Here is a 57,671-nt window from a genome sequence, read left to right as displayed (position 1 = left end):
AAGAGCAGTTGCTAGGGTAATTCGCGAGTTTTTGCTTTCGCAGGAACCGGCAGCAATTCCCGAGAATGGAAGCTATGCTAAAACTTCGCCTCAGTTGTCTTTACCTGCTGCGAAGTAGTTTGATTGGGCGTTTTTTTGACCGCCGATATTAGCAGAAAAACACAGATGAACGCAGATGAAATTTCGTCTGCGTTCTTTTAATTAGGGCTTGCTGAATAAGCGATCGCAAATCAATAACAAGAGCGATCAATATATTCAACCAACGTTAAATATGAGTTTTTCCTGCTTCAACTTTAGTAAAGCATAAGTGTAGATTATGTTCGACCCAAAAACAGGCATTGTTTTCCCCGAACGGCATAAAAATACACAAAAAACCCGGCGCCACCAGGTAGAAAGGTTCATTACTAAAAAAGTAATCGCAATGGCTGTTTGCGAGGTATTGTCAAGTTTTGCCATGACCAAATTCAGACCGAATCTTCGTTTACCTTGCCCAAATTTGCCCTCAATTGCATTTCTAATCCTCTCATCAGATGCGGCTTGCTTCTTTTTTTCTTTACTCACATTTGCTCTTGGTCTTCCTAGAGGCTGCCCACTAATTCTAATGCCTCTTTCTTTGCACCAAGCTCGGTTTTCTCTTGTACGATAAATACGATCTGCATGAACTGATTCTGGATAGTATCCTGTGAAGCTATGATATGCTTCTACTTGTGCTTTTAAGTCCCCTGATTCGTTGAAATTATCCCAGCTCATCCGGTTTAAGAATACATACCCTTCAAAGCAACTGGCGGATAGTTTGGCTCCAAACTCTACATTTTTTCCGGCTTTTCCTCTGACTATTGGACGGATGTGGGGTTGGCTTAAACTTACTATTCTATCCGATATACTCTGTTTATTGTTGTCAAATAACCATTGCTGTTGGCGATAGACTTCTGTGAGGACTAGCAAAGTTTTATATTGCTTTTTCTTCAAACCTTCTAGGGTCGCACCTGAATCGATTAGCTGTTCAATATGAGCCAAGTTTCTTTTTATATATTGGAGTTGTTTTTTAATTGCCTGTCTTTTTTTGTTGCGGGATGGTCTTCTTTGTTTGGCTATTAATAAGTAATCTTTTCGGGCGAGATTACGGTAGGTTCTGGGTTTTTTCGGGATTTGGTCTTTGAGCGGTTTATAGAGGATATCTATAATTTTTTCGGTGTGAACTCTGGCTCCGTTTAATAGTCCTAAGTCGGTCGGATAACTAATGTCTGCCGGGGCGCAGGTCGCATCTACGATCAACTTTCCGCGATTGGGTGACTCATTTTTGGCGTCCGAATCCTTTTTTTTTTCGATCTTAACTGGGGTGGTGGAGCGCATTTTTTCGACCATTCGTTCGTTCACTTTATTAATTAGGTTGGGACTAATACGCCCGTCGAAAGTGAACTAATAGAGATGGGTCAAATGCGAGTTCATTACTATAAGCTAATTGACCGATAAAGTATTGCAAATAGGGGTTTTCCCGGATTTGTTCGACTGTTTCCCTATCGCTAATTCCCAGTTTTTCTTTGATGATTAATGCCCCCAACGCGATCCGAAAGGATTTGGCGGGTGCACCCACTTCTGTGGGGAAGTTTTTAGCATATTCTGCTTCAAATTCTGACCACGGGATAAGTTCGGCCATTTTTACCCAGCGGTTATCTGGTGACAAGCTTCCTCCGAAGGGCAGTTCAAACTCGGATGGGGGTTTTGGGGCAAGATCAACTTTTCGGTACACGATCGCAGGTGGTTATGCACGGGTTTTGACCTATTTTACCTGTTTTTCACGGCGATGACTCTCGATCGCACGATCACATAACCCAGATCTCGTAAATCTTTTGGCTTTTATTCAGCAAGCCCTAATTAAGCTTGAATCCTTTAGCGGCTAATTGCTGGCGGAGACTCTGAATCATTACGCGATCGAGAGTATTTTCACCACTATTGGTACTAGATTGACGCTGTTGTTCAATATATGCTGTACGCTTTTGAGATAAGTCGCGGATCGTCTTTTTAATCGCTTCTCTTTCGGTTTTCTTTCCAGCTACATATGCTCTTTTTTGTGTTAGCGTCATACCTCGCATGATTTCTGGTAAATTATCATCTGATATTGCCTCTAGTTTAACTGTTCCGTTTTCGAGAGCATCCAGCAAGTCCCAAGAAGCATTATCGTAGTATTCAGAAGCTTTGGACGCACTACGCAAAACCGTATTGCTGCCAGCATTACTATCTTCAACTGCTTGACGTTGTTGTCCTATTCTTCCTTCTCTACCGTAGGGAATGTAGGTTTGATTTAGTTTAGTATTCCAAGTAGAAATTTCGTCGTCGTAAGGGGACTTAATTACCACAATTTGTTGGTTTTGATTAATGTTGAAGCTACTGCCTTTTGCTAAATCTGCTCCTGATGCCCAAAGTCTTCGCTCCTGACTTTCGGCTGAACCACAGTAGATTGTATTAACGAGTGTATCTCCTTTGACAGCGAGATTGACAGATTGATTCCAAACTATTGGGCCTTGATCGAATGGTTCATTACCCGCAATAAAAATCACGCGAAAATCTTCCTGATTTTTACTCCAGTTTAATTCTTGCATTGCTGAACGAATTACCCAGCCAGCATATTCTTGACCGCCGTTGGTTTTGATACTAAATAGCTTTTCGGAAACTAAATCTAATTCAGGAGTAAATCCCGTTAATAATCTGACAAAACCTTCCGACGAATGTAAGCTGTCATTACCATAATGGTACAGAGCAACCTCTAAATCTGGTACTTCGCCATCTTTGGTTACTTTAGTTAAAAAATTAACAATTTGCCAAAGTTGAGTACGAGTCTGGTCAATCAATCCATCCATGCTATTACTAGAATCTAAAAGGATGGCTATCTGAATTTTTGCTTTTGCGAAAGCTGCTGTGGGAGAGCACAAGATACTTAGGGTTAAAGCTGTAGTGAATAAAATTCGAGCTAGTTTTTGCATGGGATTTTCCCTAGGAAATTATTTTTTTCCCAATTATAGTCATTGGTAATTTAGATTTAGTTCCTGATGTCAAGTAACTTGTAACAATATTTTACATTTGGGTTCGATTCATTACAGGACTTACCAACTCCGATCGAAGAAACCGGGTTTTTACCGAATTTGTGGACTGCAACGAAGTATTTTCCTACAAACCCGGTTGCTGGTCATTTATGGGTAACTCAGACCAAAGAAACCGGGTTTTTTACCCAATCTGCGGACTGAATCGAGGTAATTTACGTAAGTTTACAAAATCATGTCACTTTTTCTCACCGACAGGGCGATCTGGGTGGTTGATTCTTTGAGTTAAGGCAGAGTAGAAGGTCTTCCTGCTCTTCAGAATGCAACCGCAGATGTGCGGGATGAGCGAACTAGGAATAGTATTGTACCGCATCTGCGACATAATTATAAGTTAGACCAACTTCAACTACAAACGATTCTACCAATACAAGGAATGAAACAGCTTGTTCTTACGTACTTCATGTGGGCCTATCAGCCTCATTTTCGGATTCAAATGGAAGACCGTGCAAAGCAAGCTTTAGCAGCACTGGGTGCAAACATTGAAGTAAAAGCATTATTGGTCGGTGTTCGCTTGCCAGAAATCGCCAAAGATCACTTCGTATGTATAGAGCCTGAGGATGGAGAATGGAATATTGCTGCATTCAAGGATGTACACAGACGTGCAGGCGAAATATTCACCACTCATCCAGATCAGCATATTATATTTTTGGGTGATGAGCGATCGATGCTGGATAAGCCTGAGAACATACGTGCTAAATCGGTTCAAGAAGCTATCGAAGAAGTCCTGAGCAGAATTGACTCCGATCGCGGGACACGTTCATTTTGTGGTGTACCTGTCCGCCTAGGTAATTTTCACGTAGCTCCGATTCTCCAAGTCGCGCAATTAGATATTGATACCTTCCCTAGACTGGTCAACCCAATTCAGTTTAAGGAACGGAATTCCACTACTGGAATAGTTCAAGCATTAATTAGTCATCTTCTTGCTGAGGCATCCGATAATCTTGACACAAAAGAGCCGGGTCGATTCTTCAACAGTTTCGATAGTGAGTGTTCAGGTCTCCTTCGCAAAGCGGGGCAAACCCTCTGTAACGCAATTCCACTAGCCCTTAAGGATTTCATGCTACGAAGGGTATTTGAGGATCTAAACAAGATATCGGAACTACGTTACGAGGGGGGTGAAACTCTTGGCACAATCATTTTTGCACCCACAAATTTGCCATCTCTAAACTGCGATGTAGCACTACTTCAACCTATTGCTTTAGGTTCCCATAAACTTGTTCGCAAAGTAGTTGAGATTTCTGATAAGCAGCTTGGCTGTATCTGTCAAGGAGGAGAAGGCATAGTGGGCTTTGGCTCACTACAAAACTTCGGAGACACCCCTATTTTCAGAGCTGTGTTTACTGGTCACTACCGATGGGCACTGTATGTAAATGACACTTTACTGATGAATTGTGCTTTCGGGGTTCCATCTGTACCTCAGTCTAGACTGACTTTCGAGACATTTTTCTCGAATATACCAAGGGTACTTCCTGGGCTCACATTAGAGCAAGGTAAGGCATTGTGGGATGCTGTTTCTGCTGCCATGGATCAACGGCACGGAACTATGCTTGTTGTATCTGATGCTGCATCAAGCGAAGCTCAAAGACTAAGGTCTCAAGCCATTGCAATTGAGCCAATCAAGCTAAGCTCGGCATTAGTAGCACGCATTAGTGGAATTGATGGAGCGATTCTAGTCGATCGCGATTGTAATTGCCATGCTATTGGCGTAATTTTAGACGGCATAGCGACGAATACAGGTGATCCTTCAAGAGGAGCGCGATATAACTCTGCTTTACGCTACATAGAATCTTCTCTAGCTCCTGCTGTTTGCCTTGTTGTATCAGAAGATGGCTATGTAAATATGGTTCCGACTTTACGTCATCAAATCAAAAAGCAAGATATCGAATACCATGTAGAGTTATTAAAAACATTAACTTCTGACAACTATCATAGCACTCGCTCATGGCTCGACGAGCACAGGTTTTATTTAACGTCAGAACAATGTGATGTTGTTAATACTGAGCTTACTCGAATTAAAGATGAGCCTCAAGAGGTAGGAGAGATTCGTCTCATCACACCTGTTTTCAATCCAGATCCTGAGATGAACGAATCTTATTATCTTGATGAATTCTCGCAAGAGTAGTCTAACAAACGCTTGCACGCGGAACGGAGGTGTATGCTATCTTGACCGAACCCGATCTTACACGCAAAAACTGCAAAAAACCCGATTTATTTAAGAAACCGGGTTTTTATATAGCCGCTCGCCCTCAACCAAACCTACAATTACTACAAGGTAGAAGTGCCACTTAAATCGCTACTTGTTGGTAGCTGAATGGGACTAGAATTCGCATTGAGTAAGAGATCAGCTTCCTTACCAGAAGGATTAGCAGTAGGAGCGATCGCGCCACTCAAACTCGCGGCTTGCAAAGGCAGAATTGGCTGAGGTTGATATCTGGTTAAAGATGTTAACAAGCTGTTAGAGTCGTAGATGAAGATGTCATCATCGGTTTCGCTAAAGGTCATCATGGTGGGAATTGCACCGCCATTCAACAAGATATCGTCGGGGATAGTATTGGCAGAGTTTACTGTCAAACTACCTGGATTAGTCGCTGCTGTTGACGGTTGTAAGCTGAGATTTGCGGCCGCGGGAGTCGTGTTATTTGGCTGACTAAGAGCAAAAATGGCAAAAAACCCGGTTTTTTTGGTTTGGATGCGTCCACGACAATAGGATTTAAGGGCGATCGACCTTACAGCCTTAACGATGTCGCCACTTTAGGGCTGATGACGGAGTTTTATGGCAATTTGCCTTCAGCCCCAATTAAAGCTGAAGCGCTCAGAAAAGCTCAACTGGCAATGATCCACAAACAAATTTTAGTTAAAAACGGTCAATTGCGGGGAACTCAAGGCGCGATCGACCTTACTCAATCGGCACAAGTAGCAAATTCCGATTTATCTCATCCGAAGTTTTGGGCCGGATTCACAATCATTGGCAGTCCTTGGTAATAGGCGATATCTGTAGAGAAACGGCACAGCGTCTTGTCCGGCGCGATATCTGTAGGAAAACGGCACAGCGCCGTGTCCGGCGCGGAGAGTAACGACGACTACTATCTTTTTATGTCATAAATTTGCTATGAAGAGGACAACTCAACTCTAGTGGAGCAAAACCAGTGGGCAATTTTGATAAAATATTCAATTCAGAAGACAAATCCGAAGCAAGCTTTACTCCAGAAGAATCGCTAGCAGCGGTAGCACTTGTCGCAGCCTCGGCAAATTCCCCTGACACGGATGCTGATATCTTAGAAAGCATACTTTGGGAATCAGAAATATTTGCTGAATACTCGGAAGATGATATGTCAGCAATGTTTCAAAGACTCTCAGGTATTGCTACCCAAGAGGGTTTAGGAGCATTATTTAATGCTGCTTGGGAGTCACTACCAGATGAGTTAGTGTTGGATACTTTTGCCATAACCGCAGCAATGTTTGTCGCAGATGGAAAAATAGCTCAGAAGCACGAGGCTTTTCTCCAGGAATTCCAGCAAGCATTAGGTGTGGAAGACGAGGAAGCTGCGGAAATTATTGAGGATGTAATTGTTGCATACTCTCAAGAAGATGTCGAAGAGTCTGATGTAGAAGGGGAATTGTACGTATCTCCTGAAGGCAATTTTAGCGTCCCGATTCCAGTTGACGAGCAACGAGGGGGTAGAATTGATGAGGAAGAAGGCTCTGTTGCATTTTCTGACGACTTTGGTGTTTTGTTGAAAATTGATTATTTCCCTATTGCGGGTGAAGTGGAAGAAACAATCGAGTCGGTTGGCGAGGAAGCTTATCTCAAGTCTTTTTTAGACAATTTTGTTTCTCAGGCAATTATTGCTAATATTGCCAACTCTAAGTTACTTCACGCGGAATATTTAGAAGATGAAGAAGCTTATTTTGCGGTTGTTGATTTGCCTGCGGGTGCAACTATGAGCGTGCAGAAAAACCAGCGCCCTGCTACTCGGCTGGATGCTTACCGGGGACTTATGGCTTTTATCGCTGACGATTTTTGCTACACGGTAAGCTGTCAGCGAATTTATCAGGAGGGGGATGAATTGGGTTCCCTTGAGTCTGAAGTTGAGGGAATTTTGAACAAGATTTTCGAGTTTATTCAGACTATCGAATTCTCGGCACTCGCATAAACAGGACTTATTTAGGGGCTAAAAACCCGGTTTCTTTCTAGATGTCTTGCTACTCAACCCCATATTTTCATAGAAACTGGGTTTTTTTGCTAACCATCCTCAGAATATTACATCGTGTCCTGTCGATCGACCAAAATCAAACTGGTTTCTAGTGAGGACTTGAGTCCTCATGAAACTGAGGACTCAAGTCCTCACTACTTGCCCGATCGCGGTTATTTTACCGCACTGCTAGATATTAGAGGTTTTTTACAATAAAATAGTGCGATCTAGAACAGGCTTATTTGAGCCTTTCTCGATCGCACTTCCAGATACATTCAGCCAACCGCAGTCGAGAGACAGCAGCAATTAGCCGCCATTTTCGACTAATTAGTAGTCTGAGCTTCCACCAATCTTTGCTTGAGTTCTTCCAGAGCGCTCGCCCAGCGCGGATCTGGCTGCACCGAGCCGGAATCGGCGTTCGGAACCGCTGCTGCTGACTGATTGCGACGAGACTTGTTGTTGTCACCCCGACGGCGATTGCTTTTACTAGGGCCTCCTCCACCTTGGGCAGGGGCAGCATCCCGCTGCTGTGGCACAGGCACAGGCACAGGCTGCGACGCCGACACCAACTGCGGTGACTGCGGCGACGACTGCTGCTGATCTTCTTCGCCTTTCTCAGATTTACCCTTAGAGCGGGGCAGTGCCTTTTCTATTTTCAGCGGGTTTTCTTTGAACATCAAGCCGTTGTATTTCTCAATAACTTGGTCGGCTTGTTCGTCGGTTAGCACCGTCACAAAACCGAATCCTCTGCATTTTCCAGTTTTGCGGTCTGTAATTACCTTTGTGGTAACAGATTCGCCCTCCGGTGCAAAAACTTCTTGCAATTCTTGGCGATCGAGTTCCTTCGGTAGATTGCCAACATAAAGACGAATAGACATGAAAAATTCCTCCAGACTTGGATTTTAATTAATTTGCTCGAACAGAATTCCCTGAAGTCAACTGAATATTGACTTCAGGGAAAAACCACATAACCGGAGAATTTGCACATTCCTCCCACCAACCTTGACTAATCCCCCCACCTTTTAGAACAAAAAGATGATTTACTCTGATAAGGCAGGAAATTAACCGCCGATGCAGAGAGCTTTTAAATCTCAGGTTGTTGTGTAAACTTTTAGTCATCACTCAAATGTTGAGGCTATTGGCTATTCTGTATTACTTGCTTCCGGTTTTGATTCAGAATGTTTATAGCCAGGGCCGTGTAGAAATTTATGTCCAAGGATGTGTCAATTGCCAGCGATCGGAATGCCAGTATTCAGTTTAATACAGTGATGGATAAAATAGCTAACATTTTTTCAGCCAGTAATCTTACCTCGTTCCTAATCTCGCTCCTAATGCTGAGAACTACTCACTTACCCGCTATCCCTTAAATCAGGCCCGGCAGAGTCCGAGCATTCTTTAAAGGTATCACAGCCTTGGTAACAGAGCTAGTTATTTAGGAAGATTTCAGTCTGAATTTAACGGAAACCACATCTGAATCACTTTTGAGAATTCATCCCGCACAGCAAAAATAGCTGTCGAAAAAAAACAGCCGACAAGCGGCTGGCTGTACTTGCTGTGTTGGGATGTTGACAATTTTTACGCAATGCCTTAAGAGGTTTTAGCCAACTGAAGTTATTGCGCTATTGGGTTCAATCCTGTTTGTGTAAACTAACGTAACAGATTGCTGGTAAAAAAGCAACTTTTCTTTACAAATGAACGAGGAACAAGAGTGTAGGGTGTCCACCGCGCACCGAGAACATCGGGTAGACTGCGCCACCAGCACCGAGAACATCGCCCATCCGCTGTTTAACTCAAAACCGATCGAGCCTGCACGTTGTTCGCGACTCGCGCGGCAATCCGATCGCTATTCCTCACCTTGGGCCCTGGATAATGATGTATGCGCCCCACAAAGCAGCAGCAAAAGCCAAAATCGCAGACCAAATCGGATGTCCGCTGTCACTAACTTTCCCTCCTTGACTGCGGAGACTTTCGAGGTCGATCGCCACAGTAGCACCCCGGCGCAGCCAACCAGTCGCCACAACAGATGTTCCGATCAAATCGCTGGGGCGAGTAGTCTCTTTGAACAAAAATGGCCACAAAGAGCCAATGTAGCCAAACCTCGAAACATAATGCAACCTCACCAAACCGGTCGCCGTCTGCAAAATCAAATCTTGTCCCAGCCAATTATCTATACCCGATCGACCCAAAAGTTGGCCTTCCAGCCGCACCGGTTCAGCATCCAGCGGCAAACTCTCCGGATTTGACAAAATTTCCGGCAAACTCGGCGAAGCGGTTTCTCGCGGTGTAATGTCCGGGAAGAAATAATTGATCCGCATCAAAGTACCGATGCTAAATCCGATCGGCAAACAGCCCCAAATAATCGATCGATCGCCCCAAAGCCAATCCAACTGCCAAAAACTCGTCCTCGAAAAAATCCCCCCAATCAGCCAAAGCACCCCGACTATCGCCAAACTCATCGGAATCCCAAAAAACGGCGCACCCTGTAAAAATAATTTTGAGTCTTTAAATTCGACTATTGACTTAAACAGAGACAATTTTCCTTTCCTGGGTTGTTCTGGCACTCCCGCGTTTGCCAAATCTAACTCTGTCTCCAGTTTCCAGAATTGAGCATAAAGGGCCAACAGCTTGAAACGCTCTCCCAGCAAAGGATGCGCGCTGTTAACCGTCAACCAGTTGCGCTCCCGATTGCTGACATCCCACTGCAAAATCTGTTCCAGCGGCGCGTGAAATGCAGCAGAACCAAGGGTTACAGCTTGCCCAACGCCTACAGGTAACAATAGATCGAAACTTTCGAGGAAAAAGCTAGTTTGTTTTTGCTGCTCGATATTATCAGCAATGCCGATCGCAATTTTACCGAGTGCCCGCGTCAAACCGTTAGGATTGCCCGTAATTTCCGCAGCAGTTCGATCGCTAAAATACACTCTGCGGCGCGACACCCACAACATCGGCCAGCGCAACAACTTATAAATCCCGTAACTAATAGCAGAAATTGCAGCGGCCACAAATTTGACAGCAGAGCGCAAAAACTCGATCGTCATTAGATCGCACAACCGCTCTTGCCAGTGCGCCACCTGCCAATAAATCAAGTAAGGAATTTGAATCACCAGCAGCGCCAGGGACATCGGCGCAAAATCCCAGTGAGAGATATGGCCCAACTCCCGCGCGAAAATAGTAGCAATTTCATCATCCGTCAACTGTTCCAACAGCCCCCGACTCACAGCAATCCGAGCAAAACGGGGCAAACAGCCGTAACTGAAAGCTACAGGAACATTCAGCGGCAAGAGTTTCAGCACCGGCACCGGCATATTTTGCTTCGTACAATAACTTCGCAGTACCCGACTAGCTTCTTTGCTGTGCTTCGATAAAACCGACCCGCGCAGGGTTTCGATGCCGCAAAACAGTTTCAGCAGCGCGTCTATCAGCCAGGGAGACGAAGCCAAAAGCAATCCAAAAACCATCTGAACAAAGGGAGTTGGATCGCGGTAAAAAAGCTGAATCGGCGCGAAAATAGGCAGTCTAGTGAATATGTAAAGCTGAACCAACAGAGAATTAGTGTTTGTCAGCAGGAATTGCAGCACAAACCGGGCTAGAAAAAATAGGGCGATCGCACTTGCAACGGCTTGCAGCCGAAACTCCAGCAACTTCAGCGGTTTGAGCGGGCGCGGGCTTTTCGCGCGCCCTGCTTCGCGCCAAGTGAGTTGGTAAGTATCTGGGCTGGCGACTCCGGGAATATCTGTTGGGGAAGCGGAACTATTTTCGCCGCTAATTTCTGCGGTATCCGGTGCAGTTTCTGTCGAGTTTTCTGGTTCAGAAGTCTGGCCTGTGGGGGGTGGAGGTGGCGGGGAAATATGTTGCGATTTGGCGTTTCCAGGCGCGGCAGTCGGCTCTAAAGGTAAAAATCCTGTTTTTTTATCTGCGGTCGGTCGATCGCCCCCTGGCGTTTTTTTCGGCGATTTTGTTCCGGCATCAAAGGCGACAAAGCCTGTTTCGGGGGGAGTTTCTGCGGATTTTGGTTTATTTGCCGGTGGTTTTGGGGGGCGAGGGGGGGTTAATTCTGTTAAAGCGCGATCGGCCCAAGTTTTGACTTGAGAGTTGGGACTTTTGGCGAGGGAAGAGCACAGGGCGATCGCCTTTTTGACATTACCGGTTGCTTTGTACGCAGCCACTAACCCCATCTGCGCGCGGATTCCCGACGGCCCATTAGCTGCGGTTTGGGTAACGGATTCTAAAAGGGCGATCGCGGTGGGGTAATCCTGCTGTTTCAAAGCTGCTAGCCCAGCCTCTAGAGACTGTTTTGCAGATGAATCCGCCGGATTTGGATTAGTGGGATGTGCCATGACTGTGCTTTCGCTAGCGTCCTTTCTAAGATAGCTTTGCTGGTCGATCGATTACGGTTTTAACACAGCTCTATTTCTCTGTCACCAATTGTTGCAGTTCATTCGGCGCTTGAAACCGCTTAATAGTCAAACTTTCGGCAACTCCCAGCGGGCGATCGTTGCGATCGAGCAGGAGTTTAAACCCCTCCCTCAAAGCTAAAGTCCTCGCTATGAGGACTGAAGATTTATGCTAAATCCGGGTTAAATACTTCCTCGATCTCTTAGTCTCTTAGAGAGGAACGAGAGTTTGTGGAGACGAGATTTCAATCACCGAGCCAATCTAATTTTTGCTTATAATTAAATTAACACCTCACCTGCACACTTATGCCAATTGACGACGAAGATTTTGAAAGCGAATCGATCGGGGACGATCGCAAACTCCAACTCTTCACCGACAGACACGAATTTACCCGCCGATTTGCCTTTTATTTAAACGAAGACCCGCCTCCGGAACAAATTTTGTATTTTTTCGGGGCTGGAGGCAACGGCAAGTCCTTGCTGCTCAAACACTTGGAGTTTCACTGCTGTAAAAGATTTGCACCGAATGTGTGGCAACAATGGCGCGAACTCCCAGAATCGCAAGTCGCCGAAGTTGCTAATTCCGTCCGCTATGCAGCAGCTAAAACCTACACTCCCATCCCCGCAGTCAGACACGATTTCGGATTGATACCGATTAAAGAAGATAAACCGCAAGATAGATTTTACGGCTTGCTGATGCTGCGCCGAAATCTGGCAGCAGCCACTAAGAAATATAAATTTAAATTTCCAAATTATGACTTTGCTTGCTTTTGGTATTTGCTGAACAAAGGCGAATCACAGGCAACTCTTAACCAACTTTTCCCCGATGATGTGGCGGAATTGGTGGTACCTATAATTGAAACTTTTGCAGATTTTCCGGTGGTGGCGCAAGCTGTAGCGGTGCTCAAAGGGATAGATAAATTGGGCGGGATTAAGCGGGCGATGAAATTAATTCAAAATCGCTTGGGCGTCAGCGATGAAAAGGCGGAGGAAATTCGCCGTCTAGATATTGATACTGAGTTAACCGACTATTTGCCGAAATTGTTTGCTGGGGATTTGAATGCGACAATGGCTGGCAAAAATAAACCCGATCGCCTCGTGATGCTGTTTGATACTCACGAGAAAATGTGGGATGAAAAACGCAATTCTCAAGGCGCAACTTTTTGGTATCAAGATGAGTGGTTTCGGCGGTTGTTGAGGGCATTGGATTACAAATTGGGGATTGTAGTTGTTGTGGCGGGGCGAGAGTGTCCGGTGACGCAATTGCGGTGGCCGAATGCGTCAAGGTTTCCGATTCCCGCAGATTATATAGATGCACAATTGGTGTGGCATTTGTCGCCGGATGATGCGAGGGATTACTTGCACAAAGTGAAGATTGACAAGGCAGATTTGGCAGATGCTGTAATTAAATATGCCAGCGTCAATCCCGATGATAATTGGGAGAATTTGCAGGTACATCCGTTTTATTTGGGTTTGTGCGCGGATGCGGTGCTGGCAGAAAGAAGGCGGGGAATTGAGTTGCTGTCGTCGGATTTTGCGCGGATTCCGAAGTTGGAAAACAAGACTGCGGAATTAACGGATCGGTTGCTGAGTTATGTCGATCGCGAAGTGCGCTCGGCCGTGCATTCGCTGAGTGCTTGCCACGCTTTTGATGAGGATTTGTACGTGAAATTGGGAGCTGGTTGCCACTTCCAGGCAAGCAGTGCAAATTTTGAGATGTTGACGGGTTTTTCCTTTGTGTGGAAATCGCAGAAGCGGGGGGATAATTGGTATCGGATTCACGATTTATTGCGGCGTTTGGATGCCGACCGGGATAATCCGAAAACTCGCAAAGCTCATGATTTTTTAGAGCAGCATTACCGAGAAGTGGGGAATGCGGCGGAGGCAATTTTTCATGCTAATCGCTTGGATTGGCAGCGGGGTGTAGAAGAATGGAAAGAGGTGTTTGATGAAGCTTTGAGAAAGAGTCGCTATAAGGAATGCGAGGCGCTGCTGGAAGTTAGAGATGAGTTGTGGATTAAAAGTGATTATTGGCTTGGTAGAGTTTCGCGATCGGAGGGAAATTACTATGCTTGGTTGGCTCGATATGTAGAAGCAAGACAGGAATATTTAGAGGCAGTTGCAGCCTTGAATTCTGCTTTACTTATTGCACCGGATGATATCAATGCTCTCAACAACAAAGGGAATGCGCTGCAAAGTCTGGGTGATTTGCAAGCAAAGCTAAGTGAATTTGAGGCGGCAACACAGTCTTACTTTGATGCGATCGCTGCCTATAATGCTGCTTTACTTATTGTACCGGATGATATCGACGTTTTCAAGAACAAAGGGATTGCGCTGAAATGTCTGGGTAATTTACAGGCAAAGCTAAGTGAATTTGAGGCGGCAAAACTTTCTTACTCAGAGGCGATCGCTGCCTATAATGCTGCTTTACTTATTGCACCAGATTATATCAATGCTCTCAACAACAAAGGGAATGCGCTGCGAGGTCTGGGTGATTTGCAAGCACGGCTAAGTGAATTTGAGGCGGCAAAACAGTCTTACTTTGATGCGATCGCTGCCTTGAATTCTGCTTTACTTATTGCACCGGATGCTATCTGTGTTCTCAACAACAAAGGGAATGCGCTGCGAGGTCTGGGTGAATTACAAGCACAGCTAAGTGAATTTGAGGCGGCAAAACAGTCTTACTTTGATGCGATCGCTGCCTGTAATTCTTCTTTACTTATTGCACCGGATGATATCTGTGCTCCCAACAACAAAGGTAAGGCGCTGTTAAGTCTGGGTGAATTGCAAGCAAAGCTAAGTGAATTTGAGGGGGCAAAACAGTCTTACTTTGAGGCAATCGCTGCCTTGAATTCTGTTTTACTTATTGCACCGGATGATATCGGCGTTCTCAACAACAAAGGGAATGCGCTGCGAGGTCTGGGTGAATTGCAAGCACAGCTAAGTGAATTTGAGGCGGCAAAGCAGTCTTACTTTGAGGCGAGGGCTGCCTATAATTCTGTGTTACTTATTGCACCGGATGATATCGCGGCTCTCACCAACAAAGGGAATGCGCTGCGATGTCTGGGTGATTTGCAAGAAAAATTATCTGAGAGACAGGAAGCACTCAAGAATTGGCAAGAGGCGCTGGAAATGTTCGATCGCTCTTTAGCCATTGCTCCTAATCGCGATTCTGTTCGCAGTGGCCGCGATGTGCTGCAAGAATTTCTCAATAATTTGGGTGACGATACTGTCAGCCGTTACCTCGATCGCAAGGAGTAAAGACGCGGCATTAAAAAGGAGGACGTGTCCAGTTAACTTAAACCGAAATGCCGCCAGGGAATGAATTCCACGGGGCTTTTAGCAAAAGTCCTCGGTCGAGGACAGAAGAATTCATTAGTCCTCATAGCGAGGACTTTAGCTTTGAGGCAGGGGTTGAAACCCCTGCCGGACTCAGGGCTTAGCGTTAAAAGCCCGCCCTCGAATTTAGCTATTTAACCTTGCAGCTTACCGCCCAGATTTTCTCGGCGATGTACCATCAGCCGATCGCGAACGACGGATCAGCACGCTCATCACCTGCTTCGGATTCGCTGCACGCTGTGGGGGACTCCAATCGCCCACTTCTGCAAATCCCAGCCGATACAAAGTGAGTATGGTTTCCCTGACACCTTTGGGCGAACCTACAACCGTTAACAGCACCACTTCCTGTTCGCATACTGCTGCTGAGTCGTCATTTGGGCGATCGAATTTGTTGTCGTCAGGCAAGAATTCCTGTGACATAATATGTTCTCCTGGTTTTGGGTTTTCTAGAAAAACCCAAAAACCCAGCCGCCCCGCAGTTCAACACATAGCAGGGCGGCTACAGAGGATGTTAAGATACTCCGTTAGCCTCCAGACTGCTAGTCCCAGTTTGGCGGTTAGCTGTCCATTGCTGTTCGCGCAGCTTTGGGCAGTGCAACTAGATTTTTGGGCGACGCGGGCTGCCTCCTCTACAAGCAAGCAACCTCTCACTTCAAAGCGTAGCCGCAGATGGGGGCCGCCGTCAATCGATTTTGGATTTTAGATTTTGGATTTTGGATTTACTCGTTACCAGCGTCAGCGGCTGGAAACCAGTTAGTTGGGCCGAAATGCTAAATTAAAAGTAATGTTGCTTTAGTACAACCATGTCCAAACGACTCACCATTGCCCAAGCACAGCAGCAGCTTCCAAACCTACCCCAAGAACTTATCAATGAGCCTATCATCATCACTCAAGATGGCGTTCCCGTTATGGCTGCAATGAGCTACACGCATTTGACTGAACTGTTAGAAACCTTAGATATTCTCACCGATACAGAATTCGTTGCCAAATTGCGCCAAAGCATCACCCAAGCACGCCAAGGGGAAACTATTTCCTGGGAAAATGCCAAAGCAAAATTGGGACTATGAATCACGGAGAAAATGCGATCGAATATGAGATCCAGCTTACGCCACTGGCACTGGAAATGTTGGAGGCAGTCAAAGATCGACGAGAACAGGAAAAATTGCGCGATCGCATTGATCAACTAAAATTTGAACCACAAAAGCAAGGCAAAGCCCTTGTAGATAACCTATCAGGATTTCGCAGCATCCGAGCTGTTGGACAGCGCTATCGTATAGTTTATCAAGTCGAACAAGATCGAGTTCTAGTTGTTGTCGTGGGACTAGGGAGACGTAAAGATGGTGACAAAAAAGACATTTACACCATCTTAGAAAAACTGTTAGATCCGTGATTGTAACTTCTTATATCCGGCGTATTTAAGCCGAATAAATATCATTTGTATGGACACAACAGTGTTGTGTCCTTTGCCTGCGGTAATCTCACTCCTCGCTAACAGCCAAACCAGACACCACAGGGGCGATCGCATTTAACTTCAACACAGGATGTTCCCCTTCCACCTGTCGGCAATTCCACTCATTTCTAAACAGCAAAACCGGCCTTCCCCAAGTATCTTTCACCGTCACCGTATTAAACAGCCGCCCAACTTTTTCCAGCGCATCCCAACCGCCGTCAACCCAACGAGCTACACTGTAAGGCAACATATCGATCGTCGTTTCCACATTATATTCCGACTGCATTCTGAACTGCACAACTTCAAATTGCAACTGTCCGACAGCCGCCAAAATTGGCTCGCGTTTCGACTCATCAACCGAGTACATAATTTGCACTGCGCCTTCTTCCTGCAACTCCGAAACGCCTTTGCGGAACTGCTTAAACTTAGAAGGATTGGGATTTCTCAAAAAAGCAAAAAGTTCGGGAGAAAAACAGGGAATTCCTTCATATTCTAGTTTTTGGCCGGTGTAAATAGTATCGCCGATCGCAAATACCCCCGGATTGTTCAAACCGATCACGTCCCCCGGATACGCAACCTCGATCGACTCGCGATCCTGAGCAAATAACTTTTGAGGTCTTGACAAACGCACCGTTTTACCGCTGCGGGCGTGAGTCACGTTCATGTCCTTTTCAAACTTGCCCGTACAAACCCGAATAAACGCCACCCGATCGCGGTGTCTTGGGTCCATATTCGCTTGCAATTTAAACACAAACCCGGTAAAGTCTTCATAAGTTGGCGGCAAGTCTCCGGCGCTGCTCTTGCGGGCGATCGGCTTCATTGCGTAATCTAAAAACGCATCTAAAAACAGTTCCACCCCAAAATTGCTCATAGCGCTGCCAAAGAAAACAGGCGTCATTTTTCCAGCCCGAACTAAATCTAAATCGAGTTCAGTTCCTAACTCATCCAGCAGTTCCAACTCTTCTTTGAGCTGATAGTAAAGGTCTTGTTCTAACAAATCTTCAATCCGCGGGTCGCCCAATTCGATGACGGTATCGACAGCAGCCCGAGAACCGTGTTTACTGCGCTCAAATAAGTGAATTTTGCGCCCTCTGCGATCGAAAACACCTTTAAAGCGATCGCCCGTACCTATGGGCCAATTTACCGGATAAGTCTGCAACCCCAATTCCTTCTCAATTTCGTCCAACAAATCCAAAGGTTCTCTGCTAGGGCGATCGAGCTTATTAAAGAAAGTAAAAATAGGCAAACTTCGCAGCTTACAAACTTCAAATAACTTCCGAGTTTGCGGTTCCAAACCCTTAGCAGCATCCTCCAGCATCACCGCATTGTCAGCCGCCGCCAGAGTTCGATAAGTATCTTCGCTAAAATCTTGGTGTCCCGGAGTATCGAGCAGATTAATGTGATAATTTTGATACTCAAACTGCAAAACAGTAGAAGTAATAGAAATTCCCCGCTGCTGTTCCATCGCCATCCAGTCAGAGGTAGCGTGTCGCTGAGCCCGCCGCGCTTTCACAGAACCTGCTTCGTGAATTGCACCTCCGTAAAGCAGCAGCTTTTCTGTCAAAGTAGTTTTCCCCGCGTCGGGGTGGGAAATAATAGCAAAGTTGCGCCGGCGCTCAACAGCAGTTAGCAGTTCAGTTTCGAGTTCAGTTGTCATTACAAATTAGGTAGGGGAATCATCACCCGATCGTCATTATAGCCTGTGCTACAGTGGCTATTAAAGGTAAAATTATCACTAAAGTCAAGGAAGAAAAGTAATATGTACGACTCCGACAAGCGGAAGCTGCTATCACTGGTGTGCCACGGGGCGATTTTTTTCAGTACCTTAGTGTTCTCGATCGGAGCGCCGATCGCTGTATTGTTAGTATCAGATGACCCCGTTGTCAAAGAAAATGCCACAGAAGCGATCAATTTTCACCTTAATGTATGGCTGTACAGCACCGTGATTGTGGTGTTAACTGTCGTCACTTTTGGTCTTGCTGGCTTTATCCTAGTGCCAATAGGTTATCTTCTGCACTGGGGACTGACAATAATGGCTATCCTCCACGTTTTGCAAAATCCTAACCAAGCTTACCGCTACCCTTTTATTTTCCGAATAGTTTAGACAGCAAATCGCACTTCACTATCGATTTCAACAACCCGATTTCTTCAAGAAGAAACCGGGTTTTTAATTGTTTTATAACAGAAGGAAGAAGGAAGAAGGAAGAAGGAAGAAGGAAGAGGGAATAAAAAGAAACTATGCCCAATTCCCAATTCCCAATTCCCAATTCCCAATGCTATAAAAGCCCAATGTTATAAAAGCCCAATTCCCAATTCCCAATTCCCGATTCCCAATTCCCAACTTTCATCGAATTTCAGCAACTCTCGCAACCTCTGCAGGCGGCATAACTGCCTCTTTAGCATTCAACTTTTGATTCAACTCGCGAATCCGGCGCGACAGCAAGCGAATAATATTCACAGCAATTCCCGGCGTTTCATCAATCGCATCGTAGAGCTGCATTTGAGTCAGCATCAAACACTCGGATTGTTCGAGAGTAGAAATAGAAGCCGATCGAGGTTCTGCATCAAACAGCGACATTTCCCCGAAACAAGCCCCGGCTTTTAACTGTGCCAAATCCCGATCGCCTATATGCACTCGCACCGTTCCCGATACCAAAATATAGAGCGATCGACCTTCTTGTCCTTCAGTAAAAATCCTGTGCTTGGAAGGAAACGAAAGTTCATCCATTACCGATGCTAGACGCACGAGAAAATCATCCCGCAGTTCCTTAAAAATCGGAACCTCCCTGACAAACAATAGGCGTTCGACGCTGGTTAACATAATGCGATGCAGTGATTAATTTAAATTTAAACAAAGGAAGAGGAATTGGGAATTGGGCATTGGGCATTGGGCATTGGGCATTGGGCATTGTTTCTTTTTATTCCCTCTTCCCTCTTCCTTCTTCCTTCTTCCTTCTTCCTTCTTCCTTCTTCCTTCTTTACCTTTTTCCCCCAGCACCCAACTCGGCCATCATCTCTTCAACTTGAGCGGATACCAAATTATCGGGATCGTTTTGCAGCCTCGGCAACAATTCGACCAAAGCCCGCGGCGAGGCTATTTTCAAATAGGCTAACACTGCTTCGCGGACAAAACCCGTCGGGTGTTGCAGACAGACAAGAGTTTGTTGAGCGGTAAGGCTCCAGCGCGCTTCCCTCGCCAAGTGAAAGCAGCACGCCAAAGCCCAATCCGAAAGGAAGTGGCGCAATTCTAGCAAGCGACGCAAGCGATCGCTAGGGGCTAGAGGTTTGTAAACCATCAATTCGGAGAGATTGCTCAATTTTTCTCTTTCCGAGTGCTGATCCAACAAATTGATCAGCGATCGCTTCCTAGCTATATCCACAGTATTGTCGAGAATTTCCAATCCCCTAGCAACCAAAGAAGGTTGGCCGGAAGCGAGGTTGAAAGCAGCGGCCTGTACTGTGTCCAGCGGATAAAGAAACTTCATCAGCAAAAAACACCGCTCCTTAGCATCAGCTTCCAACCCCGCCAGAGCCCGCTGCAACAATTGAGCCGTATCGTTCCCAGGTGCTCCGGTGCTGTTGGCATCCCGATCGGAGAAATTGCCGTAGGTTGTTACCCCAGACAAATCTACCAGGCCTGCATAAATTTGACCGATAAACATTAACTCCTGTTCGATGAGAGTTTCCAAGCCGCTGCGGCCGATGCGGTCTAGAGCGCCTTCTATCCCCGCTTCCGAAGGCATTTTCAACAGAATGCGGAGGATGTTGCGCCTGGTAGTTCCCCAAGCCGTCATCAAATTGCTGACCAAAATGTCGATCGCCTCCGGAGTCCCAATTTGACCCAGAGCCGTCCAAGCTTGCAACCTGACCAAATCCGACTTGTGGATGTCCTCAGCCAAATACACCAGCAAAGGAATCGCGTCGTTGTGAAGTTTGACTATAGCCTGCAAAGCTGCTTCCCGAGTCGATTTGTAACCGAGTCCGCGCAGCAGCGAAGGATAATATTCTTCCGAATGAGTAGACGAAATCACGTCTAACAGAGCGCAGCGCACTCGCAGAGATTCATCTTGCAACAGATTGGGGATGTGCAGGCGCAATCCTTGCAAATAATCAGCTTCTCCCAGAGCCCGCGTCCCCATAACACGTTCCCGCTCTTGTTTGTGCGTCAGCATTTGGCGCAGCGTGTTAGTAGCCTCTGCCTTTTGCTGGCGATCGCCCCTTCTCATAATTAAAGCAGCCGCCGTACCCCGCACCACCGGATCGACGGTCGGCTGCAAGTAAGGCCGCAAGCTGTCAATATTCGGTTCAGCTTCCGTCAGCCAGATGTAGCGCAAAGCCAAGGCCAGCACCTCCGGCGGCAAGGATTGCCGCGATAGTGCGCGGACAGATTCTAAATATGCCGGGTTCGGGTGTTGCAGCATCGTTTCCAAGCTCTGGCGCTGCAAACCTGGGGACAGCGAATCGAGGATGGGAGCCAGAACTTCTCCGACATTTTTGGGGTCAATTTGCGTCAGGAGTTCTATGCAAGAGCGCTTTTCATCTTCGCCCCCCGGCTTTTGTAGAGTTTCCACCACTGCGCGCTTCAGAGCTTTGAGGTCAACGTCTGTGACGCCCAAGCGCCCCCGTTCCGCACTTTTGACCAACAAACCCACGTATTGAGAGCGGATCAGCCATACCACAAACACCCACACTAGCGCCAACACCACGATCGCGCCAATAAATATCAAGCTTTGCTGGTCGTGAAATGCCTTTTCGTCTTGGCGGGGGAGTATCTTGTCTGTCACCCACAGCATAATCAGGATGCCAACTCCTGTAACTCCGCAGGACAAAGGTTCGCCCACACCGTTGACCAGAGTTTGAATGCCCGATCGAATATTGTCGGGAATTGGTTGGAATAAAACCGGGCTAACGGTTTCCAGCAGCGTGTAGTGCAGCAGTTCGTCTAAAAATCTCAGCAATATCAGTCCGATGAACACAGATACTAGCTGGCCCAGGGATGCTCCTATGGTCAGCACCCCGAGTATCGCGATACCCGCCGGCAAAATCACCGCCGTCACAAATACACCGATTCTTTCTACCAAGCGACTGGATGCGAACCACTGAGTCGCCACTTGAAACAGGCCTTGTATGCCTTCGTAAATGCCCAGGAAGCTAGCGATCCAGCTAGCTCCGTCCCCCGGGTTTTGGTATTCTAGCTGGCTGTAGAATTGGAAATCTACCAGGACATAGAGGACTTCTGCGAGGACGAAGAAACTGACTAGAGGTACGGCGTATTTTTGCAGCGGGCCTGTAACTTTGCGAGCGGTAAATTCTTGTTGGTCGTCGTCTTCATCGTCATCTGTCCAGTGAGCTGTTTCTGGAAATGCTTGATAGTATTTTTCCGTGAGGTAGTACAGCAACAGGGAGCCTGCCGCCACCATCAACCCCGATATGAGGGTAACGTTTTTTAGTCCGACTACGTGCAGCAAAACAGGCAGAGAAAATCCGCTGACTACTCCAGCCACTAGATAGCCGCTGCTGACTAGGGGATAGGTGCGCTTGATTTCTCTAATATTAAACAGTTGGTTGGAGGTGATGGAAGTGTTAAGGTCGTTCAGGACATAGCAAGCTTCCACCCACAACCACATCAAAAAAATAGTAATAAAAGCAATGCTTATTCCAGCTATCTTAGTATTTTCGTAGCCGATGCCGAATCGAAACAAAAATAGCGGTACCGACATCATTCCCAGAACCACTACGACGGTGCGCCTTAGCGGCAGGATTTTTTGCAGCCACGAGTAGACAAATCCCAGGCCCGAACCGATAAAGGCGCTGGCTATGTAGATATAAGGCATTTTGTCGGCACCGTACTCGTCTAGGAACAGACCTACCGTGCTCAGTTCCAGCCAGATCAGCCCGACGGAGGTTAGAGTGTAGACGAGGAACATCAGTACGGTTCGCTCTACTTCTTCCGATCGCAGGTTGAGCGAGCGCAGCACTTTTTGTCCTGCTCCCGCCCAAGCGCTGATTTGAAAATTTTCCATGCTTCTCGTGCGTTGATATCCCGATTTGTGGTAGCGTGTCACCGAGTTCCGGCATCCAGCAGAGCGATCGCCAGTCGGTCAATTTTAGATTTTAGATTTTAGATTTTAGATTTACTCCACAGACGAATCTGAAAGAGCGAACTCGGGTCTAAAATTTTTGGCCCTCCACGACAGCAGTCGGACACTTCTAGCCGTTTTTGGGCGGGGTCATTAGTCTGTTGTCACCAGTCTATTACTATTGACTGATGACTAATGACTATCTATTTATACTTTCTTCGGCGACAGCAGCATCATCATACTGCGTCCTTCTTTTTTCGGGGCTTGCTGCACTTCTGCTATTTCCTGCAAATCTGTGGCCATGCGTTTGAGCAAGTCCTCTGCTAGGTTGCTGTGTTGGATTTCCCGACCTCTGAACATAATCGTGGCTTTTACTTTGTCCCCCGATTTGATAAAGCGGTCTGCTAGTTTGAGGCGCACTTGGTAGTCGTGTTCTTCAATTTTGTAGCGCATCTTCACTTCCTTCACGTCGGCAGTGTGCTGCTTCCGCTTTGCTTCTCGCGCTTTCTTTTCCTGCTCGAATTTGTACTTCCCATAGTCCATGACCCGGCATACGGGCGGGTCAGCTTTGTCGCTGACAAGTACGAGATCCAGTTCTTTTTCCTCTGCCAGGCGCAGCGCTTCTGCGGGCGTCAAGATCCCTAGTTGCGCGCCGTCGGTATCGATCACCCGGATTTTGGGGTATCGAATGTTTTCGTTGATCTGGGGTAGGTTGCGATTTTGTCTTCTTTCAATCACAGGCATGAATGGTTTTACAAGCAGTAGTTTAATAGCGAAGCTTCTTGATAGTTACAGGTTTGAACAGTCCATATTTCACTTGGACGATCGAACTGTTTTGTAAGGTTTTACCCTTAGCGGACGTACTACCGCGCCCTGTGTCCCCTCCGCTAAAGCGTTGGGGAATATTTGGACGATCGTAAATGAATTCTTACAATACTTGCTATTCTACTCAGTCTGGCTGAGTTTCTGTCTAGTTTTATTTTAACTTCACACACGATCGGCCGCCCGGTTGCCCGATTGATGACAAAACGGTCAAAAATTCAGGGTAAAAGGTTAATGATGAGGTAAAACGGCTTTTTTACCCCATCTCGCCCGGTCTGGCCAGTCCCCCAAGTCGCCGGATTTCCCTTGTAGAATGAGGTATAAGCAAGTGTAAATTTATGTTGCGATCTGAGGCAAAATTGGCAAATTCTCTGCTGTGGCACCAACGGGTGGGAACTCAACGAGACTGGATGTGGCGGGGCTGGCAAACTCGCTACACTTATTTGCGACCGGCTTTGGGGCGAAATCAAGACGCGATCGAATCTCAAGATTCTGCGGCCGGGGGAATTGCCCCGCGCGCCTCGGGAACGCCGATTATTTTACTGCACGGGTTTGGAGCTTCTATCGGTCACTGGCGACAAAATCTCGCCCAACTCGCCGAAAACCAAACGGTTTACGCCTTGGATTTGTTGGGCTTTGGCGCTTCGCAAAAAGCTCCGATCGACTACTCTGTGTCTTTGTGGGTCGATCAAGTTTATGATTTTTGGCTGACTTTTATCAGAGAGCCGGTTGTCTTGGCAGGAAACTCGATCGGCTCGCTGATTTGTTTGGCCGCAGCGGCGGCTCACCCGGACATGGTGGCCGGCACGGTGATGATTAGCCTCCCAGACCCCTCTGTGCGAGCCGAGGCGGTGCCTGGATGGCTGCTCCCGGCGATCGAAGCTGTGGAAAGTTTGTTTGTTTCTCCGCTCTTGCTCAGGCCTTTGTTTTATTTTGCCCGCAAGCCTTCCTTTGTCCGCCGCTGGGTTGGCTTTGCCTACTCCAACCCCGAAGCTGTTACCGACGAATTAGTGGAAATTCTAGCAGGGCCTGCGGGCGATCGGGGAGCAGCCCGCGCCTTCTGCGCTTTATTTAAAGCTGTAGGCAGTTCACAATTTTGCCCCAGTGTCAAGACTGTAATGCGAAATTTAAGAATCCCGATGCTGTTGATTTGGGGCAAACAAGACCGGATGATTCCCCCTCGGTTTGCCCGACCCCACCAATTTGTCGAATGCAATCCCAATTATGTAGAGCTAGTTGAATTAGATAATGCGGGCCACTGTCCCCAGGATGAATGCCCGGAACAAGTAAATCAAGCAATTTTGAACTGGATGAGCGGGAATTTTGCACCTATGGGCGAGAGCGAATTGCAGCGATGTTGATTAGACAGGGGGCGGTGCGTTCCTAACGGACAAAAATAACTTGCGAGTATCTATCCCGCTCAAAAATAAAGTGGTTAGAACTCGATCGCACTCGGTGGTATGGTATAGCAGATGTTGAAGGAAGAAGGAAGACCGAAGTTGCAATCGGCCTTTTATGTTTGAGCAATTAAGAACGTCCTAACCGTCAGGTGTGGTTGCTATATTACAAAACTTCCCTCACTGGAGAGTCAGTAGATTTGAGATTGACTTTAGGGTCGCTCATGGAGGCTTGAACTAACCTCAACAACCTTTTTGCTTGAGGCAAATCCTTTGGGAAAGCAAGTTTCCGTCTTTTTGTGAAGTCATTTATCTACTTTATTTTAGGGTAGCTTTTTTCATAAATTCAGAGATTGACACAATCGCCAAGATAGTGTATCTTCTCTAACTGGTAGTATATATATAAGCCATGCAGTTAGTCGAAAGGCAGATCGTCAAACCAAAAGACAGGTTTTATCCAGAAGCCGATCTATTGTTTTTGCTGTCCAAAAAACTTTACAACTGCGATAACTATATCTACCGTCAAAACTTTTTCCCCCCTCAACGAACCAAAGCTCTGGCTGTCCATCGTGCACTCAAAAAGAGTGTTAATGACAAAGCATTGCCCGCCAAAGTAATACACAACACTCTCCGGTTACTGCTGACAGCATGGACTAGCTATCATAGTTTCACCTTGGCGGGCCTAGTCGCGATCGCCCAACGAAGTTTCAAGCAGCACCGAAAATCCCTGACTCTAAACATTCAAGAAAAAAAGAGAGAAGGGGCGCTATGTAGTTGTACTTGACTGTCAAAGTCTCAGCAACAAGGCTTGTCCAAAAGGATATGCCATTTGGTCTGGGACTAACTTTGACTGCCCTCAAAAGTCGAATTAATCTTGGAAATCCGGATTGTTCCCGAGATAGGTTGTTAAGTTGTTGGGGTGCTTTATGAAAAGTTAGAATAAAACGCAAATGTAAAGCGGATTATAACCCTTGCTGTAACGAGCTTCGCCAATATTAAAGAGCTATGAAACCCCTCCCTGGAAAATCCGTAAAATTCTACCTTCTAACTTGTACCTTCTAGCTTCAAGAGACTCCTTGTTTCTTCTTCCTAAAATAAATACCTTCCCTTGTACCAGCAATCTTTCAGTCACCTTATAACCGATCGCCCCCAAGTATACGGGAAAGTTCAAAAATGCCAGAATCTGGCATTTCGGAGCCTGTTAACGCATAAAAAAGTCAATTTAGCCAACAACTGACGGCCTATCGCCCCCGGTCTGCTGGCGGCTAAATGCTGAAAGCCGATCGAACAAGCAGCGCCCTACCAGCTTTTGGCAGTAACGCAAACGAGGAAAAAACTGTCGTGAAATTCCACTGGCTACTACCGAGTTTCTTAAGTGTATTTTTGCTCGCCGGGGCCGCCGAAGCAGCTAGACTGCAATCTTGGCGGTTTGAAGCTTCAGAGAACCGGCTCTACATTACAACAGACGGGGGAGTACAACCCAAGGCTCAACTGATTTTCAACCCGACGCGGTTGGTGATTGACTTACCGGGGACGAGTCTGGGCCGTCCCTCGGTCAGCAAACCGCTCTCAGGGGCGATCGAATCGGTGCGGGTAGGGCAGTTTGACAGCGATACGACCAGAATTGTGGTCGAGATCAGAGACGGGTTTACTCTAGACCCGGAGCAAGTAAAATTCCGGGGGATTTCTGCGAGCGAGTGGACAGTGGATTTGCCAACGCCGGTGCGGGGAGGAGATAGAAACCCGATTTCAGAGCCTGGGGGAGAAAGGTTATCGGTTCAACCTTCAGCACCCCAAGCCCAGTCGGCCGAGGCGACTGTAGTTCAGAACGTTCAGGTGACGGCGGACGGTTTTTTAGTCGGCACTGCGGGCGGCAGCCCCCAAATTAATTTTCAACAAAGTCGGGCCGGGGACATCGCCACCCTCGATATTGAAGGAGCTACTTTAGCTCCGGGCCTGAGCAGCCAACAGCCTCAAACGAACGGCAAGCACGGGGTTGACAAGATTGAAGTGCGACAACTGCCAACAGACCCGCCCGTTACCCGCGTGACTTTGCGGATGAAGAGTCCTAATACTCAGTGGCAGGCGTCTGCGAGCAATTTGGGCGGGGTTGTGCTATTGCCTGCAAGTGTAAGACAGCCCTCGGTTTCCCGCAGCCTGACTGTAGCTCCTCCAGCAAGACAAGCTCAAGGAAATTTAGCGAGAGTTCAGTCAATTGATTTAGCTAGTAACGGCACGCAACTGGTGGTGAGAACTGACCGCCAAGTCTCCTATACCAGCGGGTGGGACCAGGGGTCGAGAGCTTACTGGATCAGGATCGCTTCTAGTTCTCTGGCGGGGCAAATTCCTCAGCTCGATGCCAACAGTCCTGTATCGTTTAGTGCCAGCCAAGAAGATACGGAGACTGTGGTGATCTGGGTGCAGCCGCGATCGGGGGTAGAGGTAGGCAGGGTGACGCGGCCGAGTCCGCAGTTGCTGTCTTTGCAGTTGCGATCGAATGCTAGCGCGCAGCAGCCTTTGACTCGCACTCCCAGCCCCCAGCCTTTGCCGAGAAGGACTTTCGGCACCGGCGATTTGCCGCAAGCTTCTAATCGCCGCGCCGTGGTAGCGATCGATCCCGGCCACGGCGGCCGCGATCCCGGGGCAGTGGGGATTCAGGGCATTCAGGAGAAGGAGATTGTTTTGGATATCTCGTTTCAGGTGGCGAGGCTGCTGGAACAGCAGGGGGTGCAGGCGGTGATGACTCGGACTGACGACAGCGAAATCGACCTGGAACCGAGAGTTTCCTTGGCAGAACGGGTGAATGCTAGTTTGTTTGTGAGCATTCACGCTAATGCGATTAATATGAGTCGGCCGGATATTAGCGGGATTGAGACTTATTATTTCGAGAACGGGCAAGATTTGGCCCGGGTGATTCACGGCAGTATTTTGCAGGGGACGGGGGCGACTGACCGCCGGGTGCGGCAGGCGAGATTTTATGTTTTGAGGAAGACTTCTATGCCTTCTGTTTTGCTGGAGGTGGGTTTTGTAACGGGTGCTGAGGATGCTGCTAGGCTTTCTGACCCAGCTTACCGCAGTCAAATGGCGGCTTCGATCGCTCGCGGCATTTTACTTTATCTTCAACAAAGATAATATATTGCCGGAGGGATTCGGGATTGGTAATTGGTAATTGGTAATTTTCCCTAATGACTGATGGCTGATGACTGATGGCTGATGCCTGCTGACTATTGACAACCGACTATTGACAATTAACAAATGACAACAGACTCTGGACAACAAAGAATCGGTATTTTTGACAGTGGCGTGGGCGGTTTGACTGTTTTGACCCAGTTGTACCGACAATTGCCCAACGAATCGATACTTTATTTTGGAGATACGGCGAGGCTGCCTTACGGCACTCGTGCCGCGTCGGAAATTGTGCAGTTTGTCCGCGAAATTATGGCTTGGCTGGTGGAACAGGATGTGAAAATGGTGATTATGGCCTGCAACACCAGTTCTGCTTTGGCGATGGAGATGGTGCAGGCTGAGTTTGATATTCCGGTGCTGGGAGTAATTCTGCCGGGGGCGCAGGCTGCGGTGCAACAAGGAAAGCGGATCGGAGTCATCGCAACTCCTGCTACGGCTGCTAGCAATGCTTATCGAAATGCGATTTTGGAGATGGACGATTCTTGCCTGGTGTGGCAGGTTAGCTGTCCGGCTTTTGTGCCGCTGGTGGAGCAAAACCGGATTTACGACCCTTACACTTGTGAGGTGGCTCGGGAATATTTGGCTCCTTTGATTCAGCAGCGCATCGATACGCTGATTTACGGCTGCACTCATTATCCGCTGTTGGCTCCTGTGCTACGCTCGCTTTTGCCTGCTGGGGTGACGTCGATCGATCCTGCGGTGCGGGTGGTGGCTGCTGCTGCCAGAGAGTTGGAGCTTTTAGGGCTGCGGAATCCTGGTACTGCGCTGCCAACTCGTTTTTGCGTGAGCGGCCCCCCGCAGCAGTTTGCGGAGTTGTCGGTTCAGTGGCTCGGTTGTACTCCGGCTGTTGAGAAAATATCCCTGCCGACAGTTGTACGATCGCCCGTATCGCTGGAATCGGGCGAATAAGCCGGAAAATTTATAGGTTAATCTAACCCCCCAAAACTCAGGTAAAGCTGGTTCTGGGGGGTTTAATTATTGCGATGTAACCTAGCAATTACACATCAATAGGTAATATTATTGAACAAAAGCTTTGATGAACAATGCAAATAATGTCCTATACGTGCTGGATCTCTTCAGCCTTGAACCATGTCACCCTATGTATCGCAAGCAGTTTTACTTGTAGACGGCTATAACATAATTGGACTTTGGCCTCGACTCCGAGAGAAGCGCGATCGCGACGAACTCGAAACAGCTCGCCGCGAGTTAATAGAGGTTTTAGTTAACTACAGCGCTGTTCAAGATTTTGAGGCCAGACTGGTGTTTGATGCCCACTATCGAGATACTCCCAGCGTTAAAGAAATTATTACTAAAAATTTATCGGTGCACTACACTGACTTCGGTCAGACAGCAGATACTTATATTGAAAAATCTTGTGCTAGTTTGCGCTACGAGTTGCGATCGGTCAAAGGCAAAGGCCGCATGATTGTCGCCACCTCAGACCGAGCGCAGCAATTGACCGTAGTAGGCTACGGTGCCGAATGGATGTCTGCCGAACAACTAGCGGCTGATGTAGAATCCACAGCCCGCCGCAGCGAGCGCCAGCACAAATCCCGCAAACACAATTCCAGCCGCTTTCTCGCCAGTTCCCTCGATCCAGAATCCCAGCAGCGCCTCGCCAAGTTGAGAATGGGGCTGCATTAGCTGCCGAAACCCCCTTGCTGTATAACAAAAAAAAAGTTTATCAAAGGCCTTGCCAAATCCAGTAAGTTCAGCTATTGTTAGTAAATGTGGGTAACAAAAACCCCCAATCCTCGGTAGCTCAGTGGCAGAGCGGTCGGCTGTTAACCGATTGGTCGTAGGTTCAAATCCTACCCGGGGAGTTAGTAAAAGTCTGAAGTTGGAAGTTTCCAGCTTCAGATTTTTAGCATTTTCACATCGATATTGTTCATTAATTAATCCGGCGATGGTTACATCCATTGCGAGTGCGATCGATGTTTTGTAGTAAGGAAACGGCATTGCCGTCTCCTCACTCAATATTGCTCAATTACTTAGCGCCTTAAATCGCATCGCTGTGAGTGTGAATTAACTCACCTTCCATAGGTATGGAAATATTCAACTTAGACAACTCCGGGTTTAATATCGCCTTGACAATACCAGAACCAACCATCACCTCCAAACAACCAAGGGCTTGATGAAGAGCTACTCGAGCGTGTTGCACAGAAAAACGCTCCCCAAAAACCTGTACAAGCTGCCGATAAATTTGTTCAATGTACTGAGTGCGGCTCAAAATGTCAATCAGCAAACCATAAAAACCGGTAACAGGCAACCGCTGACCGTTCTTAACATAACACTTGATCTTGTTAATTTCACCAGCATTATAAACAGCTACAAATTCAACATCAGCCTCCACTAGGTCTAACTGAAACACGTTGTACGCCGAAAGTAGCCAAGGAACCTCCTCCTTTGAAAAGCGCTGCATCACCTGTTTCATACAACCCAAATCAAATCCAGCAATCACCGCTTGACCCAAAATATCATTCGTAAATCCACCTTGAGCTAACCACCGGAAAGCTTTTTCCGGGCTTAAATTCAAACCAGCATCCCGCGCAATTTCCCTTGAATGTTCTTGTAAATCAGTGAATTGACCGTTAGCAGCGTACCAATAATCAGCGAAGCGAATATGCTGTTCAACTCGGCTCCGTTGATTTTTGTCATACTGAGTTTTCAGCCAGTTGCCGTCGTGTTTCTCCTGCTCTAAGTCCAAAATTGTGTAAGCCAATTCACGGGCACCCGTGTGAGCTAAAGTCATGCCCGCCGATAAAATCGGGTCAGCAAAACCAGCAGTTTCACCTACCAAAAACCAATTTTCTCCTACTGTTTTATCAGCCAAAAATGACCAATCTTTTGTAGTTTCAATCTTTCCCGTACTGGTAGCATTAGCGATTAACTTGTTGATGCGAGGTTCGCTATTTAGGGCTTCGGTATAGATATCCTCTGGTCGCTTTTTCAGTGACTTATAATGTTCCGCAGGGCAAACGAAGCCGATACTGGTGCGAGTTGGGCCCAAGGGAATGAACCAAAGCCACCCGTGACTCAAACTCATTACCTGTATCCGGGTGCCGCCAACGCCAATTTTATCTGACCATTCAGCGTTTGTCCAATAGTCCCAGATAGCTATATTTTGCAGCCGCGTCGGGCTGTGTGTCTTGACGCCCAAAGCTCGCCGCAGCACCCCAATGTGACCGGATGCGTCGATGTAGTAGCGGGCGGTTATTTGTTCTTGCGATCGCACGTGCAAAGCCGTAATCCGATCGCCCTCTGTATCTACTTTAACAACCGCAGTTTCTTCTCTTACCAAGCATCCCATTTCTTCCGCGTGGCGCAGCAAAATTTCGTCATATTTTGCTCGATCGACCTGGAAAGCAGTTTGCCGTCTCTGTCCCTCAAATTTAGCAGGGCGCTGTTCATCTTTAAACTGTTCAGGCTTAATGAAATTAAAATCCCAAGGCTGTGGATCTGTTCCCCAGCGATAGATTCCACCAATCTTAATCGGGAAGTCGGCGGCTTCTACTTTATCCCAGCATCCCATTTCTTGAAGCACATCGCTAATTTGAGGTAGTTGGCTTTCTCCAACGTGCTCGCGAGGGAATTTTTCTTTTTCTAGTATGAGCACGCTCAGATTGGGATTGTATTTCTTGAGCAGAGTTCCAGCAGTGGTACCAGCGGGGCCGCCGCCCACAATAACAACGTCGTAATGGCTCATATCAAATAGGGATAGTAGATGGTGAATTTGGGCATTGACGAGACAAATGTCTAACAATTCAGCCTCGGAATAAGCGAGGCTGAAGTTGTTTTGCAACAGGTTTTATCCGACTGCCAGTTTCTCATCTTCAGGTATGTGAGAACTGTGGGAAATATCCAAATTCTCTGTCCAAGTGTGAGCAATATCCAAATTCTCTGTCCAAGTGTGAGCAATATCCAGATTCTCTGTCCAAGTGTGAGCAATATCCAGATTCTCTGTCCAAGTGTGGGTCATAGTCGGTGCTAGCTCAGTGATTGCAGTTGAAGAATTGCTGTTAACTTCTGACATGATGAGTCTCCTTGTAAGTAAGTTTTGTCTGAAGAAGATTGCCTAGTTCTAAGAGTTAAAACTTTTACATCTGGTAAGCTACCCAGCTTTTAAAGGTTGCAAAATATCGCTGGTTTTGGCAAAAGGTTGCTCAAAACTATGCGTTTTTGCATAAACCAGAAGCTCAGCCGTCAGTTCTGTGAAAACTTCAAACAACTTCTCAACTATTTTAAAAGCCTCTTGACGAGTCTCTTCTGTCAGTTGTATGTCGCTAATCAATTGACCCGCTTCCGGCGTCCCTGTAGTATGACCTGTTTCCACTGCTAAGTGAAAATAGCCAAAATAAAGCAACTCCTTTTGGGTAATTGTTCGCAGTTCTTGGGCAATTGGTGCGGCAGTTGAAAAGAAGACATTACCAGTTGCTTCTATCACTTCCAAGATTGCTAGCTTCGCGATCGGACTAGCTCCAAAAGCGTATCGAAAAATTTGATGTGTTACCCACCGCGAACCTTTTGTTTCTTCATTCCAGAGAAAATTCAAAGTATCGCTGAACTTCACGGTATTGTTAATACCCAGTGTTTCCAAATCTTCCAAAAACCACAACCAGTGATGATCGTCTTCATAAGTATGATTGTTGACTATTGCCTGAAGTGGATCGTTGGTTGGTTCTTCTCGGAAGACATACTTGTTAAATTCACCAAAGCTCATAACGAAAGGAGCAACGCAGGGAGCGAAAGCTAGGCGCTGTCTTGGGTTTATACTTTTGTCCCGCATAAACTCAAATAGCCCAGATTTAGCAAATTCTTGCTTCTTCTTTTCAATTAAAGTTAATACTTCTTTCATCGTGAGCCACTTGATTCTCATCAATACGGTAGTGACTTAATCACTAGATGTATGTGATATAAATCACATACATCTAGTGTTTTAGATCATGTATCATTTTGTTCTCGATCGCGTAAACCTCCGTTTTCAAGCCCAGAGCGTCCCATTCGTTCTTGGTGACAAGGCTCAAACATCGAGCTAAACCTTGAATCGATCGGGATTTGTCGGTCAGATGCGCGATCGGCAGAACCGACTTGTTACAATATTGTGATGCTCAACTGCGTAAAGTTTCATACCGCACATCTCAGTGGGATCTCCTACCAGATGTGCTGTTGTCAGCCAGTTCACACCCTCTACACCTTTAGGCATCGACTTACCTTGAAAAATACAGAGTAATTACTTAATTTTTAATGTATCTAAAGTTAATAAACTCCTAAAAATATTTAAGTACCGTCCGCCCGCGCCCCGATCGACATCAAGGGCGAGGTTAACCCAACACTTCGTCAGAGAATAAAAGCCATGAATGCACTTCCCGGTTACAAAATCACAGAAGTTGTTCAAGTTGGTGTAAAGTCCATCATTTATCGCGCAGTCAGAGAGTCAGATCGAGCGTCAGTCATCATTAAAACACTCAATACCGAATATCCCACAATAGAAGAAATTACCCGTTTGAGACATGAATACAAAATTAGCTCAAATCTCAAACTCGAAGGGATTGTCAAACCCTATAGCTTAGAAAAATATAAAAACAGTTTCGCTCTGATCTTAGAAGATTGCGGCGGTCAATCTCTCAAAGACCATCAAGCGGGTAAAAGTATTAAAATTCATAAATTTTTGCCGCTGGCTATTCAAGTGACTAAAACTCTCGGAGAAGTGCATCAAAATCAGATTATTCATAAAGACATAAAACCCTCAAATATTATCATTACCTCAGATTTTAAACAAGTAAAAATCACAGACTTTAGCATGGCAACGCGCCTATCTAGAGAGGTGCATCAAAATAGCAATGGTACTGTGTTAGAAGGCACTCTAGCTTATATATCCCCAGAGCAAACTGGTCGGATGAACCGCGACCTCGATTACCGAACTGACTTGTACTCTCTAGGCATCACGTTTTATGAAATGCTCACAGGAGTGTTGCCCTTTAATTCAACCGACCCCTTAGAATTAATTCACAGTCACATTGCAGTGACGCCAGTTCCTCCCCGTCAACTAAACAGTGAAGTCCCGCAGATGGTTTCATCCATTGTCATGAAACTATTAGCTAAAAATGCCGAAGACCGATATCAAAGTGCCTTTGGAGCAAAAGCAGACCTGGAAAATTGTTTAACCCAGCTACAAAATACTGGCCAAATAGAAAATTTTATGCCGGGGATACTTGACAAATATGGTCAATTTTTGATTCCCCAAAAACTCTACGGCCGCACACAAGAAGTTGCTGATTTGATGGCATCTTTCGATCGAGTCAGCTTGGGAAAAACTGAGATGGTGTTGGTAAGCGGTTACTCAGGCATCGGTAAAACCTCAGTGGTCAGTGAAATTCACAAACCAATTGTACGCCAGCGGGGTTATTTTATTGGTGGCAAATTTGACCAGTTTAAGCGGGATATTCCTTATGCTGCAATAACTCAAGCGTTTGAGTCATTGATACAGCAGTTATTAACAAAAAGCTCAGAAGAGTTGTCAATTTGGAAAGAAAAGCTTTTGTCAAGGCTGGGTATAAACGGTGAAATTATTATTGATGTTGTCCCTTCTTTTGAACTAATAATTGGTTCGCAGCCTGCTGTTCCACAATTAGGGCCTACAGAATCTCAAAATCGCTTTAATCGATTCTTCAAAGAATTCCTGAATGTCTTTGCCCAAGCAGAACACCCATTAGTTCTATTTTTGGATGATTTGCAGTGGGCCGATTTAGCTTCCTTAAAATTGATTCAGGAATTAGTTACTGACCAGGATAGCCGATATTTTTTACTAATAGGAGCCTATCGAGATAACGAAGTAAATTCGACTCATCCGTTAGTTCAAACAGTCGAAAAAATTCAACAGACTGGTGCTCAGGTGCATCACATAATCCTCCCATGTTTAGAGTTGAGCAGCATCACTGAGCTAGTGCGGGATACTTTGGGTAATGAAACTGAAGAGTTAAAGTCTTTGACAGAGTTAATCTTTAATAAAACTGGGGGCAATCCATTTTTTATAACTCAACTTCTCTCAACTATTCACTCAGAACAACTGTTAATTTTTGATTTCACAGTTGGTGCATGGCAGTGGGACATCACGGAAATTGAAGCCGCTGGCATTGCCGATTACAGTGTCATTGAGTTAGTTGCTCGGAATTTGAAACAACTGCCGGACGAGACGCAGCAAGTATTAAAATTAGCTGCTTGTATAGGCAACCGTTTTAGTTTAGAAAATTTGGCAATTGTGAGGGAAAAATCCGGCTCGGAAACGGCGGCGGATTTATGGGATGCGCTGCAAGCTGGTTTAATTCTGCCAATGAGCGATGCTTACAAAATCCCCCTGGTTGATGAGGAAATTGTGAAAACACACCGGACGGGCGGGACGCCCATCCCACAAAACAATCAAAATCATCCCGCAATTATGCAACGCTCAATTTATTACAGGTTTTTCCACGATCGCGTACAGCAAGCCACCTATTCTCTGATCCCTGACTCCCAGAAAAAACAAACCCACTTAAAAATAGGGTTTCTGCTACTGAACTCAACCCCGGCATCGGAGATAGCAGACAATATCTTTGATATTGTCAACCAACTCAATATCGGGGTGGAATTCCTCACAAATCAACAAAAGCGAGATGAACTAGCTAACTTTAATCTTATAGCTGGCAAGAAAGCTAAGAGTTCTGCCGCCTATGAAGCAGCGCTCAAATATTTTAATGCAGGTATAGAACTTCTACCAGAACAAGCTTGGGATATTCACTACAATTTAATCATGGAACTTCATCTCGAAGCGCTGGAATCGTCCTATATAAATACCGATTTTGAGCGAGCGTTCCAGCTATCAGATGTTATTATATTCCTTGCCAAGAATTTGCTAGAAAAAGTCAAAGTTTACGAGCTAAAAGTTATTTTCTACTTTAATCAGAATCAATTTCAAGCTTCGATAGATATAGCTATAGAAGCTTTGAAATTGCTGGGAGTTTACATCTCTAAAAAACCGACTCAATTTAATATTATTATGGGGCTAATACGGACAAAATTAGCTGTGGGAAACAAAAGGATTGAGGATTTAGCTGATTTGCAACCAATGACTGACGCTAATAAAATTGCGGCTATACGGATTTTAACAAAAATGACTCCGGCGGCTTTTGTAGTAGCACCCAATATGTTCCCACCGATCATATTTAAAATGGTTACACTTTCTCTGAAATACGGGAATGCGCCGCTGTCTAGTTTCGGCTATGCAAACTACGGTACGATGCAGTGTGGGGTGTTAGGCGATATGGATTCTGGATACCGATACGGTCAAATGGCTCAGGCACTTTTAGAACGATTCAACACCAACTTGTACAACTCTCAAATTTCACTAATTTTTAATATTTTTATCCGTCCCTGGTCTGAACAGGTCAGGGAAAGTCTTATCGGTTTACTTGAGGGTATTCATAGCGGACTAGAAACTGGAGATGTCAACAATGCTTGTTATTGTGCTAGTTTTTACAGCAATTATATATTTTTGAGCGGCGAACCTCTGGAGTCAGTCGAGACTAAGCAGAGTCAATATATTAAAATGTTGGTGAATTATAAAAATGAGTTTATGATCGATCAAGCCAGAGTAGGGGCGCAAGTAGTCTTAAATTTGCAAGGTAAAACAGCCAATTCTAGTTTGTTAGTTGGCGAAAAGTTTAATGAAGAAACTATGCTGCCCGCTTTAAAGGAGAGTCAAAATAATCTGATAATTTTTGTAGTTTATTTGTATAAATCATGGCTACATTATGTATTTAAAGATTATCCTAAATCGGTTGAAAATGCCAGGGCAGCCTCAAATTACTCTGAGGCTGTGATGTCCCTGATGTATGTTCCCCTCCACAATTTTTACTATTCTCTAGCGCTCTTAGCTTTGTATCCTGCAGCTTCAAAAAATGAACAGAAAAAATATTTAAAAAAAGTGGCTTCACTTCAGAAAAAAATGAAGCATTGGGCTTTGAACTCTCCTGGCAATTATCAGCACAAACATGACTTAGTAGAAGCAGAAAAAGCGCGAATATTGGGACAATATGAAAAAGCTGCTCAGTATTACGATCGAGCGGTGATAGGAGCATCGGAGAATGAATACATCCACGAAGAAGCGCTAGCAAACGAACTAGCCGCAGAATTTTATCTAGCTAGCGATCGAAAAAAAGTGGCTGAGATTTATCTGATAGATGCTTACTACGGTTATATTCATTGGGGAGCAACCGCCAAGGTCAAACATTTGGAGTCTCAGTATCCGATGTCTTTGCCCCCTGCATCGGTGGGAAAAGCCAGCGGAGATCGAACTATTACTAGCACTAATTATAGCACGAGCAGCAGTCACAGCAGTTTATTGGATTTGACAACTGTTGTTAAAGCATCTCAAGCGCTAGCTAGTGAAATTGTGTTGGACAAGTTGTTAGAAAAGTTAATGAAAATGGCGATCGAGAATGCTGGGGCGCAAAAAGGTTTTATCCTGATGCCCAAGGAAGGAAAATTGCTGATTAAAGCAGCGGCATCCGTGGAGTCTTCGGATATTGCAGTTGAGCAATGCCCTAGAGTATCTCCTGCAGAGGTTTTGCCAATAACGGTGATTAATTATGTTGAAAAAACGCACTCTGATGTAGTTTTAAGTCAGGCTGCTAGGGAAGGTCTATTTACAGATGACCCCTATATTAAAAGGCAGCAAGTGAAATCTGCGCTTTGTACTCCTATTCTGAATCAAAGCAAACTCGTAGGCCTCCTTTATCTGGAAAATAATTTAGCTACGGAAGCGTTTTCTCCAAGTAGGTTGGAGGTTTTGAAAATTCTTTCTTCCCAAGCGGCTATCTCTCTAGAAAATGCGGTACTTGTTGCTAATTTGTCGGAGGCTAAGGAACAGTTGGAGGATTATTCGCGGACGCTGGAGGTGAGAGTAGAAGAGCGCACGCAGGAATTAAAGACTAAAGAAGCTAAGCTGCAAGAAGCTCAAAAACTGGCGCACCTCGGCAACTGGGAATTTGATCTGGAGGGGGATAAATTAACTTGGTCTGATGAAGTATTCCGAATTTTCGATCGCCATCCTCGATTACTAGAGCCGAGTATTTTAGAACACAAACAGCAGATTCATCCAGATGACTTACCGCTTTGGTTAGAGCAATTAGAGGAAATTGTTCAGTCAGGAAATCCTTGTGAGTTTGAGTTGAGAATTTTGCGCCCTGATGGAGCTGTCAGATATATTTTTGTTAAAGCGCAAGCTATTTTTGATACTGGTAAGGTTATTAAGTTATTTGGGACTATCCAGGACATTACGGATCGCAAGTTGGCGGAGGATGCTTTGCGGCAGTCGGAGACGCAATTGAGAGAAAAAGCGTCACAGTTAGAAGTTACTTTGTGCGAATTACGCTCGACCCAGAGTCAACTAATTCAAACTGAAAAAATGTCTTCTTTGGGGCAGTTGGTGGCGGGGGTTGCTCACGAAATTAATAATCCGATTAATTTCATTTATGGCAATGTTCTCCATGCTAACGATTATAGCTCGGATTTGCTGGGATTGATTGAGCTTTACCAGGAGTCTTACCCGAATTCTAATCCTGAGATTGTTGCTAAAACAAAAGATATCGATCTTTGTTTTATTCAAGAAGATTTGCCCAAAATTCTGCAATCGATGCAGGTTGGGGTCGATCGCGTTCGCAATATTGTGCTGTCGCTGCGGAATTTCTCACGCCTGGATGAAGCCGAGATGAAACCAGTGGATATTCACTCCGGGATTGATTCAACTCTGCTAATTTTGCAGCACAGGTTGAAAAAGGATGCACTCGGACATGGCATTGAGGTAGTTAAAGAGTACGGTAAACTGCCGAAGGTAAATTGTTATGCTTCTGGGTTAAATCAGGTGTTTATGAATGTTTTGAGCAATGCAATTGATGCCGTGGAGTTAGGAGTTGAGCGACCGCAGACAACTGCCCAACTAGAAAATCCTTTATCTCCAATCTTTGAGCGAAAGATTGAGATTCGGACTGAGGTATGCGACAAAAACTTGGTGAGAATTTATATTGCTGATAATGGTCGGGGGATGACGGAGGAAGTACGATCGCGAATATTTGACCCTTTCTTTACTACAAAAGCTGTGGGCCAAGGTACCGGTTTAGGGTTGAGTATCAGTTATCAGATTGTAGTAGAGAAACACGGCGGGAAGCTAATGTGCATTTCCGCACCCGGTGAAGGGACTGAGTTTGTGATCGAAATTCCGGTGAAGCAGTGAACTTTTTTAAGTTTTTATATAAGTTTTTTTAACCGCCGATAAACGCCGATGAACGCCGATACAATTCTATCTGCGTTCATCTGTGTTTATCGGCTGATATCTGCGGTTAAAACTTATCAATCTAAATATTAAACATCGCGTTCTGTTCGCACCCATTTGGTTTGCCGCTTCAGGATAAAACCCAGATACAAAGGGATTTTCCAGAGTATGTAAAAAGGTACGGATAATAAAGTAGAACCGGAAATGTAGGCACGCCCAAATTTAGCCCAAGCGCCGACAATTGAAATTAAAATTAGCGATCCTTGTAGTCCTAACAAGACGGCCGGAATTGGAGATGTTCCGAGGGTTGCTGCTAGTAACGAGGTGGCAAAAGCTGCTAGCCAGATAGCGACTAACAGCGAAAGGGGAGGGACGGATAAGTCAAGGGCGATCGCCAATAAGTCAAACCGTTTTTGCTGTAAAGAAGCTGCTGCCAGCCGGGGAGTTTGAGTTAATAATGTCTGTATGTGACCGTGTTCCCATCTGGTTCTTTGACTTTTGGCTGCTTGCTGCTGCTGCGGCAAACACCCGGTGACGTTGGCTTCGGGGCAGAATACGGTTGGATGTCCGGCGATCGCCAAATCCAAACTCATCTGCATATCTTCAACAATATTGCTGCTGGCTAGAGTAACCGATCGAATTATCGACCAGGGAAAAGCCATGCCAGTTCCTGTTAGCAATGATGGAAATCCTAACTGTTTTAATCCGCTGGGACGGACTAAGTTTTTCACGAGAAAGGCTAAAGCAGAAATTGAATCTTTCGGAGTAGGATTGGGCGGCTGTTCCATTAAATAAGTCGCTTGGACTGGTCTTTGTTCGGCAACTGCAACCCGGGCTAATTTTTCTATAGAGTCTGGCTGACAGATGCAGTCTGCGTCAACCATGATTACTACTTCTGGAGGGTCGGATTCGATGGACTGCAAGCCGAAATCCAGTGCGTATCCTTTGCCCTTGCGCTGTGTGTCTTGGCGCTCGATCGCACTTGCACCGCAGTTACGGGCGATTTCTGCCGTGGCGTCCGTGCAGTTGTCAGCAATCACTAACAAGCTGTCTTGAGGTGTTAGCTGCGGCAATATGGTGGAGATGGTGGCGGCAATTCCTGCTGCTTCGTTGTAAGCGGGAATTAAAACTGCTACTTTGGGGCGGGGCGCTTTAGTTTCCGCTGTCTCGCCCAGGCCGGACAAGAAAGCTGCACTGCATTCTAGAAATAGAACTGCAACGGGAATGAGAAGGATCAGGGCGATCGCCAATAGCACAACATCAATCAATAAAAACAGTAGCTGATTAATTTCCACAATTCTAGTACCTTAATTTAATTTTATTTGTTGCGTTCATTGAGTTCATTTAATCTAACCGCATCTTTGTTAACTCATTGCACAAAGCTATCTAAAGTATCATCATATCATGCGCGCGAAAAATCACCCTTATAACGTTGGTAATGATGGCTTAAGTCCTGATAAAACTACTAGCACTGGTGTCCTCGCTACAAATTAATTTGATTGCTCTTATGCGATCGCAAATAATATCATATCATGTCGATTCTAAAAATGGTAAGTATATCAATTTAACTAAACCTTAAACACGCTTAGAAACCAGGTTTCTTTGAGAAAACTGGTTTCTGGGTGTTCTGTTTGTAATTAACTAACAACTTGGTCGATGTTTAGCTCCTTCACCCCCTGTGGGTGGCCAGTCAGGAAGCAATCTCCAAACTCAAAACTATGTTCAAGCTACGCTGCATCGGGGATAGCAAAAGGTTCAGATTTTTTCGTGGTGAACTGTGCGGGGGGTGCAAATTCTCTGATATATCTCGACACCGATCGCAAATATCCCACTTCTGCTTGAATAGAATCCAGCGTAGAAAGACTCTCAACTAAGTCATCAAATTCATCAGCCGTAACTCCAGCACTGTTCAAGACTTCTTGGTTAAGCCGCCCGTATATTCCTTGCAGGAGAAGCTCGATAATCTCCCTGTAGTCAGCGATTTCCGTCCCGTAACCTTGCAATTTCTTCGGATGGATTCCCCACTGCAAAATCTTCAACAAGTCTTCGGGGGAACTCCACGCAAAAGAGGAAGCAATCACTTCTTTTTCTGCTGCGACAAGAGCGTGCTTGATTTGCACTGCCGGGAAATCTGGATCGCCGATTAAGCTTTCGAGCTTCGACACTTGTTTATCTAACACGCGCAAAGAAAAAGGAGCTAATTCTACACTCACCATGTCACCAGCATCATCAACACTTCTAAAAGGATCTTCCAAAACATTAATTAGGAGGTGAATGTCTGTAGGTTTTTTCCAGTCAAACTGTCCGAGGAAAAATGGTTCTTCGTATCCCGGCAAAAGTCCTTGAAAATAAATCGGCAGATTTTTGCCTGATTCAAGAATTTTATAAAGAGCTACTTCCAAGGTTTCTGTCGGCCACCCGAGATTACTCACGGCGACAAATTTCAGTTTTCCGGGAACGGACACAACCAGCGAATTCAGCAATAAATGTACGGCTTCGACAAGATTTTGAGCGGTTACGTAGCGGTGCGGTGCGTGAACGTTGACAGTTTTACCTTGCTTTACTTTGTTAGACATTTGCTCGCAAAACAAGCTATTTTCCAACATATGAGTAAAGCGAACCATCCCGTAAGTGACATCTCCTTCTTGAGCTGCTTTGGCAAATTGCCATTCGGCAAATTTCTTCGAGGCGGCGTAAACTTCGGTTGTAAAATATCGAGATGTTTTGCCTGTAGAAGAGAATATGCAGTGTTCTACGCCGTATTCTTCGCAGAGTTGGATGATGTGTTTACATCCTAACAGGCTGGTTGTAACTGTTTCTCGGATTTTGATTTCAGCTAGTCCGGGTTGGCGTTGGGCTGCTAAGTGAAAAACAATTTCTGGTTTTTCTACCTCAAATATGTGTTTCAGCGCCTCGAAGTTGCGAATGTCTGCGGCATAGAAAGTTACTGCACCTTCTTTGGTAAAAAGCGGGAGATTTTCTTCGGGGTTGTGACATCGGGCGTTGTCTGCGGAAATGATTTTCGTTGCGCCTAGTTCGAGAAGTTTTGCGATTAAAAAACTGCCGACACATCCTTCTCCACCGGTAATGAGGATGCTTTTTCCTTTGATTTGGCTGCTGACTGCGGATGCGTATAGGTGAATTGTGCGATCGCGCACGTCGCTAAAAGGTTCGCTTTCTAATTGTCCGTCGGCTTGATAGGCTGCGATTAGCTGTGCGGTGAGAGTTTGTAAGGCCGCTAGGATTTCAGGATCTTGCGGTTCCGGGGAACCCGGGGGAACTAGCTGCTGGATGCGATCGATGATTTCTGCTTTGCTGGCACCTTCAAACACTTCTGAGGGGTTAAATGCACTCTTCACTTTTTGGTCTCCTTTAATTTCTAGGAATACGGTTGCTGATTCTAAATTGTTAAACAGATTTTTGATGGACAGAATCTTTAAAAGCCTGTCTAGATTTAGGATTTTTTAGACTGAAAGCTACTTAATCGGAAAGACAGGCGATCGGCTCTGCTACTAATTACTTGTATTAAGCCTACTTGTAGTTTTATTAAGCGCTTTTTTTACCTGCTTACTTTTGCGATCGGCAAAGTCGGAACCTTCTGTGTTCAAAATTTGTCTCTACAACTATAAACTTAAGTTGCTGACTGTTGGCAATACTAATAACAGATCTTTACTATTTCTTTGTAATCACCTGCGAGTTTTCACGCAATTTTAAAGTTAATGTAAAGTAGGGTCGGTGTTTAAAAAACTTAACAATATACTTGACATGGATAGTAGCATTTTATTACGTAATAAAAATGTATTTATTGCTACTAAATAAGATTAAAAATTTAAGTAATATTACGCATAATAACGCCCAATATTTCGCTCCACTGAAAAAATTGCTACCCGAGCGGTGGGGTAGTCCTGCTGTGCCTACCCCTGTATGTGTCGTGCTACTAGGCGCGAACGGTGCGTTCTTTTTTGCTGCCTTCAAAGCCGCGAGCGTCCGCAACATCGTAGCCTCCTGTCCGCAAGCGGCGGTCTAAATCGCTGGCTTCGGGAGAAGTTTTTGCTGCTTCTTCGATCGTCACTCTGCCTTCGAGCACCAGTTTGTAAAGACCCTGGTTGATAATCTGCATTCCTTCGTAAGTATCATGTTCCATCAACCGGAAAGCTTCGTCATCAGCACCTTTCATCAAGTAATCGTGCATGGCAGGTGTATTCACCAAAATATCGTGAACTGCTACCCGACGGTTGTCCACTGTTGGCAGCAAAAGTTGGGCAATTACCGCTACTAAAGAATCGCAAATTTGAATCCGCATCGCCTGTTGTTCCTCGGGCGGGTAGAGGTTCAACAACCGATTAAGAGCGTTAATAGCGCTGCGAGTGTGGAGAGTTCCCAATACTAAGTGACCAGTTTGAGCTGCTTGCAATGCTGTATTGATGGTAACGCGATCGCGCATTTCCCCGATCAGAATTACATCCGGATCTTCCCGCAAAACTGCCCGCAAAGCCTGCTGAAACTCGTGGGTATGCAAGCCGACTTCCCGCTGGCTGACCAAGCATTTTTTAGAAGGGTGAATGAATTCAATCGGGTCTTCAATTGTAACTACGTGCTTTTGCTCCATCTGATTGAGGTGGTCGATCATCGCAGCTACGGTTGTCGATTTCCCCGAACCGGTAGGCCCCGTAACCAATATTAATCCCTGCGATCGCAAAATGATATTTTTGAAAACTTCTGGCAACCTCAAGGAATCGATAGTAGGTATTTCCAAACTGATCAACCGCAATACTAGGGCACCGCCGCTGAGGGAATCAAAACAGTTTAGCCGACACCGCACGAAGCCAGGGTAAAAAATTGCTGAATCTAATTCCTTGGTAGTTGCAAACTGTTTTCGCTGTTCGGGGGTGAGAATTTCGGCTAGGTAATGTTCAAAAATTTCTGGCGTTACTTTGGGGTGGGTAGTTGCTACTTGCATCACGCCCCGAATCCGAAATCGAGGTACTTGGCCGACTCGAATGTGAATGTCGGAAGCTCCTGCGCTATGGGCATCTCTGACCATTTGTTCGATCGTGCTGACGGGTGTCTCGACAGGCCGCTGCTGGGCAGGCGCGGGTGCAGGGGGCGCGGGTGCAGGAGGCGCGGGTGTTGCAGCCAAGGGCGGCGGTGGCGGCGGTGTTCGTCGGCGGGCTTGAGCCTCTGGTTGAACGGGTGTAGGATTGTTTAATGGGTTCATTTTTTGGTCTCCAGTCAGTCTATTTTAGATTTTAGATTTTAGATTTTAGATTTTAGATTTACTCCACAGATTAATCTGGGAGCAGGAACTAGAGTCTAAAATTTGGGGAGCAACCCTGACTGAGTGTCGGGGGCTTGTATCCGTTTTTGGGCGGGGTCAATGTGATTTATTGCGAAAAAATGCCCGATTTCTAATCTAATGGCTCGCAGCTAATTCGGTGCTAAATGCTGAGAATATTTTACAATTAGGCTTGATGGGGCGATCGAGTAATTAACAATTGCAACTCCTATGAACATCGGTCACAAAATTGCCGACTGGCTCGAAAATCGCGCTGTTAGCCCCGCCTACGCGGGTTGGCTGCTCTTGGGGATGACGGTTTTCTTTTTTGGGTCTGCGACCAATACAATGTCTGGGTGGCTGTACGCGCTTAGCGGTGGGGGTTTGGCGCTGTTGGGAGTAGCGGCGGTTTTGCCGGGAAAATCGCTCCGTTCCTTGGAAGTCCGCCGCCGCCCGATCGAACCGGTGAGTGCGGGCGATCGAATCACCGTCGAACTAGAAATCGAAAATCGCGCCAGCGAACCTAAGACTTTGTTGCAAGTGGTAGACATCTTGCCGTTTGTACTGGGAGAACCAATCGTCCGCCCGATCGAAGTCATAGACCCTAACAGTATATACAGGGATACATACTATCTAGAGGTCCGGCAGCGGGGCGTCTATCGGTGGCAAGAGGTAAACTTGAGGACTGCGGCGCCTTTAGGGTTGTTTTGGTGCCGGCGCAGTCGCCCAGTCAAAGCGGTGGCAATTGTCTATCCACAAGTTTTGCCGTTGAGCACTTGCCCTTTGATCGATCGCATCGGTCAAGAAGACAGCCCGCAATTTTACAATCGCAGTCGATCGCAAGCTGCTACCGAAGGCCTCACCCGCAACCTTAGACCTTACCGCCACGGAGACCCCACCCGCCTGATTCACTGGCGCACCAGCGCCCGCTACGGAGAACTGCGAGTGAGAGAATTAGAAGTTGCAGCCGGCGGTCAAGAAATTATTATTGCTCTCGACAGCGCTGCGAGGTGGCAGCCTGAAGAATTTGAACGAGCCGTAACTGTAGCTGCATCCCTGTACTTCTATGCTAGCAAGCGCCTGTTAAACGTCAAACTTTGGACTGCCGGGACTGGACTCGTCTCGGGGAACAGGGTAGTTTTGGAAACTTTAGCTGCGGTTAATGCTGGGGAAGATGCGATCGATAATCGGTCGAAACTGTCGATAATTTGGCTGACTCAAAACTCTGCAAGTTTAAGCACTCTTTCCCCCGGCAGCCGCTGGGTACTCTGGCCGTTGGCAACTGCTGAAACAGGCGAAAAAATGTTAGTCAAACATGATTTACCCGGTTTAGAAATTCGCTCCGACCGACCCTTAGAACTCCAGTTACAATCTCCTCTGGAAAGAGCGATTAGTTATTAAGATAGTCCGGGACGCAAGCTGCTCTGGAAAGAGCGATTAGTTATGAGAATTAACTTCATGAGTTTTTGGGTATCACAAGCATTTCCCCTTTTTAATCGCATATTTGGAGCGCGCTAAGAGTTCCCGCCCCACAAGATTTTAATTGTAGAGAGATAGTTTGATTTTAATGGCGAGCCGATCGAACTCATTGTCTGAGATGAAAATGTTAATCCCTATCACTCTCTAGTGTCGGGGAGAGTTTCGACTACATACTCAGGTACATACTCAGGTACATACTCGGACCGATTCTGGGGCAAAGTCTTGGGCAAATTCTCCGGTGGATGTTCGAGCCTGACTCGCCGAATCGGAAGATTTGCAATTAGTGCTGTGGCCCGCTGGTCGCTTTCCAGGGAGAACTCAGACCCGGTGGTATCGATTTCCACGTAGCGAGATACCACCTCTAGAATTTCTCGGCGCATCGACTCAACCATTTCTGGGCTGAGTTCTGAGCGATCGTGGGCTAGAACCAGTTTGAGGCGCCGTTTTACCTCGTCGCGGCTGTTGTCAGGGGTGCGCGGGAAAAGTCGTTCGAGAAGTGTGTGTATCATGGGTCCGGCTGGTTTGTCAAGGGCTAGGCATAGAAAAGGTCATACCGTTTTCGATTTTCGATTTTCGATTTTCGATTGGGGAATCACTCATTCCCTAAGGGTTTGGAGTTGACCTACAGTTTCATTCTTTTTGGGAACTGGTGTCACTGGGGGAAATCTCGGCTAGTTTTTGTGATGCAGTTGCTGCGGTTAAAGACCGATCGCCAATGAGCACATCACATAATTTTAGTGTTTAAGAACTTGCGGAGGCGAGTGAAGAAGTTTTCCCGACGGGGATTTAGATCTAGAAATTCAACTTTTTCGCCTTCTAAGCGGCGGGCAATATTGTCGAAGGCAGTTCCAGCTAAAGAGGCCGTTTCCGACAATACTAATGGTTCGCCTCGGTTGGTAGAAACGATGACGCGCTCGTCGTCGGGAACGACGCCTAACAGCGGAATCGCGAGGATTTCCCGCACGTCTTGCACCGACATCATATCATTTGCCAGCACCATTGCGGGTCTGATCCGGTTGACGATCAGGTTGATTTTCTTGACGTTGTTGGCTTCCAGCAGGCCGATGACTCGATCGGCATCGCGGACAGCAGCGATTTCTGGAGTGGTGACAATGATGCCTTCTTGGGCCGGGGCGATCGCATTTTGAAAACCTTGTTCAATTCCAGCAGGAGAGTCGATCAAAATATAGTCGTATTTTGCTCCCAACATCCCCACAAGCTGCTTCATTTGCTCGGCGCTGATGGCATCTTTCATCCGAGTTTGGGCAGCCGGCAACAGCACCAAGCGCGGCTGCCGCTTGTCTTTCACCAAAGCTTGCTCTAACCGACACTCTCCTGCGAGAACTTCTAATGCCGTGTAAACAATCCGATTTTCTAAGCCCAGCAGCAAGTCCAAATTTCTGAGACCGAAATCGGCATCAATTACGGCAACGTTTCGTCCCCGCTTAGCTAAAGCCATGCCGAGATTGGCTGTGGAGGTGGTTTTTCCTACCCCGCCTTTCCCTGATGTAACAACAATAATGCGAGCCATAAGCGATTTTAGATTTATTGGGAATTAGTAATTGGGAATTAGTAATTGGGAATTAGTAATTGGGAATTGGTAATTGATAATTGGCAATTATTCTTTGGAAATTTTGCAGTAATCTGTTATTCAGTGAATTAACTCAACACTCAATACTCTCCTTGTTCTACTAATTATCTATTAATTTGCACTGATTTTAAAATTCGTCTTTTAGTGACTGATTTACCCAAGGCAAAAATGATCGAGTGCAGGCTTAAAGAGAAATAGTATTAACAATTATCCATTAACAATGACCAATTACCAATTACCAATTATCGATTACTCATTACCCCCAACTAACTGCGATTTGTCAAAATCAGAGGCTCTACCGATCCGAATCCCTTGAGGCGTCACATAGGCGACTTCCGGGAAAAACTGAGCGGGTGAGGTTTCTGGGCCTCTGGCAACATACTTAGCAATCCTAATCACCATCGGTTCCATCTGCAAGGTCATAATCACGCTTTTGGTGTTGCCACCGGCACCGGCGTGCACGACTCCCCGCAAACGGCCCCAAACTAGGATATCGCCTCCGGCGATGACTGAGCCGCCTGGATTTACGTCTCCCAAAAGTACGACGGTGCCTGGATGACGAATTTCTACGCCCGATCGCACTGTCATCTGCAAATATAAAGGTTCCGCCAGCGATTGCGGTTTTTCGGCAGCGGCTTTATTCAGGGAAGAAACCGGAGGCTGCTGTTCTACACAATAGCCTGCCGTAGCTGCGGCAACGGCGGTTTGGCGGCGACTGGTGTGGACTCGTTTGAGTTGCAGTTCCACTTCCGAGAGGGCAGAGGCTATCTCTTGCAGTTGGCGGATATCTAAAAGTCGATCGTTCCCCATCAATTGTACTTCTGCGTTAGGCTGCCAAAAGCGTTCTCCTGCATTCAGCCTGACTTTTAGCTGCTGCCAAAGTTCAGTCCAAGTCGAGGCCGTGGCTGTTGCGGGTTCGCTGTTGGTTTCTGGGGGGAGTAGCAACAGTAGCTGTCCATCTTCTGTCTTGAGTCGGACTTGCAACTCTAAGCTGACTTCGGGTGTTGATTGAGGGGCGGCAGCAGCGGCTGCGGCGGAGGCATCGGGTGTCATGGGACAGTTTGATCTCGGGTAGGGACAGGTTAACATCAATATTAGCCTGAGTCGTCTTTTGCCTCAGCCTTTGGGGGGAAAAGTCTTGTTTTTTTATTTTTAACGGTAGTTAGGGCAATTTTATTTCGTTTGTGAACAAGATTTGATTTTAATTCATATCTTGCACCATTCTTAATAACAGGCAAGATGCCTGTTCCACAACCGATCAATTTTCTTGTGGGCCGTTGCTCTGAGCAACGCCCTGAAAGGATTATTTAGAATGGTGCAATATCTCAGTTTTAACGAACCGCAGAGGGCGCAGATCGCACAGAGAAAGAGAAGAAAGAGCAGAATAAAGTAGGGTGTTCTTCTACTGCGCACCTTACCGCTATAAGTAGCGCGTCAAACCACTTTTTACGTAAGTCTTTTAATTATTCATTTTCAATTACGTTATGCAGCAAATAGAACATTATCGCGGCAGTCTTCTCGGTTTAGCAGTTGGCGATGCTCTCGGAACAACTTTAGAGTTCTGTCGCCCAGGAACGTTTGCGCCTATTAATGATATGGTGGGCGGCGGCCCGTTTCGACTGCAACCGGGCGAGTGGACGGACGATACTTCGATGGCTCTTTGTTTGGCTGAAAGTTTGATTGAGAAACAAGGTTTCGATCCAGTCCATCAATTAGAAACTTATTTGCGGTGGAGTACAGACGGACATTTGAGCAGCACTGGTGAATGTTTTGATATTGGAAATACAGTGCAGCAAGCTCTTTGGAATTTTGAAGATACAAGAAAACCTTATTGCGGTTCTACGGATGCTTGGGCTGCTGGAAATGGTTCGATTATGCGCTTGGCTCCCGTGCCTTTGTTTTATGCTAAAAATCCTTTGGAAGTCATAGAAAAATCTGGACAAAGTTCGAGAACTACTCACGGTGCTGCTACTTGTGTGGATGCTTGCCGCTATTTTGGTGCTTTAATTGCGGGGGCTGTGAATGGAGTTGCTAAAGATGTGTTGCTTTCGGAAAGATATTGTCCGATTTCTGAATATTGGGCAGCAAATCCGCTGGTAGCAGAGATTGATGAGATTGCGGCGGGTTCTTTTAAACAGCGACAACCTCCTGAAATCAAAGGTACTGGTTATGTTGTCAAGTCTTTAGAGGCGGCACTTTGGGCGTTTTACAACAGTTCTTCTTTTGCTGAAGGCTGTTTGTTGGCTGTGAATTTGGGCGACGACGCGGATACTACTGGTGCGGTTTACGGACAATTGGCGGGGGCTTTTTACGGGGAGGAGGGAATACCGGAAAAATGGCGATCGCAATTGGCGTATCTCCCTTTAATAGCATCTTTCGCCGATCGACTCTTGACTTTATCTCGATCGAGCTGAATGTTTACCACAGTTTTCCACTGCATCACAACAGAGTAATCGGTCATCGGTAATTGTCAACCGCTAAACTGCGACTAATGATATCAAATCCGGTAGCATCGGAATTCATATTACCGAAATCAGGACACGGCAGTGCCGTGTCCTTACAATTAATCTGGGTAAGGACACGGCACTGCCGTGTCCTGGGTATTATTCCGATGCAACCGGAAACGATATGACTCCTGACTAATAACTGCAAAACTTCTTGACTTTTGCAGCAAGTTGTGTTTAGCTGATTTACTCTGCATATCTCTAAAAAAAAAAGATTTATTTACAAATCTTAATTTTTGATTAAATTTAGTATTATAATCTTGGTAACTTCCAACTAAGTATTTATTCTCACTATCATGATAGCGGATCAATTTCCTTGGCTGACCGCAATAGTCATCCTACCCCTCCTAGCTTCCCTCGCCATCCCTTTTCTCCCCGATACAGACGGCAAAACCGTCCGCTGGTATGCGCTAGGCGTAGGTATTGCAGATTTTGTATTAATGTGCTGGGTGTTTTGGACACATTACGATCCGAGTATCTCTAGTTTCCAAATCGTAGAACAATATTCCTGGATACCTTCTTTAGGCCTCAACTGGTCTGTTTCCGTTGACGGACTGTCAGTTCCGTTGGTACTGTTGGCGGGATTGGTGACGACGCTATCTATTTTTGCTGCATGGGAAGTCGATCGCAAGCCGAGACTCTTTTACTTCTTGATGCTGGTGATGTACTCCGCACAAATAGGAGTGTTCGTCGCCCAAGACATCATGCTGCTGTTCATTGTCTGGGAACTCGAACTAATTCCCGTGTACCTGCTAATCTCGATTTGGGGCGGACAAAACCGCCGCTACGCAGCTACCAAATTCTTGATTTACACCGCAGGCGCTTCCATCTTTATTTTGATAGCTGCCTTAGCAATGGCATTCTACGGCGGAGGCACCCCCACCTTCGACATGGTAGAACTAGGCTTGAAGGACTACCCACTGGGTTTAGAATTACTGCTTTATGCGGGATTGTTAGTTGCCTTCGGCGTGAAACTGGCGATTTTCCCCTTTCATACATGGCTACCTGACGCCCACGGCGAAGCATCTTCTCCCGTGTCGATGATTCTGGCCGGCGTATTGCTAAAAATGGGCGGATACGGACTGATTCGCCTGAATTTGGAACTTCTCCCCAAAGCACACGTTTACTTTGCACCGATTATGGCGGTGCTCGGCGTGGTCAATATTATCTACGGCGCGCTTAATTCCTTCGGCCAATCGAACATGAAGCGCCGCTTAGCGAATTCGTCGATTTCTCACATGGGATTCGTGTTGTTGGGTATTGCTTCTTTCACGGATTTGGGAATCAACGGGGCGCTGTTGCAAATGATTTCCCACGGTTTAATCGCCTCAGTATTGTTTTTCCTGGCTGGCGTTACTTACGATCGCACCCATACAATGATCATGGACGAGATGGGCGAGATTGGAAAAGTCATGCCGAAAGTGTTTGCCTTGTTTACCGCAGGCGCGATGGCATCTTTGGCACTCCCCGGCATGAGCGGTTTTGCTAGCGAATTGTCAGTGTTTGTGGGCGTGGCAACTAGCGATATGTACAGCGGTTCTTTCCGCGCGGTGACAGTGTTCTTGGCGGCAGTAGGACTGATTTTGACGCCGATTTATTTGCTCTCAATGCTGCGACAGTTATTTTACAACTGTGGGACACTAGCGGCTTGCGACCTTGAGGATCTAAATTTGCAGAATCAGAGAAACAATCTGGATGAAGCGGTTTGTTTTGGTAATAGTTGCGTTTTGCCTGGTGATGCACCGTTTATTGATGCTAAACCTCGGGAAGTGGCGATCGCATTTTGCTTTTTGATACCAATTGTCGGCATTGGTTTTTATCCCAACATGGCGATGCAAGTTTACGACGCGAAGACTGTGGCAGTGAACGCCACAGTCCGGCAATCTTATATCCAAATCGCTCAAGACAATCCTCAGATTTATGCGAAGGGATTTTTGGTTCCCAGAATTGCCCAAGCTCAAAAAGCGCCGACTTTGGGCAAAATTATCGGGTCTGAATCTGCATCGGTTTTTGGAATTGTCAAATAATTTTATCGAATTCTGTTTGTGTTGAAAATTGGGCGATCGCTTTTGTCAAAGAGCGATCGCTTTTTTGTTAAGACTGAAGTTCCGAAATAATTGCCGCCAGATTCTCCCTAGCATATCCAACCTCAAGAATTGATTTATCCTCCTGATCGGAGGCAACTTTATTCAATATATTGAGCGGTTCTTCAGAGCCTGTAGTCTTCAAAAACAACACTTGCAACCGATTTTTTACTAATTCTAAAATAGAGAGGCTTCGAGCCTCTTTCCCTCCTTTTCCTTTAGCCATATTGACACTCAAATTGTGAGTTTTCAACAGCCCCATTCTTTCAATTCCTTGCGTCTTAACCGTCTCCAAAACCTCTGCTCGAATTTGCTCGACTAATCTGTCGGTCACATATTGCACGATCAAAGGCTGAAGCATAAAAACAGTTTCCCCGCCCTCACTGATTTTGTCAATCAGCGAGCGACGGCCCAGAGAATCGAGATTTTTTAGCAAATCAGAAAGCGATGAATTGACCAACATCTGCTCTCGTAAAGTCGCCAGGGAAATCTGGCTTTGAGCAATAGCAATCCAGTAAGCAATCTCTTGTTCAGAACTAGACATTCGATCGAACTGTTGGGCCAGCAAATTGCTGATATGTTCTTCAATAAATAACGCCGTTGCTTCCAAAAACTTTAAAACATTCCCCTCAAAAAACTCGTGAATTGTTGTCGCTACAATCTTTAACGCTAACAGATTGCCTCCGTACCGCGATAACAAGATTTTCCACTCTCGATCGGAAGCAGATAAACCTTTTTCTTGGAAAATCTCCCGCGCAATTTCCTCGGAAATCGCAGGTTTTAAAGACCGCACTTTTTCTCCCCCCAACAAAGCCAGTTCCGTAGGTTCTTCCGAACTAACTAGCACTAAACAGCTATTGTGATTGACTTCACAGAGCCGCACAATTAAATCTCGATATCCTTCGTAGTCTTCGCGGTAGTGTCCGGCTAATTCTTGGGGTCTGAGAACCGCTTCAAAATCGTCTAAAATTAGCAGACAGCGGTGCTTCCGTAGCTCCTCTACCAAGCGGGAAATTTTCCCGTTGAGGTCGCTCCTCTTCGAGGGCTCCGCTAACGGCAGATCGGGTTTTTGTTGGTTAGAAAAAAGTTCAATTAAGTTACTTAGGAAGTCGGATGGTGCTGGTGTCGATCGCAGCGATCGCCAAATCACAAAATCAAACTCATTCTGTACCTGTTTTGCCAACTGCACCGACAGAGTTGTTTTGCCGCTACCAGCCAAACCCAGCAGCGCTACCAGGCGACAATTATCTGATAAAATCCACTGCTTTAAAGTAGTTAATTCTTCAGTCCGTCCGTAAAAAACCGAAACATCCGGTGCTTGACCCCAATCTTGCTGTCGGCCCCCGGCCGCCAGGTTGAATAGAGATCCTTTACCTCGACTAAAATCGCTCGTTCCCTGGTCGGTGTGGTATGAAAACAGCAACTGATGCCTCAATTCCGAAAGCTTTCCAGGGCCGTTCCCCCCGATCTGAAACTTTTTGTAAACTTCGCCGAGTCTTTTGCGAACGGCGATGTCGCTAATGCCAAGCTTGGTTGCAATTGTCGCCGTAGATTGACCGTCAAGAGCCATAAAGACTGTTTCTAACTCGGCATCTGTGACTGCGCGCTGTTTGGCGATCGTTTGCACAAAGTTTTGAGGAATCGGAGTAGTCAAGGTAAGAATCTCGCCTATACTAAAAAAATCTATCTTCTATTATATTATGTGAGTTCTCGCGGGCGAGCAATTGAATCGAACCTGCAAACGTTCAGCTTGCTTTTTGCTGTTTGGGCAGTTTTAGATATTTATACTCAATTATCGATTGTGATACAAGTTTCAATAAAGAATGCAACTGTAGGCCCGCGATCCAAACCCATACAGAATCAGTGATTCGCAATTCTTAAATTTTTTAATTCTTTAATTTAAAAGGGTAGGAGTAACCGGGAATCGATCGGCATTAATTGTTGCTGCGATCCTACCGTAGAACCTATTGTCGGGTGGGTGGAGGCGCGGCGATTAATCTGTAGAACCAAACGATAAATCTCCAACCGCGCCACCACCCACTGCGAACCAACAACCGGGTAAATTCACATTTCATGAAAGCAGCGCTTTATCAGCCAAAAACCTTCGCACTAGCGCGGTATTCTTCCGTCGAAACCAGCCGCCAACTCCCATCGCCCAAAAGTTCCAAAACCTGCTGGTGATATTTCACTAAACTCAATCGGTGGCCGACACTCACAAACGTAGTTTTAGTGGCTTGCAACTGCTCGTATAAATGTTGCTCGTTCTTCAAATCCAAAGCACTTGTCGCCTCATCCAAAATAGTGTATCTCGGTTCCGTCAATAACAATCTAGCAAAAGCTAAACGCTGCTGTTCTCCCAGCGACAAAATCTCACCCCAATCTAAATCCGCATCAAAACCGCCCAATCTGTCCGGCAAATCTGCTAAGTTTACTGATGCCAAAACGCGGCGCAATTTTTCCTCATCAACCTCGCTGCTGCTGTTGGGATAGAGAAGTTGCGATCGCAAACTACCCAAAGTCATATAAGGACGCTGCGGCAAAAACAGCATTTCCCCCAATTCCGGTCGCGCCAAACGGCCTGTTCCAGAGTCCCACAAACCCGCAATTGCCCGCAGCAAAGAACTCTTCCCAGCACCGCTTTGCCCGACAATTAACAGTCCTTCCCCTGGCGACACGGCTACCGACAAATCGCTAATTAAAGTCTTTTGATGCTTCGGAGTATTTAAAGTAACCTGTTCCAGTGTCAATTGCGAACTTATAACTGTATCGATTGTTCTGAAGTCTAGTTGTACAGCACTTTTTGCATTTCTTAGAGACTCATTAAACGTGGCTAAACGATTAATGCCCGCTGCAAATAAACTCAAGCTTTCAATCCTATATACAACCAAAGAAAATGCTTCTGACACCTGACGAAAAGCAAATTCAGCTTGAGTAATATCGCCGTATCTGATTTCACCTGCAAAGTAGATAGAAGCCAGGAATAAAGAGGGAATAATATAAGTTGCATATCTATAGCTAACTCTAAAATATCCCAGATTCCGCTGCCAACCAATTAGGAAATTAAAGTTCCGAACTGCTTCTAAAAATCGGTGTTTAACCTGAGCAGATTCCTGTGCTTCTCCCCGGTACAAAGCAATTGATTCTGCATTGTCCCGAATGTGAATTAATCCATAGCGAAAGTCAGCCTCTCTGGAGAGCTGATTGAAGTTCAAAAATATCAACCTTTTGCCAAAAATTACCATGACTGTCGTGCCAAAGACAGCATAAATAATTAGTCCTATCGAAAGACCTTTGGAAATAGACCACAGAATGCCTGTAAAAGAAATAATATCGATAACTGCCCCCAAGATCAGCAGCAAAAACTCTAAACTTGTGCTAGTGAAAGAATTGATATCTTCAGCAATCCGCTGGTCGGGATTGTCGATTTCCTTCTGAGAATTGATTTCGTAATAAGCGCGGTTTTGAAAATAACTACCCAGGAAACTATCAGTCATCCACTCTCGCCAGTACAATCCCAGTTTATCTTGGGTATAGCCGTAAATAACAACTATCGGGGTACCGATAATAAAAACTCCAGCATAAACCCACATAAACCGCCAAAAAGTAATCTGATCTTTTTCAGCCAGCGCTGTCGTGAAAAAATTACTAATATAGCTAATGACTACGTTAATTCCGCTAACAGACAGCGACAAAAATAGCAGCAGAGCTAACATTATCCACTGCTTCCAGCGCGGTATCAACTTGCTTCTGAAAAAGACAAAAGCAGCCAGCGGGAGAATTAGCATTAAACCAACGATCGCAATTGTCGGTGAGTAGATAATTCCTTTGATCAAAGTAGCTAAGCCAGCCGCAACCCCGTTAAAAGCCTCTGGAAAAAAGGCTTGAGCAGCCAAACTGACAACACTGACAGCCACAAACATCGCAGCGAACAGAAATAGCAACAACAGCGCCACTAATCCTAAAAAAATTTTGCCGCCTCCAGGCTCTAAAGGATAAAAGTAAGGTTGGGCGATCGCAATAAATCTCTGCCACAACTGACGGTCAAATCGATTCATCTTTGCTTTTTACAAAACTACTTCGACTTTTCTAACATATCAAGTTTTATTACCCATTGTCGCAGTAATTTATTCAAGAGTTCAGGTAAAAAAATGGCATTACCGAAAGACTGATATAGCCTGAGTCTTTCGGTAGTCGGGTCTGAAGGCACTTATGCCCAAGACAATAAAACCAAAAGTTTTAACAATTAAGAACGTTTTCATCGTCAGACCGATTGCTATATTTGCGGAGAAATTAGGCCATGAGATAAAAAAGTTTGGACGTTAGTTGTGGAGCAAATCTCAAATCTCAAATCTATCTAGCTGGAAGAAGTCGCGCTGTCGCCGGCTAACTCCGACTGCGATTGGCTGCTGTAAAACCGCTGGCTCATCCCTAAAATTACTTGTTTCATTACCCAATACAAAACAGCAATTACTACAAAAGTTACAGCCATTACTAAAACCGGACGCTTGCCAATCAAATCGTTCATTACGGTGTTAACCAGCGCATCGGGGTTAGTCAGAATGTCCCAACTGTTGAAGCGTATAAATCGCCCTAAATAAATCCCGATCGCCGAAAGTGCGTGTATAGTTATCTCCGTTGCCAGGATAAATTTACTCCAACCCTGTTGCTTCAAATAGTAACCCAAATTCATCACCGACAGCACGTAAGCCCCAAACCCGAGCAGCATAAACACCAGATACTGCGGGATCAAAGCTAGAGTCACAGCCCACACCGAGTACCCCTCTTTAATTTGCTCGATCAGGTGAATGATATCAGTTAAAACGTAGGGCGCATTGGGCAAAAAGGCGATCAACGCCAAAAAACCGCCCCACCAGCGGAGAGAGCGAACTCCGCGCTGCCGCAGTACCCAGATGTCTAAAGCCATCAGTGCCAGCGTAATCACGATCGCCCCCAAAACGTAAGTTTTGCCCACATCTTGCACAATGTGCTTCAGATAGGCCAAAACGTGGCGCGTGCTGGGCAAAAAAGTAGCGCCCAGGAGAAAGGCCGTACCCCACAGCAACCAGCGCGATCGGGGTTTGCGAAACAGCAAAAAACTCAGACCCAGCGGTACTAAAGCCAAAAACAAATTCCAAGACATCCAGCGGACATTGTGTCCCATTGCTTCCAGCGCTTCCAGGATTAATCCCATCATGTCAATTTTTATACAATTAAAGGTTTGATGCAGCTTCAATCTATCTTAGTCGTTAACTTGTAGGGTGCGTCAGCTTATGACTCCACGCCCGCGCCTGAAAATCAAGAACTGCTGACGCACCCTACCAATGTCGAGTCAATCTAAAATCTCAAATCTCAAATCTCAAATCGACTGACGCACCCTAGCACTGTGGAGTCAATCTCAAATCTCAAATCTCAAATCTCAAATCGACTGACGCACCCTAGCACTGTGGAGTCAATCTCAAATCTCAAATCTCAAA

Annotated in this window: 43 protein-coding genes and 1 tRNA gene (1 of these 44 cut by a window edge); 18 read left to right on the top strand and 26 right to left on the bottom strand. The window is 45.9% G+C overall.

The window, feature by feature from the left end:
* Positions 1–118: the end of an AarF/ABC1/UbiB kinase family protein gene (locus QUA20_RS09350; protein ID WP_333188006.1), read on the top strand. 1,952 nt of this gene lie to the left of the window's left edge; the window shows 118 of its 2,070 coding nt (coding positions 1,953–2,070); its start codon lies beyond the left edge, outside the window; it ends in the stop codon at positions 116–118.
* Between the two features lie 137 nt (positions 119–255).
* Here QUA20_RS09350 and QUA20_RS09345 read toward each other — a convergent pair.
* Positions 256–1,750, bottom strand: a protein-coding gene (locus QUA20_RS09345) for an IS5 family transposase (RefSeq protein WP_333188003.1) whose coding sequence is annotated in 2 segments (ribosomal slippage) — positions 256–1,404 and positions 1,406–1,750 — 1,494 coding nt in all. Because the reading frame shifts where the segments join, the coding sequence is not laid out codon by codon here.
* Between the two features lie 121 nt (positions 1,751–1,871).
* Entirely contained in the window at positions 1,872–2,981 is a 1,110-nt protein-coding gene (locus tag QUA20_RS09340; RefSeq protein WP_333188000.1) for a hypothetical protein, read from the bottom strand.
* A gap of 490 nt (positions 2,982–3,471) precedes the next feature.
* On the opposite strand from QUA20_RS09340, the gene QUA20_RS09335 reads away from it, so the two are divergent.
* Complete coding sequence (locus tag QUA20_RS09335) at positions 3,472–5,220, top strand: diadenylate cyclase (protein WP_333187997.1); 1,749 nt, start codon at positions 3,472–3,474, stop codon at positions 5,218–5,220.
* A 143-nt stretch (positions 5,221–5,363) separates the two neighbouring features.
* On the opposite strand, the gene QUA20_RS09330 is transcribed toward QUA20_RS09335, so the two are convergent.
* On the bottom strand, positions 5,364–5,669 hold the full coding sequence (locus QUA20_RS09330; protein ID WP_333187995.1) for a hypothetical protein: 306 nt from the start codon (positions 5,667–5,669) through the stop codon (positions 5,364–5,366).
* A 114-nt stretch (positions 5,670–5,783) separates the two neighbouring features.
* Between QUA20_RS09330 and QUA20_RS09325 the strand changes: the two genes are divergently transcribed.
* Positions 5,784–6,080, top strand: a complete 297-nt coding sequence (locus QUA20_RS09325; protein WP_333187993.1) for a CHAT domain-containing protein — start codon at positions 5,784–5,786, stop codon at positions 6,078–6,080.
* A 164-nt stretch (positions 6,081–6,244) separates the two neighbouring features.
* Entirely contained in the window at positions 6,245–7,252 is a 1,008-nt protein-coding gene (locus QUA20_RS09320) for a tellurite resistance TerB family protein (RefSeq protein WP_333187990.1), read from the top strand.
* Positions 7,253–7,614: 362 nt separating this feature from the next.
* Here QUA20_RS09320 and QUA20_RS09315 read toward each other — a convergent pair whose 3' ends face one another.
* The 3 genes from QUA20_RS09315 to QUA20_RS09305 all read right to left on the bottom strand — a co-directional run bounded on the left by QUA20_RS09315 (position 7,615) and on the right by QUA20_RS09305 (position 11,821).
* A complete protein-coding gene (locus tag QUA20_RS09315; RefSeq protein ID WP_333187987.1) occupies positions 7,615–8,169 on the bottom strand; it encodes an RNA-binding protein in 555 nt (184 codons plus the stop codon).
* 972 nt (positions 8,170–9,141) lie between these two features.
* Positions 9,142–11,628, bottom strand: coding sequence for a zinc metalloprotease HtpX (locus tag QUA20_RS09310; protein ID WP_333187984.1), 2,487 nt, complete (start codon positions 11,626–11,628; stop codon positions 9,142–9,144).
* Between the two features lie 70 nt (positions 11,629–11,698).
* Positions 11,699–11,821 (bottom strand): hypothetical protein, encoded by a 123-nt coding sequence (locus QUA20_RS09305; RefSeq protein WP_333187981.1) that lies wholly within the window; start codon positions 11,819–11,821, stop codon positions 11,699–11,701.
* 170 nt (positions 11,822–11,991) lie between these two features.
* Between QUA20_RS09305 and QUA20_RS09300 the strand changes: the two genes are divergently transcribed.
* Positions 11,992–14,946 (top strand): hypothetical protein, encoded by a 2,955-nt coding sequence (locus QUA20_RS09300; RefSeq protein WP_333187979.1) that lies wholly within the window; start codon positions 11,992–11,994, stop codon positions 14,944–14,946.
* A gap of 225 nt (positions 14,947–15,171) precedes the next feature.
* Here QUA20_RS09300 and QUA20_RS09295 read toward each other — a convergent pair whose 3' ends face one another.
* A complete protein-coding gene (locus QUA20_RS09295; protein WP_333187976.1) occupies positions 15,172–15,444 on the bottom strand; it encodes a hypothetical protein in 273 nt (90 codons plus the stop codon).
* Positions 15,445–15,827: 383 nt separating this feature from the next.
* Between QUA20_RS09295 and QUA20_RS09290 the strand changes: the two genes are divergently transcribed.
* Together QUA20_RS09290 and QUA20_RS09285 are read left to right on the top strand one after the other, a co-directional pair.
* On the top strand, positions 15,828–16,091 hold the full coding sequence (locus QUA20_RS09290; RefSeq protein ID WP_015177371.1) for a type II toxin-antitoxin system Phd/YefM family antitoxin: 264 nt from the start codon (positions 15,828–15,830) through the stop codon (positions 16,089–16,091).
* A complete protein-coding gene (locus QUA20_RS09285; RefSeq protein WP_333187974.1) occupies positions 16,088–16,414 on the top strand; it encodes a type II toxin-antitoxin system RelE/ParE family toxin in 327 nt (108 codons plus the stop codon). Before QUA20_RS09290 ends, QUA20_RS09285 begins: the two co-directional genes overlap by 4 nt.
* 88 nt (positions 16,415–16,502) lie before the next feature.
* On the opposite strand, the gene prfC is transcribed toward QUA20_RS09285, so the two are convergent.
* Entirely contained in the window at positions 16,503–18,131 is a 1,629-nt protein-coding gene (gene prfC / locus QUA20_RS09280; RefSeq protein WP_333187971.1) for a peptide chain release factor 3, read from the bottom strand.
* Between the two features lie 102 nt (positions 18,132–18,233).
* Between prfC and QUA20_RS09275 the strand changes: the two genes are divergently transcribed.
* Complete coding sequence (locus QUA20_RS09275) at positions 18,234–18,578, top strand: DUF4870 domain-containing protein (RefSeq protein WP_172191739.1); 345 nt, start codon at positions 18,234–18,236, stop codon at positions 18,576–18,578.
* A 240-nt stretch (positions 18,579–18,818) separates the two neighbouring features.
* Here the strand turns inward: QUA20_RS09275 and QUA20_RS09270 are convergent, their stop codons facing one another.
* From QUA20_RS09270 to infC, 4 genes are all read right to left on the bottom strand, one after another.
* Positions 18,819–19,295 (bottom strand): Crp/Fnr family transcriptional regulator, encoded by a 477-nt coding sequence (locus QUA20_RS09270; RefSeq protein WP_333187967.1) that lies wholly within the window; start codon positions 19,293–19,295, stop codon positions 18,819–18,821.
* 15 nt (positions 19,296–19,310) lie between these two features.
* Positions 19,311–19,472, bottom strand: coding sequence for a hypothetical protein (locus tag QUA20_RS09265; protein ID WP_333187964.1), 162 nt, complete (start codon positions 19,470–19,472; stop codon positions 19,311–19,313).
* A complete protein-coding gene (locus QUA20_RS09260) occupies positions 19,453–22,497 on the bottom strand; it encodes a HEAT repeat domain-containing protein (RefSeq protein WP_333187962.1) in 3,045 nt (1,014 codons plus the stop codon). The genes QUA20_RS09265 and QUA20_RS09260 overlap by 20 nt, the downstream gene beginning before the upstream one ends.
* Positions 22,498–22,761: 264 nt before the next feature.
* On the bottom strand, positions 22,762–23,298 hold the full coding sequence (gene infC / locus QUA20_RS09255) for a translation initiation factor IF-3 (RefSeq protein ID WP_006635262.1): 537 nt from the start codon (positions 23,296–23,298) through the stop codon (positions 22,762–22,764).
* A 416-nt stretch (positions 23,299–23,714) separates the two neighbouring features.
* On the opposite strand from infC, the gene QUA20_RS09250 reads away from it, so the two are divergent.
* The gene (locus tag QUA20_RS09250) at positions 23,715–24,737 is read left to right on the top strand and encodes an alpha/beta fold hydrolase (protein WP_333187959.1); all 1,023 of its coding nucleotides are present in this window, start codon (positions 23,715–23,717) and stop codon (positions 24,735–24,737) included.
* 445 nt (positions 24,738–25,182) lie between these two features.
* Complete coding sequence (locus QUA20_RS09245) at positions 25,183–25,557, top strand: hypothetical protein (RefSeq protein ID WP_333187958.1); 375 nt, start codon at positions 25,183–25,185, stop codon at positions 25,555–25,557.
* A gap of 219 nt (positions 25,558–25,776) precedes the next feature.
* Here the strand turns inward: QUA20_RS09245 and QUA20_RS09240 are convergent, their stop codons facing one another.
* The gene (locus QUA20_RS09240; protein ID WP_333187956.1) at positions 25,777–25,944 is read right to left on the bottom strand and encodes a hypothetical protein; all 168 of its coding nucleotides are present in this window, start codon (positions 25,942–25,944) and stop codon (positions 25,777–25,779) included.
* A gap of 98 nt (positions 25,945–26,042) precedes the next feature.
* Between QUA20_RS09240 and QUA20_RS09235 the strand changes: the two genes are divergently transcribed.
* The 4 genes from QUA20_RS09235 (at position 26,043) to QUA20_RS09220 (ending at position 29,782) form a co-directional block, all read left to right on the top strand.
* Positions 26,043–27,905, top strand: coding sequence for an N-acetylmuramoyl-L-alanine amidase (locus QUA20_RS09235; RefSeq protein ID WP_333187954.1), 1,863 nt, complete (start codon positions 26,043–26,045; stop codon positions 27,903–27,905).
* 123 nt (positions 27,906–28,028) lie between these two features.
* Positions 28,029–28,868, top strand: coding sequence for a glutamate racemase (murI, locus tag QUA20_RS09230; protein ID WP_333187951.1), 840 nt, complete (start codon positions 28,029–28,031; stop codon positions 28,866–28,868).
* Positions 28,869–29,048: 180 nt separating this feature from the next.
* Complete coding sequence (locus tag QUA20_RS09225; protein ID WP_333187949.1) at positions 29,049–29,603, top strand: NYN domain-containing protein; 555 nt, start codon at positions 29,049–29,051, stop codon at positions 29,601–29,603.
* A 107-nt stretch (positions 29,604–29,710) separates the two neighbouring features.
* Positions 29,711–29,782: transfer RNA gene (locus tag QUA20_RS09220), tRNA-Asn, on the top strand.
* A 176-nt stretch (positions 29,783–29,958) separates the two neighbouring features.
* On the opposite strand, the gene QUA20_RS09215 is transcribed toward QUA20_RS09220, so the two are convergent.
* The 4 genes from QUA20_RS09215 to QUA20_RS09200 all read right to left on the bottom strand — a co-directional run bounded on the left by QUA20_RS09215 (position 29,959) and on the right by QUA20_RS09200 (position 33,162).
* Positions 29,959–31,665, bottom strand: a complete 1,707-nt coding sequence (locus QUA20_RS09215; RefSeq protein ID WP_333187946.1) for an NAD(P)/FAD-dependent oxidoreductase — start codon at positions 31,663–31,665, stop codon at positions 29,959–29,961.
* Positions 31,666–31,767: 102 nt separating this feature from the next.
* Positions 31,768–31,992, bottom strand: a complete 225-nt coding sequence (locus QUA20_RS09210; protein WP_333187943.1) for a hypothetical protein — start codon at positions 31,990–31,992, stop codon at positions 31,768–31,770.
* Positions 31,993–32,070: 78 nt separating this feature from the next.
* Positions 32,071–32,814, bottom strand: a complete 744-nt coding sequence (locus tag QUA20_RS09205) for a hypothetical protein (protein WP_172191757.1) — start codon at positions 32,812–32,814, stop codon at positions 32,071–32,073.
* Positions 32,815–33,021: 207 nt separating this feature from the next.
* Entirely contained in the window at positions 33,022–33,162 is a 141-nt protein-coding gene (locus tag QUA20_RS09200; protein WP_333187939.1) for a hypothetical protein, read from the bottom strand.
* A 150-nt stretch (positions 33,163–33,312) separates the two neighbouring features.
* Between QUA20_RS09200 and QUA20_RS09195 the strand changes: the two genes are divergently transcribed.
* Entirely contained in the window at positions 33,313–39,225 is a 5,913-nt protein-coding gene (locus QUA20_RS09195; RefSeq protein ID WP_333187937.1) for an AAA family ATPase, read from the top strand.
* Positions 39,226–39,353: 128 nt separating this feature from the next.
* Here QUA20_RS09195 and QUA20_RS09190 read toward each other — a convergent pair whose 3' ends face one another.
* The 3 genes from QUA20_RS09190 to QUA20_RS09180 all read right to left on the bottom strand — a co-directional run bounded on the left by QUA20_RS09190 (position 39,354) and on the right by QUA20_RS09180 (position 44,482).
* A complete protein-coding gene (locus tag QUA20_RS09190) occupies positions 39,354–40,559 on the bottom strand; it encodes a glycosyltransferase family 2 protein (protein ID WP_333187934.1) in 1,206 nt (401 codons plus the stop codon).
* Positions 40,560–40,991: 432 nt separating this feature from the next.
* Positions 40,992–42,623, bottom strand: a complete 1,632-nt coding sequence (locus QUA20_RS09185; RefSeq protein WP_333187931.1) for a polysaccharide biosynthesis protein — start codon at positions 42,621–42,623, stop codon at positions 40,992–40,994.
* A 578-nt stretch (positions 42,624–43,201) separates the two neighbouring features.
* Positions 43,202–44,482, bottom strand: coding sequence for a PilT/PilU family type 4a pilus ATPase (locus QUA20_RS09180; RefSeq protein WP_333187928.1), 1,281 nt, complete (start codon positions 44,480–44,482; stop codon positions 43,202–43,204).
* A gap of 288 nt (positions 44,483–44,770) precedes the next feature.
* On the opposite strand from QUA20_RS09180, the gene QUA20_RS09175 reads away from it, so the two are divergent.
* On the top strand, positions 44,771–45,940 hold the full coding sequence (locus tag QUA20_RS09175; RefSeq protein ID WP_333187926.1) for a DUF58 domain-containing protein: 1,170 nt from the start codon (positions 44,771–44,773) through the stop codon (positions 45,938–45,940).
* Positions 45,941–46,155: 215 nt separating this feature from the next.
* Here the strand turns inward: QUA20_RS09175 and minE are convergent, their stop codons facing one another.
* From minE to minC, 3 genes are all read right to left on the bottom strand, one after another.
* Entirely contained in the window at positions 46,156–46,527 is a 372-nt protein-coding gene (minE, locus tag QUA20_RS09170; RefSeq protein WP_333187923.1) for a cell division topological specificity factor MinE, read from the bottom strand.
* Positions 46,528–46,742: 215 nt separating this feature from the next.
* Positions 46,743–47,549 (bottom strand): septum site-determining protein MinD, encoded by an 807-nt coding sequence (minD, locus tag QUA20_RS09165; RefSeq protein WP_172190817.1) that lies wholly within the window; start codon positions 47,547–47,549, stop codon positions 46,743–46,745.
* Positions 47,550–47,858: 309 nt separating this feature from the next.
* Positions 47,859–48,662: a septum site-determining protein MinC gene (gene minC, locus QUA20_RS09160; protein ID WP_172190818.1), complete on the bottom strand. Its 804-nt coding sequence runs from the start codon at positions 48,660–48,662 to the stop codon at positions 47,859–47,861.
* A 431-nt stretch (positions 48,663–49,093) separates the two neighbouring features.
* On the opposite strand from minC, the gene QUA20_RS09155 reads away from it, so the two are divergent.
* Both QUA20_RS09155 and QUA20_RS09150 read left to right on the top strand, forming a co-directional pair.
* Positions 49,094–50,023 carry an ADP-ribosylglycohydrolase family protein gene (locus tag QUA20_RS09155; RefSeq protein ID WP_333187919.1) on the top strand — a complete coding sequence of 310 codons (930 nt, stop codon included), beginning with the start codon at positions 49,094–49,096 and terminating at the stop codon, positions 50,021–50,023.
* A 386-nt stretch (positions 50,024–50,409) separates the two neighbouring features.
* A complete protein-coding gene (locus tag QUA20_RS09150; protein ID WP_333187915.1) occupies positions 50,410–52,140 on the top strand; it encodes an NAD(P)H-quinone oxidoreductase subunit 4 in 1,731 nt (576 codons plus the stop codon).
* Between the two features lie 67 nt (positions 52,141–52,207).
* Here the strand turns inward: QUA20_RS09150 and QUA20_RS09145 are convergent, their stop codons facing one another.
* The 3 genes from QUA20_RS09145 to QUA20_RS09135 all read right to left on the bottom strand — a co-directional run bounded on the left by QUA20_RS09145 (position 52,208) and on the right by QUA20_RS09135 (position 57,391).
* Positions 52,208–53,851, bottom strand: a complete 1,644-nt coding sequence (locus QUA20_RS09145) for an NB-ARC domain-containing protein (protein WP_333187912.1) — start codon at positions 53,849–53,851, stop codon at positions 52,208–52,210.
* Between the two features lie 436 nt (positions 53,852–54,287).
* Positions 54,288–56,252, bottom strand: a complete 1,965-nt coding sequence (locus tag QUA20_RS09140; protein WP_333187909.1) for an ABC transporter ATP-binding protein/permease — start codon at positions 56,250–56,252, stop codon at positions 54,288–54,290.
* Between the two features lie 299 nt (positions 56,253–56,551).
* Positions 56,552–57,391 carry a DUF1361 domain-containing protein gene (locus QUA20_RS09135; protein ID WP_333187906.1) on the bottom strand — a complete coding sequence of 280 codons (840 nt, stop codon included), beginning with the start codon at positions 57,389–57,391 and terminating at the stop codon, positions 56,552–56,554.
* Positions 57,392–57,671 lie beyond the last annotated feature (280 nt).

It is taken from the genome of Microcoleus sp. Pol7_A1, assembly GCF_036701085.1.
In the GTDB taxonomy this organism is placed as follows: domain Bacteria; phylum Cyanobacteriota; class Cyanobacteriia; order Cyanobacteriales; family Microcoleaceae; genus Microcoleus; species Microcoleus asticus.
Note: the sequence above shows the minus strand (reverse complement) of the source record. Positions and strands in the feature narration are given on the sequence as shown.

Bases quoted from the DNA above. Each gene is read 5' to 3' on its own strand.
- QUA20_RS09245 (WP_333187958.1), top strand. From the start codon at position 25,183: ATGCAGTTAGTCGAAAGGCAGATCGTCAAACCAAAAGACAGGTTTTAT.
- QUA20_RS09175 (WP_333187926.1), top strand. From the start codon at position 44,771: ATGAACATCGGTCACAAAATTGCCGACTGGCTCGAAAATCGCGCTGTT.
- QUA20_RS09140 (WP_333187909.1), bottom strand. From the start codon at position 56,252: ATGAATCGATTTGACCGTCAGTTGTGGCAGAGATTTATTGCGATCGCC.
- QUA20_RS09205 (WP_172191757.1), bottom strand. From the start codon at position 32,814: ATGAAAGAAGTATTAACTTTAATTGAAAAGAAGAAGCAAGAATTTGCT.
- QUA20_RS09340 (WP_333188000.1), bottom strand. From the start codon at position 2,981: ATGCAAAAACTAGCTCGAATTTTATTCACTACAGCTTTAACCCTAAGT.
- QUA20_RS09195 (WP_333187937.1), top strand. From the start codon at position 33,313: ATGAATGCACTTCCCGGTTACAAAATCACAGAAGTTGTTCAAGTTGGT.
- QUA20_RS09180 (WP_333187928.1), bottom strand. From the start codon at position 44,482: ATGAACCCATTAAACAATCCTACACCCGTTCAACCAGAGGCTCAAGCC.
- QUA20_RS09250 (WP_333187959.1), top strand. From the start codon at position 23,715: ATGTTGCGATCTGAGGCAAAATTGGCAAATTCTCTGCTGTGGCACCAA.
- QUA20_RS09260 (WP_333187962.1), bottom strand. From the start codon at position 22,497: ATGGAAAATTTTCAAATCAGCGCTTGGGCGGGAGCAGGACAAAAAGTG.
- QUA20_RS09150 (WP_333187915.1), top strand. From the start codon at position 50,410: ATGATAGCGGATCAATTTCCTTGGCTGACCGCAATAGTCATCCTACCC.
- QUA20_RS09300 (WP_333187979.1), top strand. From the start codon at position 11,992: ATGCCAATTGACGACGAAGATTTTGAAAGCGAATCGATCGGGGACGAT.
- minC (WP_172190818.1), bottom strand. From the start codon at position 48,662: ATGACACCCGATGCCTCCGCCGCAGCCGCTGCTGCCGCCCCTCAATCA.
- QUA20_RS09295 (WP_333187976.1), bottom strand. From the start codon at position 15,444: ATGTCACAGGAATTCTTGCCTGACGACAACAAATTCGATCGCCCAAAT.
- QUA20_RS09335 (WP_333187997.1), top strand. From the start codon at position 3,472: ATGAAACAGCTTGTTCTTACGTACTTCATGTGGGCCTATCAGCCTCAT.
- QUA20_RS09235 (WP_333187954.1), top strand. From the start codon at position 26,043: ATGCTGAAAGCCGATCGAACAAGCAGCGCCCTACCAGCTTTTGGCAGT.
- QUA20_RS09210 (WP_333187943.1), bottom strand. From the start codon at position 31,992: ATGTCAGAAGTTAACAGCAATTCTTCAACTGCAATCACTGAGCTAGCA.
- prfC (WP_333187971.1), bottom strand. From the start codon at position 18,131: ATGACAACTGAACTCGAAACTGAACTGCTAACTGCTGTTGAGCGCCGG.
- QUA20_RS09215 (WP_333187946.1), bottom strand. From the start codon at position 31,665: ATGAGCCATTACGACGTTGTTATTGTGGGCGGCGGCCCCGCTGGTACC.
- QUA20_RS09315 (WP_333187987.1), bottom strand. From the start codon at position 8,169: ATGTCTATTCGTCTTTATGTTGGCAATCTACCGAAGGAACTCGATCGC.
- QUA20_RS09200 (WP_333187939.1), bottom strand. From the start codon at position 33,162: ATGCCTAAAGGTGTAGAGGGTGTGAACTGGCTGACAACAGCACATCTG.
- infC (WP_006635262.1), bottom strand. From the start codon at position 23,298: ATGCCTGTGATTGAAAGAAGACAAAATCGCAACCTACCCCAGATCAAC.
- minE (WP_333187923.1), bottom strand. From the start codon at position 46,527: ATGATACACACACTTCTCGAACGACTTTTCCCGCGCACCCCTGACAAC.
- minD (WP_172190817.1), bottom strand. From the start codon at position 47,549: ATGGCTCGCATTATTGTTGTTACATCAGGGAAAGGCGGGGTAGGAAAA.
- murI (WP_333187951.1), top strand. From the start codon at position 28,029: ATGACAACAGACTCTGGACAACAAAGAATCGGTATTTTTGACAGTGGC.
- QUA20_RS09270 (WP_333187967.1), bottom strand. From the start codon at position 19,295: ATGTTAACCAGCGTCGAACGCCTATTGTTTGTCAGGGAGGTTCCGATT.
- QUA20_RS09310 (WP_333187984.1), bottom strand. From the start codon at position 11,628: ATGGCACATCCCACTAATCCAAATCCGGCGGATTCATCTGCAAAACAG.
- QUA20_RS09225 (WP_333187949.1), top strand. From the start codon at position 29,049: ATGTCACCCTATGTATCGCAAGCAGTTTTACTTGTAGACGGCTATAAC.
- QUA20_RS09275 (WP_172191739.1), top strand. From the start codon at position 18,234: ATGTACGACTCCGACAAGCGGAAGCTGCTATCACTGGTGTGCCACGGG.
- QUA20_RS09155 (WP_333187919.1), top strand. From the start codon at position 49,094: ATGCAGCAAATAGAACATTATCGCGGCAGTCTTCTCGGTTTAGCAGTT.
- QUA20_RS09135 (WP_333187906.1), bottom strand. From the start codon at position 57,391: ATGATGGGATTAATCCTGGAAGCGCTGGAAGCAATGGGACACAATGTC.
- QUA20_RS09290 (WP_015177371.1), top strand. From the start codon at position 15,828: ATGTCCAAACGACTCACCATTGCCCAAGCACAGCAGCAGCTTCCAAAC.
- QUA20_RS09285 (WP_333187974.1), top strand. From the start codon at position 16,088: ATGAATCACGGAGAAAATGCGATCGAATATGAGATCCAGCTTACGCCA.